This window comes from Micromonospora sp. NPDC126480 (assembly GCF_040302465.1).
In the GTDB taxonomy this organism is placed as follows: Bacteria; Actinomycetota; Actinomycetes; order Mycobacteriales; family Micromonosporaceae; genus Micromonospora.
Window position 1 is genome coordinate 1 of sequence record NZ_JBEORU010000041.1, and the last position, 53,870, is coordinate 53,870.

General features: G+C 73.7%; 56 protein-coding genes. 23 read left to right on the forward strand and 33 right to left on the reverse strand.

The genetic code is table 11. The annotated features are described in order from the left end of the window. Positions 1-108 precede the first annotated feature (108 nt). The 3 genes from ABTW87_RS27645 to trmB form a co-directional block, all read right to left on the reverse strand. Positions 109-756, reverse strand: coding sequence for a hypothetical protein (locus ABTW87_RS27645; RefSeq protein WP_350654064.1), 648 nt, complete (start codon positions 754-756; stop codon positions 109-111). 119 nt (positions 757-875) lie between these two features. Further along, entirely contained in the window at positions 876-3,380 is a 2,505-nt protein-coding gene (locus ABTW87_RS27650) for a DEAD/DEAH box helicase (RefSeq protein WP_350654065.1), read from the reverse strand. A 107-nt stretch (positions 3,381-3,487) separates the two neighbouring features. Next, positions 3,488-4,189 carry a tRNA (guanosine(46)-N7)-methyltransferase TrmB gene (gene trmB, locus ABTW87_RS27655; protein ID WP_350654066.1) on the reverse strand — a complete coding sequence of 234 codons (702 nt, stop codon included), beginning with the start codon at positions 4,187-4,189 and terminating at the stop codon, positions 3,488-3,490. A gap of 125 nt (positions 4,190-4,314) precedes the next feature. Between trmB and ABTW87_RS27660 the strand changes: the two genes are divergently transcribed. After that, positions 4,315-4,908, forward strand: coding sequence for a hypothetical protein (locus tag ABTW87_RS27660; protein WP_350654068.1), 594 nt, complete (start codon positions 4,315-4,317; stop codon positions 4,906-4,908). An 8-nt stretch (positions 4,909-4,916) separates the two neighbouring features. Beyond that, a complete protein-coding gene (locus ABTW87_RS27665; protein ID WP_350654069.1) occupies positions 4,917-5,588 on the forward strand; it encodes a class F sortase in 672 nt (223 codons plus the stop codon). A 73-nt stretch (positions 5,589-5,661) separates the two neighbouring features. On the opposite strand, the gene ABTW87_RS27670 is transcribed toward ABTW87_RS27665, so the two are convergent. From ABTW87_RS27670 to ABTW87_RS27680, 3 genes are all read right to left on the reverse strand, one after another. Then, entirely contained in the window at positions 5,662-5,982 is a 321-nt protein-coding gene (locus ABTW87_RS27670) for an antibiotic biosynthesis monooxygenase family protein (protein WP_350654070.1), read from the reverse strand. Between the two features lie 25 nt (positions 5,983-6,007). Then, the gene (locus ABTW87_RS27675) at positions 6,008-6,805 is read right to left on the reverse strand and encodes an exodeoxyribonuclease III (RefSeq protein ID WP_350654071.1); all 798 of its coding nucleotides are present in this window, start codon (positions 6,803-6,805) and stop codon (positions 6,008-6,010) included. Positions 6,806-7,008: 203 nt separating this feature from the next. After that, on the reverse strand, positions 7,009-7,920 hold the full coding sequence (locus ABTW87_RS27680; protein ID WP_350654073.1) for a proteasome assembly chaperone family protein: 912 nt from the start codon (positions 7,918-7,920) through the stop codon (positions 7,009-7,011). Positions 7,921-8,206: 286 nt separating this feature from the next. On the opposite strand from ABTW87_RS27680, the gene ABTW87_RS27685 reads away from it, so the two are divergent. Both ABTW87_RS27685 and ABTW87_RS27690 read left to right on the forward strand, forming a co-directional pair. Beyond that, positions 8,207-8,350 carry a hypothetical protein gene (locus ABTW87_RS27685; RefSeq protein ID WP_350654075.1) on the forward strand — a complete coding sequence of 48 codons (144 nt, stop codon included), beginning with the start codon at positions 8,207-8,209 and terminating at the stop codon, positions 8,348-8,350. Positions 8,351-8,390: 40 nt separating this feature from the next. Further along, positions 8,391-9,155 carry an EcsC family protein gene (locus ABTW87_RS27690; protein WP_350654077.1) on the forward strand — a complete coding sequence of 255 codons (765 nt, stop codon included), beginning with the start codon at positions 8,391-8,393 and terminating at the stop codon, positions 9,153-9,155. A gap of 9 nt (positions 9,156-9,164) precedes the next feature. On the opposite strand, the gene ABTW87_RS27695 is transcribed toward ABTW87_RS27690, so the two are convergent. Together ABTW87_RS27695 and ABTW87_RS27700 are read right to left on the reverse strand one after the other, a co-directional pair. Further along, positions 9,165-10,010: a GDSL-type esterase/lipase family protein gene (locus ABTW87_RS27695; RefSeq protein WP_350654079.1), complete on the reverse strand. Its 846-nt coding sequence runs from the start codon at positions 10,008-10,010 to the stop codon at positions 9,165-9,167. A gap of 112 nt (positions 10,011-10,122) precedes the next feature. Next, positions 10,123-10,725 (reverse strand): antibiotic biosynthesis monooxygenase, encoded by a 603-nt coding sequence (locus ABTW87_RS27700; protein ID WP_350654081.1) that lies wholly within the window; start codon positions 10,723-10,725, stop codon positions 10,123-10,125. Positions 10,726-10,861: 136 nt separating this feature from the next. On the opposite strand from ABTW87_RS27700, the gene ABTW87_RS27705 reads away from it, so the two are divergent. From ABTW87_RS27705 to ABTW87_RS27715, 3 genes are all read left to right on the forward strand, one after another. Beyond that, complete coding sequence (locus tag ABTW87_RS27705; protein ID WP_350654083.1) at positions 10,862-11,125, forward strand: DUF6343 family protein; 264 nt, start codon at positions 10,862-10,864, stop codon at positions 11,123-11,125. Between the two features lie 12 nt (positions 11,126-11,137). Beyond that, positions 11,138-12,553, forward strand: a complete 1,416-nt coding sequence (locus ABTW87_RS27710; protein WP_350654085.1) for an NADP-dependent succinic semialdehyde dehydrogenase — start codon at positions 11,138-11,140, stop codon at positions 12,551-12,553. An 88-nt stretch (positions 12,554-12,641) separates the two neighbouring features. Beyond that, complete coding sequence (locus ABTW87_RS27715; protein WP_350654087.1) at positions 12,642-13,607, forward strand: TIGR03885 family FMN-dependent LLM class oxidoreductase; 966 nt, start codon at positions 12,642-12,644, stop codon at positions 13,605-13,607. 10 nt (positions 13,608-13,617) lie between these two features. Here ABTW87_RS27715 and ABTW87_RS27720 read toward each other — a convergent pair whose 3' ends face one another. Together ABTW87_RS27720 and ABTW87_RS27725 are read right to left on the reverse strand one after the other, a co-directional pair. Then, a complete protein-coding gene (locus ABTW87_RS27720) occupies positions 13,618-14,145 on the reverse strand; it encodes a GNAT family N-acetyltransferase (RefSeq protein ID WP_350654089.1) in 528 nt (175 codons plus the stop codon). A 185-nt stretch (positions 14,146-14,330) separates the two neighbouring features. After that, positions 14,331-16,934 carry a glycoside hydrolase family 9 protein gene (locus tag ABTW87_RS27725; RefSeq protein WP_350654091.1) on the reverse strand — a complete coding sequence of 868 codons (2,604 nt, stop codon included), beginning with the start codon at positions 16,932-16,934 and terminating at the stop codon, positions 14,331-14,333. A gap of 235 nt (positions 16,935-17,169) precedes the next feature. Between ABTW87_RS27725 and ABTW87_RS27730 the strand changes: the two genes are divergently transcribed. Further along, complete coding sequence (locus tag ABTW87_RS27730; protein WP_350654093.1) at positions 17,170-17,895, forward strand: PP2C family protein-serine/threonine phosphatase; 726 nt, start codon at positions 17,170-17,172, stop codon at positions 17,893-17,895. 1 nt (position 17,896) lies between these two features. On the opposite strand, the gene hrpB is transcribed toward ABTW87_RS27730, so the two are convergent. From hrpB to ABTW87_RS27745, 3 genes are read right to left on the reverse strand one after another with little or no spacing between them, the layout of a single operon-like run. Further along, a complete protein-coding gene (hrpB, locus tag ABTW87_RS27735; protein WP_350654095.1) occupies positions 17,897-20,437 on the reverse strand; it encodes an ATP-dependent helicase HrpB in 2,541 nt (846 codons plus the stop codon). A 33-nt stretch (positions 20,438-20,470) separates the two neighbouring features. Continuing rightward, on the reverse strand, positions 20,471-20,665 hold the full coding sequence (locus tag ABTW87_RS27740; RefSeq protein ID WP_350654097.1) for a DUF397 domain-containing protein: 195 nt from the start codon (positions 20,663-20,665) through the stop codon (positions 20,471-20,473). Positions 20,666-20,704: 39 nt separating this feature from the next. Next, positions 20,705-21,547: a helix-turn-helix domain-containing protein gene (locus ABTW87_RS27745; protein WP_350654099.1), complete on the reverse strand. Its 843-nt coding sequence runs from the start codon at positions 21,545-21,547 to the stop codon at positions 20,705-20,707. A gap of 142 nt (positions 21,548-21,689) precedes the next feature. Between ABTW87_RS27745 and ABTW87_RS27750 the strand changes: the two genes are divergently transcribed. Genes ABTW87_RS27750 through ABTW87_RS27760 form a run of 3 tightly spaced genes read left to right on the forward strand, consistent with a single transcriptional unit; the run spans position 21,690 to position 24,463 of the window. Next, positions 21,690-22,319, forward strand: a complete 630-nt coding sequence (locus ABTW87_RS27750; RefSeq protein ID WP_350654156.1) for a GOLPH3/VPS74 family protein — start codon at positions 21,690-21,692, stop codon at positions 22,317-22,319. A gap of 42 nt (positions 22,320-22,361) precedes the next feature. Next, positions 22,362-23,876, forward strand: a complete 1,515-nt coding sequence (locus ABTW87_RS27755) for an APC family permease (protein ID WP_350654100.1) — start codon at positions 22,362-22,364, stop codon at positions 23,874-23,876. After that, positions 23,873-24,463: a GNAT family N-acetyltransferase gene (locus ABTW87_RS27760; RefSeq protein WP_350654102.1), complete on the forward strand. Its 591-nt coding sequence runs from the start codon at positions 23,873-23,875 to the stop codon at positions 24,461-24,463. Before ABTW87_RS27755 ends, ABTW87_RS27760 begins: the two co-directional genes overlap by 4 nt. A 136-nt stretch (positions 24,464-24,599) precedes the next feature. Here the strand turns inward: ABTW87_RS27760 and ABTW87_RS27765 are convergent, their stop codons facing one another. Then, entirely contained in the window at positions 24,600-25,427 is an 828-nt protein-coding gene (locus ABTW87_RS27765) for a SigB/SigF/SigG family RNA polymerase sigma factor (RefSeq protein ID WP_350654103.1), read from the reverse strand. Between the two features lie 377 nt (positions 25,428-25,804). Between ABTW87_RS27765 and ABTW87_RS27770 the strand changes: the two genes are divergently transcribed. Further along, the gene (locus tag ABTW87_RS27770; protein ID WP_350654105.1) at positions 25,805-26,557 is read left to right on the forward strand and encodes a hypothetical protein; all 753 of its coding nucleotides are present in this window, start codon (positions 25,805-25,807) and stop codon (positions 26,555-26,557) included. Here ABTW87_RS27770 and ABTW87_RS27775 read toward each other — a convergent pair. Beyond that, the gene (locus tag ABTW87_RS27775) at positions 26,506-28,095 is read right to left on the reverse strand and encodes a phospholipase D family protein (protein ID WP_350654107.1); all 1,590 of its coding nucleotides are present in this window, start codon (positions 28,093-28,095) and stop codon (positions 26,506-26,508) included. The genes ABTW87_RS27770 and ABTW87_RS27775 overlap by 52 nt on opposite strands. 125 nt (positions 28,096-28,220) lie before the next feature. Here ABTW87_RS27775 and ABTW87_RS27780 point away from each other — a divergent pair, with 125 nt between their 5' ends. Further along, complete coding sequence (locus ABTW87_RS27780; protein WP_350654109.1) at positions 28,221-28,349, forward strand: hypothetical protein; 129 nt, start codon at positions 28,221-28,223, stop codon at positions 28,347-28,349. 56 nt (positions 28,350-28,405) lie between these two features. Here the strand turns inward: ABTW87_RS27780 and ABTW87_RS27785 are convergent, their stop codons facing one another. The 4 genes from ABTW87_RS27785 to ABTW87_RS27800 all read right to left on the reverse strand — a co-directional run bounded on the left by ABTW87_RS27785 (position 28,406) and on the right by ABTW87_RS27800 (position 32,180). Further along, entirely contained in the window at positions 28,406-29,392 is a 987-nt protein-coding gene (locus tag ABTW87_RS27785) for a pirin family protein (protein ID WP_350654111.1), read from the reverse strand. 10 nt (positions 29,393-29,402) lie between these two features. Continuing rightward, positions 29,403-29,879: a MarR family winged helix-turn-helix transcriptional regulator gene (locus ABTW87_RS27790; protein ID WP_350654112.1), complete on the reverse strand. Its 477-nt coding sequence runs from the start codon at positions 29,877-29,879 to the stop codon at positions 29,403-29,405. 179 nt (positions 29,880-30,058) lie between these two features. Further along, entirely contained in the window at positions 30,059-30,664 is a 606-nt protein-coding gene (locus ABTW87_RS27795; protein WP_350654113.1) for a general stress protein, read from the reverse strand. Positions 30,665-30,791: 127 nt separating this feature from the next. Further along, a complete protein-coding gene (locus ABTW87_RS27800; protein WP_350654115.1) occupies positions 30,792-32,180 on the reverse strand; it encodes a glycoside hydrolase family 6 protein in 1,389 nt (462 codons plus the stop codon). 186 nt (positions 32,181-32,366) lie between these two features. On the opposite strand from ABTW87_RS27800, the gene ABTW87_RS27805 reads away from it, so the two are divergent. Then, positions 32,367-32,870 (forward strand): metallophosphoesterase family protein, encoded by a 504-nt coding sequence (locus tag ABTW87_RS27805; RefSeq protein ID WP_350654116.1) that lies wholly within the window; start codon positions 32,367-32,369, stop codon positions 32,868-32,870. Between the two features lie 89 nt (positions 32,871-32,959). Here the strand turns inward: ABTW87_RS27805 and ABTW87_RS27810 are convergent, their stop codons facing one another. Beyond that, the gene (locus tag ABTW87_RS27810) at positions 32,960-33,175 is read right to left on the reverse strand and encodes a DUF3072 domain-containing protein (protein ID WP_350654118.1); all 216 of its coding nucleotides are present in this window, start codon (positions 33,173-33,175) and stop codon (positions 32,960-32,962) included. A 123-nt stretch (positions 33,176-33,298) separates the two neighbouring features. Here ABTW87_RS27810 and ABTW87_RS27815 point away from each other — a divergent pair, with 123 nt between their 5' ends. Continuing rightward, positions 33,299-34,234: an NAD(P)/FAD-dependent oxidoreductase gene (locus tag ABTW87_RS27815; RefSeq protein WP_350654157.1), complete on the forward strand. Its 936-nt coding sequence runs from the start codon at positions 33,299-33,301 to the stop codon at positions 34,232-34,234. Positions 34,235-34,256: 22 nt separating this feature from the next. On the opposite strand, the gene ABTW87_RS27820 is transcribed toward ABTW87_RS27815, so the two are convergent. The 3 genes from ABTW87_RS27820 to ABTW87_RS27830 form a co-directional block, all read right to left on the reverse strand. Continuing rightward, positions 34,257-35,549 (reverse strand): cation:proton antiporter, encoded by a 1,293-nt coding sequence (locus ABTW87_RS27820; protein ID WP_350654120.1) that lies wholly within the window; start codon positions 35,547-35,549, stop codon positions 34,257-34,259. A gap of 104 nt (positions 35,550-35,653) precedes the next feature. After that, positions 35,654-36,331, reverse strand: a complete 678-nt coding sequence (locus ABTW87_RS27825; RefSeq protein ID WP_350654122.1) for an HAD family hydrolase — start codon at positions 36,329-36,331, stop codon at positions 35,654-35,656. A 42-nt stretch (positions 36,332-36,373) separates the two neighbouring features. After that, a complete protein-coding gene (locus ABTW87_RS27830) occupies positions 36,374-38,500 on the reverse strand; it encodes an ATP-binding SpoIIE family protein phosphatase (protein ID WP_350654124.1) in 2,127 nt (708 codons plus the stop codon). 187 nt (positions 38,501-38,687) lie between these two features. Between ABTW87_RS27830 and ABTW87_RS27835 the strand changes: the two genes are divergently transcribed. Next, the gene (locus ABTW87_RS27835; RefSeq protein WP_350654126.1) at positions 38,688-39,545 is read left to right on the forward strand and encodes a mechanosensitive ion channel family protein; all 858 of its coding nucleotides are present in this window, start codon (positions 38,688-38,690) and stop codon (positions 39,543-39,545) included. Between the two features lie 87 nt (positions 39,546-39,632). Here ABTW87_RS27835 and ABTW87_RS27840 read toward each other — a convergent pair whose 3' ends face one another. Beyond that, a complete protein-coding gene (locus ABTW87_RS27840) occupies positions 39,633-40,010 on the reverse strand; it encodes a DUF6401 family natural product biosynthesis protein (protein ID WP_350654128.1) in 378 nt (125 codons plus the stop codon). A gap of 158 nt (positions 40,011-40,168) precedes the next feature. Here ABTW87_RS27840 and ABTW87_RS27845 point away from each other — a divergent pair, with 158 nt between their 5' ends. Next, a complete protein-coding gene (locus ABTW87_RS27845; protein WP_350654130.1) occupies positions 40,169-40,618 on the forward strand; it encodes a hypothetical protein in 450 nt (149 codons plus the stop codon). Between the two features lie 13 nt (positions 40,619-40,631). Here the strand turns inward: ABTW87_RS27845 and ABTW87_RS27850 are convergent, their stop codons facing one another. From ABTW87_RS27850 to ABTW87_RS27870, 5 genes are all read right to left on the reverse strand, one after another. After that, positions 40,632-40,844: a hypothetical protein gene (locus ABTW87_RS27850; protein WP_350654132.1), complete on the reverse strand. Its 213-nt coding sequence runs from the start codon at positions 40,842-40,844 to the stop codon at positions 40,632-40,634. Positions 40,845-41,004: 160 nt separating this feature from the next. Further along, positions 41,005-41,265, reverse strand: coding sequence for a hypothetical protein (locus ABTW87_RS27855; protein ID WP_350654134.1), 261 nt, complete (start codon positions 41,263-41,265; stop codon positions 41,005-41,007). A gap of 92 nt (positions 41,266-41,357) precedes the next feature. Continuing rightward, positions 41,358-41,819 carry an SRPBCC family protein gene (locus ABTW87_RS27860; protein ID WP_350654158.1) on the reverse strand — a complete coding sequence of 154 codons (462 nt, stop codon included), beginning with the start codon at positions 41,817-41,819 and terminating at the stop codon, positions 41,358-41,360. 49 nt (positions 41,820-41,868) lie between these two features. Further along, positions 41,869-42,285, reverse strand: a complete 417-nt coding sequence (locus ABTW87_RS27865) for a DUF2795 domain-containing protein (RefSeq protein WP_350654135.1) — start codon at positions 42,283-42,285, stop codon at positions 41,869-41,871. Between the two features lie 45 nt (positions 42,286-42,330). Beyond that, the gene (locus tag ABTW87_RS27870; protein ID WP_350654137.1) at positions 42,331-43,311 is read right to left on the reverse strand and encodes a YihY/virulence factor BrkB family protein; all 981 of its coding nucleotides are present in this window, start codon (positions 43,309-43,311) and stop codon (positions 42,331-42,333) included. 160 nt (positions 43,312-43,471) lie between these two features. Here ABTW87_RS27870 and ABTW87_RS27875 point away from each other — a divergent pair, with 160 nt between their 5' ends. Then, entirely contained in the window at positions 43,472-43,885 is a 414-nt protein-coding gene (locus ABTW87_RS27875) for a ChaB family protein (RefSeq protein WP_350654139.1), read from the forward strand. 52 nt (positions 43,886-43,937) lie between these two features. Here ABTW87_RS27875 and ABTW87_RS27880 read toward each other — a convergent pair whose 3' ends face one another. Next, positions 43,938-45,371 carry an aldehyde dehydrogenase family protein gene (locus ABTW87_RS27880; protein ID WP_350654141.1) on the reverse strand — a complete coding sequence of 478 codons (1,434 nt, stop codon included), beginning with the start codon at positions 45,369-45,371 and terminating at the stop codon, positions 43,938-43,940. Between the two features lie 72 nt (positions 45,372-45,443). Between ABTW87_RS27880 and ABTW87_RS27885 the strand changes: the two genes are divergently transcribed. After that, positions 45,444-47,048 (forward strand): phytoene desaturase family protein, encoded by a 1,605-nt coding sequence (locus ABTW87_RS27885; RefSeq protein ID WP_350654143.1) that lies wholly within the window; start codon positions 45,444-45,446, stop codon positions 47,046-47,048. Between the two features lie 38 nt (positions 47,049-47,086). Here the strand turns inward: ABTW87_RS27885 and ABTW87_RS27890 are convergent, their stop codons facing one another. From ABTW87_RS27890 to ABTW87_RS27900, 3 genes are all read right to left on the reverse strand, one after another. Next, positions 47,087-47,854 carry a polyprenol monophosphomannose synthase gene (locus ABTW87_RS27890; RefSeq protein ID WP_350654145.1) on the reverse strand — a complete coding sequence of 256 codons (768 nt, stop codon included), beginning with the start codon at positions 47,852-47,854 and terminating at the stop codon, positions 47,087-47,089. Between the two features lie 117 nt (positions 47,855-47,971). Beyond that, positions 47,972-48,973, reverse strand: coding sequence for an SDR family oxidoreductase (locus tag ABTW87_RS27895; protein ID WP_350654147.1), 1,002 nt, complete (start codon positions 48,971-48,973; stop codon positions 47,972-47,974). Beyond that, a complete protein-coding gene (locus ABTW87_RS27900) occupies positions 48,970-49,416 on the reverse strand; it encodes an SRPBCC family protein (protein ID WP_350654148.1) in 447 nt (148 codons plus the stop codon). The genes ABTW87_RS27895 and ABTW87_RS27900 overlap by 4 nt, the downstream gene beginning before the upstream one ends. Before the next feature lie 170 nt (positions 49,417-49,586). On the opposite strand from ABTW87_RS27900, the gene ABTW87_RS27905 reads away from it, so the two are divergent. From ABTW87_RS27905 to ABTW87_RS27920, 4 genes are all read left to right on the forward strand, one after another. Further along, the gene (locus tag ABTW87_RS27905) at positions 49,587-51,344 is read left to right on the forward strand and encodes an HAD-IIIA family hydrolase (protein WP_350654150.1); all 1,758 of its coding nucleotides are present in this window, start codon (positions 49,587-49,589) and stop codon (positions 51,342-51,344) included. After that, positions 51,341-52,318: a glycosyltransferase gene (locus ABTW87_RS27910; protein ID WP_350654152.1), complete on the forward strand. Its 978-nt coding sequence runs from the start codon at positions 51,341-51,343 to the stop codon at positions 52,316-52,318. The genes ABTW87_RS27905 and ABTW87_RS27910 overlap by 4 nt, the downstream gene beginning before the upstream one ends. After that, positions 52,303-53,523 carry a glycosyltransferase gene (locus ABTW87_RS27915; protein WP_350654153.1) on the forward strand — a complete coding sequence of 407 codons (1,221 nt, stop codon included), beginning with the start codon at positions 52,303-52,305 and terminating at the stop codon, positions 53,521-53,523. The genes ABTW87_RS27910 and ABTW87_RS27915 overlap by 16 nt, the downstream gene beginning before the upstream one ends. Continuing rightward, a partial coding sequence (locus tag ABTW87_RS27920) for a D-sedoheptulose-7-phosphate isomerase (RefSeq protein WP_350654155.1) occupies positions 53,520-53,870 on the forward strand: 351 nt, incomplete at its 3' end. The genes ABTW87_RS27915 and ABTW87_RS27920, both read left to right, overlap by 4 nt.

The following is a 53,870-nucleotide window of genomic DNA, read 5'->3' on the forward strand; positions in this document are numbered from 1 at the left end:
CTAGGATTCTCAAGATCCAGGCGACGAGAGTGCTCACCGGCCGGCGGCTACCGGAGCCGAGTGTCCTACAACAACTCGGTACGACCCATTAGGCGGCGTCGGGTGGCGTCAGGCGGCGGTGGTCCACAGGGCGCGGAAGGCGACGGCCTCGCCGGCCAGCCAGCGTTCGATCTGGTCGGGTTTGGCGGCCTCTGGCATGCGGTGCGCCTGACCGCGGCGGACGTCGACCAGGACCGGCTCGGCGTGCGGCAGGATCGCGTCCATGTGGCGGGCCATCAGGTGCAGGGTGGCGAGCACCGCCTCCTCGCTGGGCGGAGCCTCGTCGAAGTGCAGGCGCACCGCCTCGGCGCGCCCGTCGGCGTGGCGTACGCCGAAGTGTGGGTTGATCTTGACGGGTAGGTCGCCGAGCAGGGCGAGGGCGTCCCGGGTCTGGGCCAGGTCGACCGAGCGCGGCTCGCCGAGGGAGCGCAGCCAGGCCGTCGCGCCCGGCACCAGCGCCTGGTAGAGCGGGCGCCACCGCGGCTTGACCACGTCGACCACCTGGTCGAGATGGGTGCCGCCGGTGTGGAAGGCGATGTCGGCTTTGAGCGCCTTGACGAACTGGCCGTGCGGGTTGAAGCCGGAGCGGCTGGCCCGCTGCTTGCGCAGGCCGCCGACGAAGGTGGCCTTGGTCGGGCCGGTGCGGTCCACGTACCGGGTGAAGCCGAGGAGCGTGGTGTAGGGGGCGAGAGGGGTGGCGGAGGCGGGCGCGGTCACGAGCATCCTCCCAGGTCAACAGCTCGATTAGTACATACATTCTAATCGACAGGGCTGACATTGCCCAGGGAACGAAAGGGGCCGCCCGGGCATCCCGGGCGGCCCGCGTACATCGAAAGCTAGAGCTGTCCCACGGCGGTGATCCGCACGACCGCCGCGCCCGCCTCGTCGGAGGCGGCGAGGTCCACCTCGGCGCTGATGCCCCAGTCGTGATCGCCCTCGGGATCGTCGATGATCTGCCGCACCCTCCAACTCGAGCGGCCCTGGTCGATCATCAGCAGCGCCGGTCCGCGGGCGTCCGGCCCCACACCGATCGAGTCGTACGCCTCGAAGTACGGCTCCAGCGCGTCGGCCCACGCGTCCGCGTCCCAGCCGTCCCCGGCGTCGAGTTCCCCGAGCAGATCCCAGCGGCGCAGCGCGGCCAGCTCCACCCGGCGGAACAGCGCGTTGCGCACCAGTACCCGGAACGCCCGGGCGTTGCGGGTCACCGCGGCCGGCCGGTCGTCGAGCGAGGCGGCGACCTCCTCGACGTCGGACGGGTTGCGCAGCCGCTCCCACTCGTCGATCAGGCTGGAGTCGACCTGGCGGACCAGCTCGCCCAGCCACTCGATGAGGTCGACCAGCTCTTCGGTCTTGGCGTCCTCGGGAACGGTCTGCCGCAGCGTCTTGTACGCGTCGGCGAGGTACCGCAGGACCAGGCCCTCCGAGCGGGACAGCCCGTAGAACTGCACATACTCGGTGAAGGTCATCGCCCGCTCGTACATGTCGCGGACGACGGACTTGGGGGAGAGCTGGTGGTCGGCCACCCAGGGGTGCCCCTGCCGGTACATCTCGTACGCGCTCTCCAGCAGCTCGGCGAGCGGCTTGGGCCAGGTCACCTCGTCGAGCAGTTCCAGCCGTGCCTCGTACTCGATGCCCTCGGCCTTCATCGCGGCGACTGCCTCGCCGCGGGCCTTGAACTGCTGCGCGGACAGCACCTGGCGGGGGTCGTCGAGGATCGACTCGATAACGCTGAGCACGTCCAGCGGGTAGGCCGGCGACTCGGCGTCCAGCAGCTCGATCGCCGCCAGGGCGAGCGGCGACAGCGGCTGGTTGAGCGCGAAGTCGAGCTGGAGGTCGACGGTGAGCCGGACCCGCCGCCCGGTCTCGTCCGGCTCCGGCAGCTCCTCGACCACGCCGCCCGCGCGCAGCGCCCGGTAGATCGCGATCGCCCGGCGGATGTGCCGGCGCTGGGCGGCGCGGTCCTCGTGGTTGTCGGTGAGCAGGTGGCGCATGGCCGCGAACGCGTCGCCGGGACGGCCGATGACGTTGAGCAGCATCGAGTGGCTGACCTGGAAGCTGGACGTCAACGGCTCCGGCTCCGCCTCGACCAGGCGCTCGAAGGTGGGCTTGCCCCAGCCGATCGAGCCCTCCGGTGGCTTCTTGCGCACCACCTTGCGGCGCTTCTTCGGGTCGTCGCCGGCCTTGGCGAGGGCCTTCTCGTTCTCGATCACGTGCTCCGGGGCCTGGACGACGACCCGGCCGAGGGTGTCGAAGCCCGCCCGGCCGGCACGGCCGGCGATCTGGTGGAACTCCCGGGCCTTGAGCAGCCGGGTACGGACCCCGTCGTACTTCGACAGGCCGGTGAAGAGCACGGTGCGGATCGGCACGTTGATGCCGACGCCGAGGGTGTCCGTACCGCAGATGACCTTGAGCAGGCCGGCCTGGGCGAGCGTCTCGACCAGGCGGCGGTACTTGGGCAGCATGCCCGCGTGGTGCACGCCGATGCCGTGCCGCACCAGCCGGGACAGGGTCTTGCCGAAGCCGGAGGTGAACCGGAAGTTCCCGATCGCGGAGGCGATCATGTCCTTCTCGGCCCGGGTGCAGACGTTGACGCTCATCAGCGCCTGCGCCCGTTCCAGCGCGGCGGCCTGGGTGAAGTGCACGACGTACACCGGAGCCTGCTTGGTCTCCAGCAGCTCCTCCAGCGTCTCGTGCAGCGGCGTCATCGCGTACGAGAAGAGGAGCGGAACCGGCCGCTCGGCGGTGCGGACGACGGCGGTCGGCCGGCCGGTGCGCCGGGTGAGGTCGCCCACGAAGCGGGTGGTGTCGCCGAGCGTCGCCGACATCAGGACGAACTGCGCCTGCGGCAGCTCGATCAGCGGCACCTGCCAGGCCCAGCCGCGGTCCGGCTCGCTGTAGAAGTGGAACTCGTCCATGATCACCTGGCCGACGTCGGCGCGGGAACCCTCGCGCAGGGCCAGGTTGGCCAGGATCTCGGCGGTGCAGCAGATGATCGGGGCGTCCGGGTTGACGCTGGCGTCACCGGTGAGCATGCCGACGTTGTCGGCACCGAAGACCTCGCAGAGCGCGAAGAACTTCTCCGACACCAGTGCCTTGATCGGGGCGGTGTAGAAGGTCGTCCGGTCGTCGGCCAGCGCGGCGAAGTGCGCAGCGATCGCGACCAGGCTCTTGCCGGAGCCGGTCGGCGTATTCATGATCACGTTGGCGCCGGAGACGATCTCGATGACCGCCTCCTCCTGGTGGGGGTAGAGGTCGAGGCCGCGCTCGGACGCCCAGCCGGCGAACGCGTCGTAGAGGGTGTCGGGATCGGCGCTGGCCGGCAGCGCGGCGGTGAGTGTCATGGCGCGTCCATGGTGCCTGGATCATGGCCGTCCGCGCCAACCGGGGCCGCGCGCTGTTAACAAGGGGCCCTTCCACCTCGCCAGGCGTTAAGAGGGGGCCCTTCCTTTCAGCGGCGGCGGTAGATCAGGTCGGCGATCGGGCGGCCGGCGGTCAGGGCACGGCGCTCGAACTTCGTCACCGGGCGGTGCGCGGGGCGTGGGGCGAAGCCGTCGTGGGTGTTCACCAGCCCCGGGTCGGCGTCGAGCGTCGCCCGCATCGCCTCGGCGTACTCGGCCCAGTCCGTCGCGCAGTGCACCGTCCCGCCGGCGGCCAGCCGCGAGCGCAGCAGGGCGACGTGGGTGGGCTGGATGATCCGCCGCTTGTGGTGCCGGGCCTTGGGCCACGGGTCGGGGAAGTAGACGTGCACCGCGTCCAGCGACCCCTCGGGCAGGCCGGTGACCAGGTCCAACGCGTCGCCCCGCGCCACCCGTACGTTGCCCAGGCCGTGCCGTTCCACCAGGTCGAGGAGGTTGGCGATTCCCGGCGTGTGCACCTCGACCGCCAGATAGTCTCGATCCGGGTCGGCGGCTGCCATCGCGGCGGTGGTGTCGCCCATCCCGGAACCGATCTCCAGCACCAGCGGGGCCCGGCGGGGGAACAGGCCGGCCGGGTCGACCGGCGTGCCCGGCACCTCCGGAACGTCCAGGCCGTACCGCGGCCAGAGCCGCTCCAGCGCCGCGATCTGGCGCGGAGTCATCCGGCCGCGGCGCGGGTGGAAGGTACGGATGCTCCGCGCGGTCGCGGCGGTGTGCGAGTCGGTGGTGGTCACAGCGATCCGAGCGTACGCGAGGACCGCGCCGGATCGGATGTGATGTGCGGCGGGGGATGAGAGGATCCATCCGTACGGCAGACCGGGCGTCTGTGGTGCCCGGCCCGGTGCCCCGGGAGGGGGTTGTGGTGGCGGTGACCCGCGGTGCCCTGGCGCTGACGATCGCGGCCGCGATCGCCGGCCCGCTGCTCGCCGCCGCGCCCGCCCTGGCCGCGCCCGCCGTGGCGCCGGTGACGTCCCCGGGGTCGGCGCTGGCCCTGCCGGTCGCGGCGCCCGCGCCGTCCGGGGCGCCGCAGCCACAGCCGCCGAACGTCTTCGTCGAGGTGAGCCCGAGCACCGTCGAACCCGGCTTCCTGGTCGGCATCCGGGCGAGCTGCCGGGACAACTCCGTCCCGGCCATCGTGTGGTCCGACGCGTTCGGGCGCGTCCAGGTGCGACCGCAGAACGGGTTGCTGACCGCGGCGCCGATGGTGCGGGAGCGCACCCTGCCCGGCAACTACCGGGTCAAGCTGGAGTGCCGTGGCGGGGAGAGCGCGTCGACGATGCTCCAGGTCGTCAAGTCGGTCCGGCCCAGTCGTGGCCCGGCCACCGGGTTCGGCGGGGCGGCCGGCGACATGGCCGGCGGGCTGCTGGTGCCGGGTGGGATCGCGCTGACCGTGACCGGCCTGGTCGTGTGGTTCGTGTCCACCCGTCGACCCCGTGGCGCCGCCCGCCGCTGACCACGACCATGACCCCGTCCCGCGCCTCCCAACCGGCCGCCCGAGCGGCCCGCCGGCCGGCCGGCCGCAGCCCGTGGTCGATCCCTCTCGCGGTGGTGCTGGTGCTGGTCGGGGTCTTCGCGACCGGCGCCGGCCTCGGTCGGACCGTCGGCCCGTTGGACTGGGCCACCACCGCCGGCGCGGACCGGCCCGCCCGCGGCGAGCGGGAGGGACTGACCGCCAGCCGCCCGGTCCGCCTCGCCGTACCCGCCGTTCAGATCTCCGCACCGGTCGCGTCGGTGGGGCAGGCCCGGGACGGGACGATCGCCGTACCGCCGCTGGAGCGGGCCGACGAAACCGGCTGGTACGACCGTGGGCCGACCCCCGGCGAGCCCGGCTCGGCCGTCATCGTCGGCCACGTCGACACCAAGCGTGGCCCGTCGGTCTTCTACGACCTGCACAAGCTGCGTCCGGGTGACCCGGTCGAGGTGACCCGCGCCGACGGCTCGGTGGTGGAGTTCCGGGTCGACTCGGTGGAGCACTTCCCGAAGGACCAGCTGCCCGCCGACCGGGTGTACGTCGAGGACGGGAAGCCGACGCTTGTCCTGATCACCTGCGGTGGCGACTGGGTGGGTGGCCGTACCGGCTACGCCGACAACGTCATCGCCTTCGCCACGATGACCACCTCACGCGACACGTGAGCGCTGCCGCCCTGCCGGCGTTGATCATGCGGTTTGCGGGCAGGAACGGACGAAACCGCCCGCGACTTCATGATCAGCGCGACGGGGTGACCGACTGGATCACCTCGAACTCGAGCAGGGTGGCGCCGGAGGCCGCCGGCTTGCGGGGCTGCTCGCCCGGGGCGGTGGCGTGGGCGGCGCGGGCCGGACCGGCGGCCCAGGCCTGGTAGGCCTCCTCGCTCTCCCAGCGGGTGTAGACGAAGTACCGGTTCTCGCCGGCCACCGGGCGCAGCAGCTCGAAGCCGAGGAAACCCGGCGACTTCTCCACCGCGCCGGCCCGTGCGGCGAACCGCTTCTCCAGCTCCTCGCCGGCACCGGGCGGGACGTCGATCGCGTTGATCTTCACGACTGCCATGGCTCCACCCTACGGGCGGGAATGGTCAGAACGACTCGACGGCCGGGACCAGGTCGGCGTCGACGACGATCGGAGCATGGTCGGAGGGGCCCTTGCCCTTGCGGGCCTCCCGGTCCACGTACGCCGAGCGGACCGCGCGGGCGAACGGCGCCGACGCGTACACCAGGTCGATCCGCATGCCCTTGTTCTGGTGGAACATCCCGGCGCGGTAGTCCCAGTACGTGAACGGGTGGGGGCCCTTCATCGGGGTCGGCACCACGTCCGACAGGCCCAGGTCGCGCAGCGCGGCGAGCGCGGCCCGCTCGGCGGGCGTGACGTGTGTCGAGTTGGCGAACAGCGCCGGGTCCCACACGTCCGCGTCGGTGGGGGCGACGTTGAAGTCGCCGCACACCGCCAGTGGCAGCGCGCCGGTCAGCTCGACCTCAAGCGCGTCCCGCAGCGCCGCGAGCCAGGCCAGCTTGTACGCGTAGTGCGGGTCGTCGGGCGTGCGGCCGTTCGGCACGTACACCGACCAGACCCGCAGCCCGTCGCAGGTCGCGGAGAGGGCGCGGGCCTCCGGGTCGGGGAAGCCGGGCTCGTCGGGGAACCCGACCGTGACGTCGGCAAGCCCGATCCGGGACAGGATGGCGACGCCGTTCCACCTTCCGTCGCTGTGGCTGGCCACGGTGTAGCCCAGCGCGCCGACCTCCGCGACGGGGAACGCCCCGTCCGGGCACTTCGTCTCCTGGAGGCAGACGACGTCCGGCTTGGTGCCCTCCAGCCAGTCGAGCAGCCGGGGCAGGCGGGCCTTCACGGAGTTGACGTTCCACGTCGCCAGGCGCATGCCTCCAGCCTGCCTGATCCGCCGCGGGCCCGCCGCCCGGCCCGGCGCGTGTCGCGCGCCGGGACGCCCAGCCGCCGCACGCCAGGTGCCCACCGCCCCGCGCGCCACCCGCCCACCGCCCAGCCGGGCACTGCGACGCTCCGGAGCACAGGTGTTAACAAGGGGCCCCTCCTATGCACGAGGCGTTAACAAGGGACCCTTCCTTACACCTCGGGCGGGCGGGTCTGCTCGGCCAGGAAGCGCTCCAGCTCGGCGCCGAGTTCGTCGGCGGTGGGCAGGGCGCCGGTATCCGGGGCGAGCAGGTTCTTCTCGCCGCGCCCGCGGGCGAAGGCGTCGTACTGCTCCTCAAGCGCCTGGACCAGCGCGGCGGCGTCCTCGGTCTGGGCGACCTGCCGGTCGATCTCGACCCGGACGACCTCCGCGGCGGCCCGCAGGCCGTCACGCGGCAGGAGCAGCCCGGTGCTGCGGGAGACGGAGGCGAGCAGCACCTCGGCGGCGGCCGGGTACTCGGTCTGTGCCACGTAGTGCGGCACGTGCGCGGCGAAGCCCAGTGCGTCGCGGCCCTGCTCGCCGAGGCGGTACTCGAGCAGGTGCCCCACGCTGCCGGGCACCTGCACGCGCTGCAGCCACGGCTCGTACCCGGCGATGAGGTCCCGCCGGGTGGCGTGCGCGGTGACCCCGGTGGGCCGGGTGTGCGGCACCGCCATCGGGATGGCGTTGAGCCCGACGGTGAGCCGTACGTCCAGCCGTGCGGCGAGCCCGGCGACGGCCGCGACGAAGCGTTCCCACTGCAGGTCCGGCTCGGGGCCGGTGAGCAGCAGGAACGGGGTCTCGTCGTCGTCGTGGAGCAGGTGCAGCTCCAGGGCCGGGGCGTCGTACGACTCCCAGTGGTCCTCGACGAAGGTCATCACCGGCCGGCGCGAGCGGTAGTCGAAGAGCTGGTCCAGGTCGAACCGGGCGATCGGTCGCGCCTCCAGCGAGGTGAGCAGCTGCTCCCGGGCCAGCCGGGTGGCGTTGCCGGCGTCGACGAAGCCGGACAGTGCCTGGATCAGGACCGGCTGACCGAGGTCGGGCAGATCGTCGGCGAGTTCGTATAGCTCGTGTGGGTCGAGCACCGGTGCGGACCTCCCTGGAATGTGCCTACGGGTCACCGCGCGGACGGCACCCGGTTGAGGGAACGTACCCGCAATCCTGATGCATTCCGCCACGCCCCTCTGGCGGGGACCGTCCGTGCCTCGCTGACCGGTTGGGCGAGGTGGTAATCCCTCGAACGGGCAGCAACCGGACGGTACGGTACCCTCCCCGCCGACCACAGTGGACGGTTGCTCGCCCGGCGTCCGGGGTACAGACGTTGTCGCTGCGAGGTACACATGGGTACAGGCAGCACGACAGGAGGACGAGATGTCTCTGATGCACCGGATCAGTGCGTTCCTGCGCTCGCCCAAGGGGCAGCAGTTGATCGACCGGGGTCGCCGGGAGCTGGCCAAGCCGTCCAACCAGCGGAAGCTGAAGGGCCTCGCCGCGAAGCTCCAGCACCGCCGCTGACACCCGTTCGCCGACCTCAGGCCACCCCCGGGAGACCCCAGTGACCGATGCCGTGCCCGCCGACGGCCAGCCCGCCCTCCCACCGCAGCCGTCCCCGACGGCCGCGCCTCCGCCAGCCACGCCGTCGGCGGCGCCGGAGACACCACCCGCCGGCCTGTGGGACCGGATGCGCGACGACCCGCAGTACGCCCCGGAGCACCTCGCCCTGGAGGCGGTACGCCGGCTCGGGCCGGAGGCGGCGCAGTGGGCGGAGCGGGTCCGGGCCGAGCAGCCCGGGGTCTCCGCCGAGGTGCTCGCCGAGTCGGCGGTCCGCAAGTTCGTCAACCACGCGCGGCTCTCCGGCGCGGTCTCCGGCGCGGCCGGGCTGCCCGGTGCCGTGATCGACGTCGGTGTGCTCGCCTGGACGCAGGCGCGGATGGTGCTGCACGTCGCCGCCGCGTACGGCGTTGATCCCACCCACGCCGACCGCGCCACCGACCTTCTCGTCCTGCAGAAGGTGCACAAGGCGGCCCAGAGCGCCCGGCTGGCTCTCGGGGTCGCCGCCGGCCGGGAGCGGGCCGGGGCGTTGTTCGGCTCCGGCGGGCAGGCCCCGCTCGGCCGGGTGATGCTCCGCCTCGGCGTCCGGCTGGCCCAGATGGCCGGGGTACGGGCGGCGAAGCGGGTCTTCGCGAAGGTGGTGCCCGGTGCGGCCATCATCCTCGGCACCTGGGCCAACTCCTCGGCCACCAAGGATCTGGCCGTGCGCTCCCGCGCGCTCTACCGGCAGGTCGGCGGTGGCGGCCTGCCGGAGCAGCGGCGCGGGTGAGCCGTCCGGTCAGGTCGCCCGCCCCCAGGCGCGCCAGGTGACCTCGGCGATCCGGTCCTGCCCGGCGGCGTTGGGATGGAACCAGTCGAGCGTGTTGACCAGCTCCAGGGTGAAGCGCACCCGGTGCAGGGCCCCGCTGTCGTAGCGGCACCGCGAGCCGTACGCCTTGCAGGCGGCGGCGAGCTGGGCGTTGTAGGCGTCGACGCGTTCCCGCACGGTCGCCCGGCGGGCCCGGTCCAGTGGGTCAGTCGAGGTCGGGTTGGTCAGCAGGGCCGGGCAGATTCCCCGCCGCCAGGCCCGCACCGCCCGCTCGTCGGTGTGCCCGATCTCCCACAGCCGGTACAGGTCGGGGATGCTCACCACAAGCACCCGCGCCTTCGGGCGCTTCTTGCGCAGCACCCGTAGACCCCGGTCCACCTGGCTGCGGAACGTCGACACCGGCGTCATCGCCTCCACTCCGCCGCGGCAGACGTCGTTCGCGCCGATCAGCACCGTCACGCGGTCCGGCCGGTCCTGGACCGCCCGCTCCGCCTGGGCGGCGAGACCCTCGGCGCGGGCGCCGGCCCGCGCGTGGTTGTACGCCCGGCCGCGCACCGCCGGGTCCTGGTCGAGCAGCCGTCGGTAGTGGCTGTCCACCCGCAGGCTGTTCCCGGTCGACCAGGAGTTGCGCTGGCACGCCGTGAGCAGCAGGCAGGAGCCGAGGCCGGCGGTGATCGAGTCACCGAGGGCTGCGATCCCGCCGGCGCCGGGCGCCGCCGAGCCGGTCGGTCGTGGCGCCGCCTCGCCGCCGCTCTCGCAGGCGAGCGCGACGAGCGCGAGCAGGCAGGCGACTGCGGTGACCCAGCGTCGAGGCATGACCCTTCCCCAGTCGGCCAAGCGGAGAGCGACAGCGCGGTAACTCTATGCGTGCACCGCCGGGGTCGACCTATGGTGTCGGGTATGCGGCACAGGCCTGCCGCGGCTGGAGTCAGCGTGGTATGCGCCCGGAGCCCGACCGGCCGTGCAGCCACCACCCCAGGGCGCGGGTGATCCGGGGCAGCACCAGGTACGTCATCAGCGGCGTCAGGGTCAGTGTCATGATCAGCACCCGCAGTGCCAGCGGGACGTCCGGGATGAACCGGCTGGTCAGCAGCGTCGCGGTGAGGCTGAGCGGGAAGAAGGCCAGCCAGATCGTCACCGCCTGCTTCCAGCGCGGCGGCGACGGCGGCGGGACCGTCGGCTCGGCGCTGACCGGCTCGACGGTCTGCCCGGGCGGCGCGAACCAGCCCTCGATCCCGGTGCGGCGCTCCACCCGGGTGTGCTCGACGATGCCCTGCGCGGAGGCGAGCCACCAGTGCCGCTGCGGCGACTCCTCCCAGCGACGCAGGGTCTCGTCGTCGGCGAACCGGTAGAGCATGTGCCACTCGCCCGACCCCGGGGCGCTGCGGACCCACCCGGCGCCGAGGAACCCGGGGAACGCCTCCGCCAGGGCCGTGCCGGCGCGCATCCACGCCACCATCTCGTCGGTGCGGGCGGGGTCGGTGCGCCGCGCGATCGCCACGGTCACCGGCAGCGCGTCGGTCATGGTCATGCCCTCCATGCTCCCTGCCGGGGCCCGGATCCGGCGGGTCGCGAGCCCCCGGTGTAACGCAACCCACCGGGCCGGTGGCCCGGCCCACGTCGCGGTTCGTCGGGTTAAGCGTGGCGTGGGCGGGTAGGTCGGTGTGATGACGAGATCGCAGCCCCGGCGCGCCCGTGGCACGGTCGGCCACGCCTACAGCGCCCTCAACCTCCGCCTCGTGCTCGCCACGTTCGGACTGGTCACCATGACCGTCTTCGCCGTGCTGGCGTTCCGGGCCGACGTGGCCTGGCTGGGCGTCGTCTGCGCCGTCCTCGCGGTGGTCGCCGTCGTCGACCTGGTGATCATCCAGCGGCGTCGTGCCGCGCGCCGCCGGGAGGAGCCGGGCGTGCGGCACTCGCTGTTCGAGTGACAGGAGTACGACATGGCCATCGCCACCATCAACCCCGCCACCGGACAGACGCTCAAGACGTACGAGGCGATGTCGGCCGAGCAGGTCGACGCCGCCATCGGGCGAACGGACCTCGCGTACCGGCAGTTGCGGGACACCACCGTCGAGCAGCGCGCGGGTTGGCTCACCGCCGCCGCCGACCTGCTCGACGCCGAGCGGGACGACACCGCCCGGCTGATGACGACGGAGATGGGCAAGACGTACGCCGCGGCGCAGGCCGAGGTGATCAAGTGCGCGACGGCCTGCCGCTTCTACGCGGCGAAGGCGCCCGGGTACCTCGCCGACGAGCCCGCCGACGCGGACGCCGTGCAGGCCGCCCGGGCCTTCATCCGGTACCAGCCGATCGGGCCGGTGCTCGCGGTGATGCCCTGGAACTTTCCGCTCTGGCAGGTGCTCCGCTTCGCCGCGCCGGCCCTGATGGCCGGCAACACCGGCCTGCTCAAGCACGCCTCGAACGTTCCGCAGACCGCGCTGTACCTGGAGGACCTGTTCCGGCGGGCCGGCTTCCCGGAGGGGGCCTTCACCACACTGCTGGTCGGGTCCGACGCCGTGGACGCCATTCTCAGCGACCCCCGGGTCCGGGCCGCCACGCTGACCGGCAGCGAGCGCGCCGGGCGCTCCATCGCCCAGGTCGCCGGGCGGGAGCTGAAGAAGACCGTGCTGGAACTGGGCGGCAGCGACCCGTTCGTGGTGATGCCCTCGGCCGACCTGGACCGGGCCGCCGAGGTCGCCACCACCGCCCGCTGCCAGAACAACGGCCAGTCGTGCATCGCCGCCAAGCGGTTCATCGTGCACACCGACGTGTTCGACGCCTTCGCCGAGCGGTTCGCGGCGCGGATGTCCGCCCTGCGGGTCGGTGACCCGATGGACGACGCCACCGACGTGGGGCCGCTGGCCAGCGAGGGCGGCCGCGACGAGATCGACGCCCAGGTACGCGACGCGGTCGGCAAGGGCGCGACAGTCCTCTGCGGCGGCGAGAAGCCGGCGGGGGAGGGCTGGTACTACCCGCCCACCGTCGTCACCGACCTCACACCGGGGATGCGAATGTGGACCGAGGAGGTCTTCGGCCCGGTCGCGGGGCTGTACCGGGTGTCGTCGTACGACGAGGCGATCGAGGTGGCCAACGGCACGGCGTTCGGTCTCGGCTCCAACGCCTGGACCCGGGACCCCGACGAGCAGGAGCGTTTCGCCCGCGACCTGGACGCCGGCAACGTCTTCGTCAACGGCATGACCACCTCCTTCCCGGAGCTGCCGTTCGGCGGTGTGAAGAACTCCGGCTACGGGCGGGAGCTGTCCGCGCTGGGCATGCGCGAGTTCTGCAACATCAAGACCGTCTGGGTCGGCGGCGCGGGCGGGACCACCGCGTCGGCGGGGGCGCACGCCGAGTGAGGTGTTAACAAGGGTCCCTTCCACTACGCCAGGCGTTAAGAAGGGGCCCTTGCTTACACGCGGGGCCGGGTGGGTACGGAACGACGCCATGACGGTGTTCGGGTTCCACGCGTCCCATGAGCAGATCCACCCCCGCGCCCTGCTGGACGCGGTGGTCCACGCCGAGCGGGCCGGCTTCGGCGCGGCCATGTGCTCCGACCACTTCTCCCCGTGGAGCGACCGCCAGGGTCACTCCGGGTTCGCCTGGTCCTGGCTCGGCGCCGCCCTCCAGGCCACGAACCTGTCGTTCGGTGTGGTCAACGCGCCCGGGCAGCGGTACCACCCGGCGATCGTGGCGCAGGCGATCGGCACCCTCGCCGCCATGTACCCGGGCCGATTCTGGGCCGCCCTCGGCACCGGCGAGGCGAGCAACGAGCACATCACCGGTGACGGCTGGCCCCGCAAGGACGTCCGCAACGCGCGGCTGCGCGAGTGCGTCGACGTCATCCGGGCGCTGCTGGCCGGCGAGGAGGTCAGCCACGACGGCCTGGTCCGGGTCGACCGGGCGCGGCTGTGGACCCGGCCGGAGCAGCCGCCGGCGCTGGTCGGCGCGGCGGTCAGCGTCGAGACCGCCCGGTGGTGCGCCGGGTGGGCCGACGGGCTGATCACCGTAAACGCCCCCGTCGACCACCTGCGGCGCATGATCGACGCGTACCGGGACGCCGGCGGGCGCGGGTCGCTGCACCTGCAGGTGCACGTCAGCTGGGCGCCCGACGAGGCCGAGGCCGAGGCGATCGCGTACGACCAGTGGCGCAGCAACGTCTTCGCCCCGCCGGTCTGCTGGGACCTGGAGACCGCCGAACACTTCGACGTGATCTCCGCCGACGTGCCGATGGCGAAGCTGCGCGAGGTCGTCAACGTCTCCGCCGACCTGGGCCGGCACGTCGGCTGGCTGGAGGAGTACGTCGAGCTGGGCTTCGACCAGATCGCCCTGCACCACGTGGGACAGGAGCAGCGGGCGTTCCTCGACGCGTTCGGCGCGGAGGTGCTGCCGAAGCTCCGTTCCGCCGGCTGATCGGGTCGGCTCAGGCCACCCGCCGGGCCAGCACCTGGCCGGGCCAGGGCTCGCGGCCCGGGCGCTCCACGGTGAACGGCTCGGTACGGACGAAGCCCTGCCGCTCGTACCAGCGCACCAGCGCGCCGTCACCGCCCGCGTAGCAGTCCACGCGCAGCAGGCCGACGCCGCGTTGCCGGGCCAGGTCCGCCGCGTGCGCCAGTAGCCGGTCGCCGATCCCGCGCCCGCCGTACGCCCGGTCGGTGACCAGCAGGTTCACGTACAGCTCGGGTTCGGTGGCGGGCGGCACGTACCCGGTGGCCGCGCCGACGACGAGGGCGCCCACCGGACGCCCGGCCAACTCCGCCAGCCAGAGCCCGCCGCCGGTGGCCCACGCCTGCGCCTGGGTGATGCGCCGTGGGTCGGTCGACGCGGGCTCGGTGCCCCACTGGCCGGTGCGCCCGCGGGCGACCAGCCACGCGGTGGCGGAGTCGAGCAGCCGAAGCACCTCGCTCGCGTCGGCCGGCCCACCCGGCCGGAGGGAAAGATCATCGCTCACCACTCCATCCTCCACGACCCGTCGTCCGGGCCCGGCCGCCGGTGGCAGCACCTTCGGGGTAAGTGCTGCCACCCGACGGCAAGATCGTGCTGGATCGATGAAGTAGTGGCCTCGCGGCGATTGCGAGGCCACTACTTCAGCGTTGGAGCGCGATCACGGGGGCACCGGCCGGCGTCCCCGGGCGGTCAGGACGTGCAGGGGCTGCCGTTGAGCGTGAACAGGCCCGGCTTCGGGTTGGCGCCGGCGTCGCTGGTGCCGTTGAAGCCGAAGGTCACCGAGCCGCCCGGTTTGATCTTCGCGTTCCACCGCTCGCTTGTCGCCGTCACGGTGGCTCCGGCCTGGGTCAGCTTCGCCGACCACCCGTGGCCGACCTTCTGCGCCCCGGTGAAGGCGAACTTCAGACTCCAGCCGTCCACCGCCGTGGTGCCGGTGTTGCGGACGGTCACCTGGGTGGTGAAGCCACTCGGCCAGCTGCCGTGCGTCGTGTACGTGACCGCGCACGTCGCCGGTGGCACCGCCCCGGCCTCGCCCTGGTCGGCGAGGAACGACGCGATCCAGGTAAGCGCCGAGTTCCAGTTGATCGCGACCTCGTTGGTGGCGTACGAGTTGATGTCGTCGACGTAGCAGAACATCGGCTTGCAGCCGGCCAGCAGTTGCGCGGCGAACGGGTCCTGGAGGGCGGCGTTCGGCCCACCCGCGAGGGATCCGGCCGGCGGCTTCGGCAGGTTCGGGTCGAGCTGGTGGCCGAAGATGCGGCTGTGCTGGTTCTCGGCGGCGTGCTCACCCCACCCGGTCACGTACGAGATGTTCAGCGCGTTGCGGCCGAGGATGTAGTCCATCGCCTGCACCGCGCCGTTCCGGTAGGACGGGTCCCGGGTCAGGTCGAACGCGGTCGCCAGCACGACGGCGTTGTTGATGACGTTGCTGTTGCCGCCCCAGAAGTAGCTGCCGGCGTCACCGGGCATCGGCAGCCCGTACGCCTGCCGCTCGATCTCGGCGAGGTACGCGTCGGCGGCCTCGGTGACCGACGCGCGGATCCGCGCGCGCTCGGCGGCGGGCAGCCCGCTCGGCACGGTCGCCAGGTCGAGCCGGCCCAGCGCCGCGACGCTCTGCCAGCCGAAGCCGCGCGGGTCGAACACGTCCCCGGTGTGGTGCGGCGACGCGGTGAGGTCGGCCAGGTAGGTCGACGCGCCGGTGGTCAGGTACAGCTCGGCTGCCGCCCAGTAGAACTCGTCGGTGACGTTCGTGTCGTCGTACGCGCCGCCACCGGTGCTGTCGGCCGGGCTCGCGTACCGGTCGGGGTTGGCCTTCGCCGCGGCGTAGGCGGTCTTCGCGGCGGTGCCGCACCGCTCGGCGAACTCGCCGTCGTACGGGGCGAACAGGCGCGCGCACTGGGCGGCGACGGCCGCCAGGTTGAGCGTGGCCGCGGTCGACGGCGGGTGCAGCTCGCGCGGCTGCGGGTCGTCGTGGGGTTGCAGGGGCAGGCCGGTCCACTGCCGGTCGTGGATCTTGTGGTGCGCCATCCCGGCGAGCGGCTGCCCGGCCGGGACCTGCATCCGCAGCAGGAACTCCAGCTCCCAGCGGGCCTCGTCGAGGATGTCCGGCACCCCGTTGTCGCGCTCGGGCACCGGCAGGCTGCCGTCGCCGAGTGCCGCGCCGAAGGACGCGGTGGCCGCGGTCTTCGTCCGCTCGAACGTGCTCAGCAGCTGGTACGTGGCGATACCGCCGTTGACCACGTACTTGCCGTGGTCGCCGGCGTCGTACCAGCCGCCGCGCACGTCCAGGGTGTAGTCGCAGACACCCGGCTGGCAGGGGACCTCGGTGTCGCCCTGGTTCGGCGCGACGCCGACGTGTCCGGCGGGGCGGGCGTACTCCTCGCCGAGCAGGTCCCCGTCGATCTCGATACCGCTGCGCTGGGCGTAGAAGAACTGCGCGGCGTCGGCGCGGAGCCGGTCGTACAGGGCGCCGGAGACGTCGAACGGGTGGCTGGTCTCGCCGTCGGCGACCAGGGTCAGCCCGGCGGCCGGCGTCCGGTACGCGGTGAAGTCGATCGTGTGCACGTTCTGCCCGGAGGCCTCGTCGACCCCGCGCGGGTCGGTGTCGCCGCTGGCGACCACCGTGCCGTCGGCGGCGCGCAGCTGCCACGGCAGCGGATCGGTGGCCTCGGTCACGACGGTGGCGTTCTTCGGCCCGCCGGGCAGGTAGCCGACCTGGTTGACGCGGACCCGGGGCCCGGTGTCCGGCACGTACGGCTCGGGCGGGTCGCCGCCGCGCAGCGACACGTTGTCCAGGCAGACGGTCTGCTCCTCGGCGCTGCCGCCCACTTGGAAGATCAGCTGGGCGCTCGGGTTCTCCGCCGGCGCGGTGAACGTGTGCTCGACCCGGGCGGCGGTGCCGGTCGCGTTCGCGTCCACCGTGGTGTACGCGGTGTACGGGGCGCTGCCGAGCTGGAGAACCGCCCGCACGGCCGTGCCGGGCGTGGCGGAGACGTCGAAGGCGAGGGCGTACTCGGCGCCGGCGACCAGCGGCACGCCGTCCTGCCCGATGCCGGCGTCCCACGGGTTGGCCAGGCCGGCCGGGACGGTGGTGCAGAGCCGGCCGTCGGTGACGCCGAGCGGGCCGGTGCCGTACGAGAACCAGGGCGACACGCCGGCGCTGAAGTCGCCGTTGTCGATCTGCTCGGGAGCGTCGGGTGGTGGGTCGGCGTGGGCGGGGCCGGCGGCGGCGCCGGTCAGCGCCACGGTGGCCGCCGCGGCGAGCAACGCGAGGCGGCGTCGGGATGGCGTCACGGGATATCCCTCCGGGACGGACGGGGGCGGTGGGGTGGGACCTGGGAGCGCCTGTCTGGGGTGACCTGGGAGCGCTCCCAGGATCGCATCGATGTTTCCAGTGCTCAGGCCTGCTTGTCAATCGATCTGACTGGATGATCCTGCCGGTACGCCGGTCGTGAGATTCGCCGCGCCACGCCCGGCCATCCTGATCTACTAGAGACAACACCGCCCTCGGCCTGGCAGGCTGCCTCCCATGACCCTGAAGCTGCGTTCGTTCGGCACGAGCGACCGTGGTCTCATCCGCAGCGGAAACCAGGACGCCCTGTACTCGGGCACCTGGCTCGTCGCCGTCGCCGACGGCATGGGCGGCATGGCCGCCGGCGACCTGGCCAGTGCCATCGCGATCGACTCGATCGCCCCGCTCGACGTGGAGACCCCGGAGGACGCGCTGGTCGCCGCGCTGCAGCGCGGCATCCAGGTGACCAGCACCCGGATCCGGCAGGCGGTCAGCGAGGACCCGGAGCGGCAGGGCATGGGCACCACGTTGACCGCCCTGCTCTTCGCCCGCACCGGCAGCTGCCTCGCCCTGGCCCACGTCGGCGACTCCCGGGCGTACCTGTTCCGGGAGGGCGTGCTCAAGCAGATCACCCGGGACGACACCTTCGTGCAGATGCTCGTCGACCAGGGCGTCATCACTCCCGACCAGGCGAGCAGCCACCCGCGGCGGGCCGTCGTCACTCAGGCGTTACAGGGCGACGACGTCTCGCCGTCGTACTCGACGATGGTGCCCTGGGCCGGCGACCGCTGGCTGCTGTGTAGCGACGGCCTGTCCAACGTCGTCCGCGCGGACACCCTCGCCGAGGTGCTCGCCGGTTACCCCGACCGGGCCGCCTGCGCCCGCAAGCTGATCGACCTGGCGCTGCACGCCGGCGGCCCGGACAACGTCACCGTCATCGTCGCGGACATCGTGGAGGAGTGAGTCAGCGGCGGCGCGGGGTGGCGTGCCGGGTCGGCTCGGCCGTCGTCGGGTCCTCCGGCCACGGGTGGCGCGGGTAGCGCCCGCGCAGCTCCGCCCGCACCTGTGGGTACCCGGAACGCCAGAACGACGCCAGGTCGCCGGTCACCGCGACGGGCCGGCCGGCTGGGGAGAGCAGGTGCAGCCGGACCGGCACCCGGCCGCCCGCGATCCGGGGCGCCTCGCGCCAGCCGAACGTCTCCTGCAACTTGACCGCCAGCACCGGGGCGACCGGGTCGGCGTAGTCCACCCGGATCCGGGAGCCGCTGGGCACGGTGAGCCGCTCCGGCGCCAGCTCGTCGAGCCGGGCGGCGAGCGGCCACGGCAACAGCCGGCGCAGCGCGGCGGCCACGTCGACCCGGGCCAGGTCGGCCCGCCGCCGGGCGCCGGCCAGCTCCGGCGCGAGCCAGACCGGCGCCGCGTCGAGCAGCGCCTCGTCGCCCACGTCGGGCCACTCGTCGCCGAGCGCGGCCCGGCAGAACGCCAGCCGTTCCCGCAGCGCCCGGGCCCCCGGGCTCCAGGTCAGCAGGTCCAGGCCGGTGCGGCGCAGCCCGTCCAGCACGGCCGCCGCCAGCTCGTCCGGGTCCGGGTCGGTCAGCGGGCGCTCGACGAGCTCCAGCGCGCCGAGCCGGACCACTTCGCGGGCGACCACGTCCGTCCCGGCCCAGGCGATCTCGCGTGCCGTGGTGAGCAGTGGTCCGGCCGCCTCCCGGGCGGTGGCCTCGTCGACCGGGGTGGCCAGCCGGATCCGCGCGGACGGCGCGCCGGGGGAGCGGTCGGCCACCGCCACCGCCAGCCACACCGACCCGGCCAGCGCCGTCCCGGGCGCCAGCTCCGCGGCGGTCCCGCCGGCCATCAGGTACGTGGAGCCGCCCGGCCGCCGCACCCGGGCCAGCCGTTCCGGGTACGCCAGGCCCACCACCAGCCCGGCAGCGAGATCGTCGGGCAGGTGCTCCCCGGCCGGGGCGCCCGCGTCGGGCAGGGCGGCGCGCAGCCGGCGTACCTCGGCCCGCCACCGCGCCGTGGCGGTGGCGTCGACGCCCGCGCGGAGCCGGCGCCAGGCGGCGGACAGGTCGTCGCCCGGACCGGTGAGGCCGTCCTCGGCCAGCAGCGCGACGACCTCGGCGGCCCGGTCCGGCCCGACCCGTGCGGCGCCGTCGAGCAGGGCCCGGCCCAGCCGGGGGTGGGCCCCGGTGGCGGCGATGGCCCGCCCGCGCCCGGTCACCCGTCCGTCCGGGCCGAGCGCTCCCAGCGTGGCGAGCGTCTCCCGGGCCACCGCGAGGGCGGCCGGTGGCGGCGGGTCGGGCAGCGCGAGACCGCTACCGTCGGGCGCACCCCACGCCGCGAGGTCCAGCGCGAACCCGGTCAGGTCGGCGGTGGCGATCTCCGGCTCCGGCTGCGCGGCCAGCCGCTCATGGGTGGCCGGGGACCAGCAGCGGTAGACCTGCCCCGGGCCCTCCCGGCCGGCCCGCCCGGCGCGCTGGGTGGCGGCGGCCCGGGACACCGCGACGGTGACCAGCGCGCCGAGCCCTCGGGCCAGGTCCGTGCGGGCGACCCGGGCCAGTCCGGCATCGACCACCACCCGTACCCCGGGCACGGTCAGGCTGCTCTCGGCCACCGAGGTCGCCAGCACCACCCGCCGCCGGTCCGTGCCCGCCGGGTCGTCCGGCGCGCCGGAGGACCGCCGGAGCACGGCGTCCTGCTCGGCTGCCGGCTGCCGGCCGTGCAGTGACCGGATCGCCACCTCGGCGCGCAGGTCGGCCAGCCGACCGGCGACGGCGGCGATCTCGCCGGCCCCGGGGAGGAAGACCAGCACGTCGCCGTTCCGCTCGCGCAGGGCCCGGCGGACGGTGGCCGCGACGTGATCGAGCAGCACCGGGTCGACCCGCCCGCCGCCGGGCGGGGCCACCGGCCGGGGCGGGGGTGCCCAGACCCGCGTCACCGGGTGCAGCGCCGAGGACGCCCGCACGACCGGCGCGGGCTCGCCGCCGCCGAGCAGCGCGGCGATCCGCGCGGTGTCCGGGGTCGCCGACATGCCCAGCAGCCACAGGTCGGGGCGGAGCGCGGCGCGGGCCTCCACGGTGAAGGCGAGCGCCAGGTCCGCGTCGAGGTGCCGCTCGTGGATCTCGTCGAGCAGGACGGCGGCGGTGCCGGCCAGCTCCGGGTCGCGGTGCAGCCGACGGACCAGCAGCCCGGTGGTCACCACCTCCACCCGGGTCCGCGGCCCGGACCGGCGGTCGCCGCGTACCGCGTACCCGACCTGCTCACCGACCCGCTCGCCGAGCAGGGCGGCCATCCGGCGGGCGGCGGCCCGGGCCGCCACCCGGCGCGGCTGCGCCACCAGGACCCGGCCGTCCACCGCGTCGGCGACGGCGAGCGGGACGAGCGTGGTCTTGCCGGTGCCGGGCGGCGCCACCAGCACCCCGGTGCCGGTGGCCCGCAACGCCGCCAGCACCGCCGGCAGCGCCGGCCGGACCGGCAGGTCCAGGGTTACGTCGGAGAGCACGGCTGGAGTGTCGCACCGCCGCCGGACGGCCGGTCAGTCGGCGCGTACCCCGTCGATGCCGGAGACGAACGACCGCCAGGCCGGCGGCGCGAACGCCAGCACCGGACCACGCCGGTCCTTGCTGTCCCGGACCGCGACCCGACCCTCCACCGTGGCCACCTCGACGCAGTTGCCGTTGCCCACGCTGCGGCTGCTGGTGCGCCACTCCGTCGGGTCGGGTGCCGTCATCACGTACCTCTCGTCTGTGCCGGCGCGCCGCATTAGCGGTCACGCAAAGTTACGAGAAGCCTCCGTGAAGCGTGCGTGGGACGCCTCTGGACCGAGCGCCAGACGGCGCAGCTCCTCGTGCACAAGGCTATACCCGGCCACGTGCCCGGCCTCCTCCAGTGCCAGGCCTGTCGTGAGATTTTCCAGGTAGACCACGGCGGCGTCGGCGGCGTCGGCGAAGGTGAGGATGACGTAGGGGGCACCCATCGCAGGGTGCCCGCCGGCCGAGAACGGCAGTACCTGCACGGTGACATTCGGTAACTGAGCGACCTTCGCGATGTGGGCGAGCTGGTCCGCCATCACGGCGCGCCCGCCGACCGGCCGGTGCAGCACCGACTCGTTGAGCACGACCGACAGCTCCACCGGGTCGTCGCGGTGCAGCACCTCCTGCCGGCGCAGCCGCGCGGCGACCTTGCGCTCGATGCCCTCCTCGCCGGCCGTTCGCCGGAAGACCTCCCGCGCGTACGCCTCGGTCTGCAGGAGGCCGGGCACGGCCTCCGCCTCGTAGGTCCGCAGCGTCGCCGCCTCCGCCTCCAGTCCGACGTAGAACTCGAACCATTCCGGCAGCACGTCGCTGTAGTTCTGCCACCAGCCGCGCTGCTGGGCGCCACGGGCGATCTCGATGAGCGCCTCGGCGTCCGCGCCGGTCACCTGGTACAGGGCCAGGGCGGCGCGGACGTCCCGCGGCTTGATGCCGATCTGGGCGTTCTCGATCCGGGACAGGTTGCTCTTGGACATGTCCAGCTGGCGCGCGGCGACATCGAGGGTCATGCCCGCCCGCTCACGTAGCTGGCGGAGTTCGCGGGCGATGCGGCGGCGGCGGACGGTCGGGCTCGCGGTCACCCTCCGAGTCTGTCACGACAAGATCCGCAGGTCGCGCAGATACGGACTGCAACCGGCAGAACCGGGAGTTGCATTGCAGTTCGGCTCGGTGCATCCTTGGCCGGTTGCGATCACTGTGGACGATGCGAACGGGGAGGAACGGTTGCTGATCGCCGACGAGTTCTTCCTGATCGCCCACAATGACATCCGGGGCAAGGCGAAGCTGCACCCGGCCGCCACCGGCCTCGGGCTCGCCGGTGGCCTGCTGGCCGAGCTCGTGCTGTACGGGCACGTCACGGTGTCCGCCGGGGTCGTCTCCGTCGTCAACCGCCGCCCACCCGCCGACGCGCTCGCCCACACCGTGCTCGACCAGTTGGTGGGCGAGTCGCAGCACCGGTCGGTGCGCACCTGGCTCAGCTTCCTGGCCCAGAACGCCACCACCTCGGTGGGGGAGCGGCTGGCCCGGGCAGGCGTGCTGCGCCGCCAGGAGAGCCGCCGGCTGCTGCGCAGCACGGTCACCTACGTCCCGATCGACCCCAACACGGCGGCCTGGCCCGCCACCCGGCTGCGGGTGCTGCTGGAGCGGTCGGAACCCCCACCCACCCTCGCCGACGCGGTGGTGCTCGGTCTGCTCACCGCGGCGGGCCTCAGCCGGGAGGTGCTGTGGTCGGCCGAGCCCCGGGCCCACCACCGCCTCACCGGGCTGGTGGCCGCCCTGCCACCACCGTTGAAGGAACTGGTCGCGCACACCGAGGCCGCCGTCGGCGCCGCGGTGCTGCGTGGCGTCCCGTGATCCGGAACCCCCTCATCCCCTCCCCTCCAACCGGAGCCGCACATGTCCTCGTCAGCAACGATCGAACGACCCAGCAACGTCTCCGAGTCGCTGGCCCGTGGCCGGCTCGGCGTACCGTCGGTGATCTTCTTCGTCCTGTCCGCCGCCGCGCCGCTGACCGTGGTGGCGGGCGTGGTGACCACCGGCTACGGCGTCGTGGGCGTCCTCGGCATCCCGCTCGCCTTCCTGGCCGTGGCCGCGCTGCTCGCCCTCTTCTCCGTCGGCTACGTGGCGATGGCCCGCCGGCTCGCGAACGCCGGCGCCTTCTACTCGTACGTGTCCCGCGGACTGGGCCGGCCGGCCGGCGTCGGCGCGGCGTGGGTGGCGCTGATCGCGTACAACGCCCTCCAGGTCGGGTTGTACGGCGCCATCGGCGCCGCCGCCGAACCCGTCCTGGACCGCCTGTTCGGCGTCACCGCGGAGTGGTGGCTTGTCGCGCTCGCCGCCTGGGCCGTCGTCGCCGTGCTCGGCGTCCTCCGGGTCGACATCAACGGCCTGGTCCTCGCGGCGCTGCTGATCGCCGAGATCGCGGTGATCCTCGTGTTCGACCTCGGCCAGCTCGGCAACCCGGCCGGCGGGGAGGTCAGCTTCGCCGCGTTCGCCCCGGACAACCTCTTCGTCCCGGGCGTCGGCGCCGTCCTGGTGCTGGCGATCCTCGGCTTCGTCGGGTTCGAGTCGGCCGTGGTGTTCAGCGAGGAGAGCAAGGATCCACGCCGGACGGTGCCGATGGCCACCTACCTGTCCATCGCGATCATCGCCGCCGTCTACGCGCTCTCGTCGTGGAGCATGACGGTCGCGGTCGGTCCGGACCGGATCGCCGAGCAGGCCGGCGAGCAGAGCGTCGCGCTGATCTTCAACCTGGCCGGCGAGCACCTCGGCGACACCGTCGTCACGATCGGCCAGGCGCTGTTCCTGACGTCGGTGGTCGCCGCGATGATCTCGTTCCACAACACCACCGCCCGGTACGCGTTCGCCCTCGGCCGCGAGCGGGTGCTGCCGGCGGTCTTCGGGCGGACCTCGCCGCGCACCGGCGCGCCCCGGGCGGCGTCGCTCGCGCAGAGCGCGCTCGGCCTGGTGGTGATCCTGCTGTACGCGGTCAACGGGTGGGACCCCGTCGTGCAGCTCTTCTACTGGTGCGGCACCAGCGGCGGCTTCGGGGTGCTGCTGCTGATCGCCACCACCTCGGTCGCGGTCATCGTCTACTTCGCACGCAGCGGTGCGGAGGAGACGGCGTGGCGGCGGGTGGTCGCGCCGGGCATCGCCGCGGTGGCGCTGGCCGGTGTGGTCATCCTCGCTGTGATCAACTTCGCCGACCTGCTCGGCGTCGCGCCGGACCACACGCTGCGCTGGGCGGTGCCGGTCGCGTACCCGGTCGCCGCGCTGCTCGGCGCGGTCTGGGCGCTGGTGCTGCGCTCGAACCGGCCCGACACGTACGCGCGGATCGGCCTCGGCGCCGAGAGTTCGGCCGTCTCGGTCCTGGCGGAGACGGCGCCGGAGCGTGCGGAGGTCCGGCGGTGAGCGACGTCCCGGTCGAGCGCCTGGGCCCGGCGGAGACGCGGTTGGTCGCCGAGCGGATCGCCGAGTCGTTCCTGGTGCTCGACGCGCCGCGCTGGCTGGTGCCCGACGAGAGCCGGCGGGAGAAGGTGCTCGCCGAGCAGTTCGAGATCCTGGTCGACCACGCCATGCGGCACGGTCTGGTGTTCGGCACCGCCGACCGGGCCGGGGTCGCCGTGTGGTTCCCCTCGGTGGGTGATCCGTCGCCGCCGCCGGAGGACTACGACGCCCGGCTCGCCGCGGCGTGCGGGGAGTACACCGAGCGGTTCGCCCACCTCGACGAGTTGTTCGCCGCGAACCACCCGCACCCCGACCACCACCACCTGGCCCTGCTCGCCGTCCGGCCGGACCGGCAGGGCCAGGGGCTGGGCAGCGCCCTGCTGCGGCACCACCACGCGTGGCTGGACGCCAACGGGGTGCCCGGCTACCTGGAGGCGGCCAGCAAGATCGGCGTCGAGCTGTACACGAAGCACGGCTACCAGGTCCGCGAGCCGTTCCGGCTGCCGGACGGCACCCCGTTCTGGCCCATGTGGCGCGACCCGCAAAGCTGAAAGGAAGGGCCCCTTGTTAACGCCTGGCGTTGTAGAAGGGCCCCTTGTTAACACCGCCGGCGCAGCACCTCCGGCGCAGCACCGCCGGCACGACGGTGGCCGGGCCCGCCGACCCGGCCACCGTCGTGCCGCCGACTCAGTACGTGCCGTCCAGCTGCCCGCGCAGCTTGGTCAGCGCCCGGGCCAGCAGCCGGGACACGTGCATCTGTGAGACGCCGATCTGCTCGGCGATCTGCGACTGCGTCAGGTTGCCGTAGAAACGCAGGGTGAGAATCTTCTGCTCGCGCTCGTCGAGGGTGGCGAGCGCCGGGCCGAGCGCGACCCGCAGCTCCGCCAGCTCGAACTCGCCGTCCTCGCCGCCGAGCAGGTCGCCCAGCTCGGTGGCGCGGTCACCGTCGCCGGTCGGGGTGGACAGGGACACGGCGTTGTACGCGCGGGCGCCCTCCAGGCCCTCCAGCACCTCTTCCTCGGTGAGCTTGAGGTGGGCGGCGATGTCGGCGACCGTCGGCGAGCGGCCGAGCGTCTGGAGCAGGGTGCTGTTCGCGTCGGAGATGGCCAGCCGCAGCTCCTGGAGGCGGCGGGGAACCCGGATGTCCCAGGTGCGGTCCCGGAAGTGCCGCTTCAGCTCGCCGATGATGGTGGGGATCGCGTAGCCCGCGAAGTCGACGCCGCGGGACGGGTCGAACTTGTCGATCGCCTTGATGAGCCCGACCGCGGCGGTCTGGGCCAGGTCGTCGGTGGGCTCGCCGCGCCCGCTGTAGCGGTGCGCGAGGTGGTTGGCGAGCGGCAGCCAGGCCTCGATCGCCCGGTCGCGCAGAGCGGCGCGGGACGGGTGGTTGGCCGGCAGTGCGGCCATCGCGTTGAGCAGGTCGGCGGCGCTGTCGGTGAGCGCCCGCGGGTCGAGCTTCTCGGTGGTGCTCGGCACGGCCGTCGTCGCGTGGTCGCTGATCGTTGGCGCGGTCATGGTGGTCCTCCCTGCACCTCGTCCGCTGACAAAAAGACGTGACGCTTTGGTTTAGCTTCAGGTGTCCGTTCGGAAGTCACCTTAGCCCGATCGTCTCGCCAAAATCTAGCCGAACGGCTGATGTACTTAAGTGATTTACGAAGATGAAACGTATAAAAGCGGACGTACCGCCCTCAGGAAGTGAGCCCGATCATCCGCTTCTTCGTCCGACGGCCTCTGGTCCCGACGTCCGGACAGGCCAACCGGACGGTCCGCGCGTGGCGACGAGCGGACAGCCTCAGGTCACGCGACAGGCTCCGGCTGTCTACTTTCCGTCGTTGTCCTGCTCACGGGACCAGTCGTAGCGTCGCGGATGACATCTGTCGTTCGGAGGCATCGTGCTGGACCCGTCCGTCCCGCAGCTTGTGGTCAACAGCCGCACGCTCTACTTCAGCTGGCTGCCGGCGGACCCGGACGCGGTGGCGGCGCTGGTACCCGCCGCGCTCCGGCCCCGCCCCGACCGGCAGGTCTTCATGAACCAGTACGTCGTCGACGACGCCAGCCAGACCTCCGGCTTCGGGGCGTACACCCTGGCCTATGTCGGCGTCTCGCTCGTCGGGGTCGACGCCCCGGGCGGGGAGAGCCCGGGCGGCTGGTGGACGCACTACGTCACGTGCAGCGACCAGGTCCGGCAGTACGCTCTCGCCCGGGGCGCACCGGCACTCCGCGGCCGGACCGTCATCCGCCACGAGGACGGCCTCGTCGTGGCCGAGACGGAGATCGACGGCGTGCCCGTGATCCGGGCCCGCTGCCAGATCGGCGAGCCGGGCCGGATGGTGAGCAGCGGCCACCACCGCTACTTCACCTCCCGCGACGGGCGGTTGCTCAACTCCGTCTACCCGTACGTCGCCGAGCCGGTCACCCCGTTCGTGATCGAGTCGGTGGAGTTCCTGGACCCGGCCCACCCGATCTACGCGCTCCGGCCGGAGAACCCGCTCACCATCGGCTTCGGCTTCTACGCCCCCCGCGCGTCGTTCGCGTACCCCGGTGGGTTGAGCGAGCACGTCACCGAGCCGGAGCCGGTCGGGGTGGGCGCGGCCTACCAGGTCCCGGCGCGCCGGGCCGCGAGCGGCCTGCCGTCGGGGTCGTAGACCAGCCGGTACACCGGTAGCGCCCACGCCCGGGTGTACCAGGGCAGCCGCCGCGGCCGGTGCGGTCGCAGCCGACCCGGTGGGCGGGCGCCGGCGCAACCGCCGTCGTACCACCGTTGCAGCTCCTCGGCGGCGGCCGTGACCGTCGCGACCGCGTCCGCCGGGTCCAGCAGGTCGCCCTCGTCGCCGTCCGCCGGGTCCCGGTCGAGGTGCTCCCGCAGCAGTCGCAGGCGTAGCTCCCGGGCGAAGAGGCGGGCGCCGTCGCCGGTGCCCGCCGGGTCGGCCGGTGCCCGCTCGTCGCGGGTCTCGTCGAGTACCGCGCAGGACAGCTCACTGTCGTGCGTCCAGGAGCGGCGGTTGAAGTTGTCGCTGCCGACGCTCGCCCACACGTCGTCGACGACGCAGACCTTGGCGTGCACGTAGATCGGGGTGCCCGCGTGGTTCTCCAGGTCGAAGACGTGCACCCGGTCCGGCGCGGCCTGCGCGCACAGCGCCAGGGCCTGCTCCCGGCCGACCGTGTTCGGCGGCAGCGCCAGCCGGCCGTCGACGTCGGGGTGCCGGGGGACCACGGCGATCAGGTGCAGCTCCGGCTGCTCCCGCAGCGCCTGCGCGAACAGGTCGGCCACCTCGGTCGACCAGAGGTACTGGTCCTCCAGGTAGATGAGTCGGCGGGCCCGGCGGACCGCCTTGGTGTAGCCGCGGGCCACCGTGCGTTCGCCGTCCGGGGCGAACGGGTAGCGCGGTCGTACCGCCGGGTAGGTGCGCAGCACCTGGACGTGGTGCGGCCCGCACGGCGGCGGGTCCGGGGGTTGTTCCGGCAGCGGGTCCGGGCGCAGGTCCGCGCCGCGCAGCCGGTCCCGCAGGTACGCCAGGGGGTTCTCCGAGTCCAGCGGCATCGGGTCGTTCCAGCGCTCCCGGAAGCTGGTGTCGAGCGCGCCCACCACCGGCCCGCGGACGGCCAGTTGCACGTCGTGCCAGGGTGGGTGGTCACCGTACCGGGCCGACATCCGGATCGCCTGCGGGTCACCCCGGTGTTCGGCGTCGTCGCGCCGGCCGTGGCACAGGTCGATGCCACCGGCGAAGGCGATGTCGCGCTCCGGGGCGCGCGGGTGCCGCAGCACCACCAGCTTCTGGTGGTGCGAGCCGCCGCGGCGGACCCGCTGGTCCAGCAGCACCTCCCCACCGGCGGCGTTGACGGTCTCGCTGAGGTTCCGGTTCTCCTGCTCGCTGTACGCGAGCACGTCGAGGTGCGAGCGCCAGATCAGCCCCTTGACCACCACGCCGCGCTGCGCGGCTCGCGCGAACAGCTGGGCCACCGTCGGCCCGTCCGGCCGCAGCCGCTGGTCCGGGTCGCCCCGCCAGTCGGTGAAGAAGAGGTGGTCACCCGCCTCCAGACCCTCCACCTCGCGCACCAGCCGGTCGAAGTACGCGGTGCCGTGAATAACCGGCTCGGCAAGGTTTCCGCTGGTCCAAACGGGTAACTCAGACCTCGGGTTGGCGCGTTCGCCGGCGGAGAGGAACCACTCCTGGGGTGTCACGTTTCCCACCCTTCCGAGTCGAACGACGGGAACCCCCGCCGAGGTCCCCGGCCCGCCGGTGTCACCGGCGGCCGTCCCACGGCATACCCAACCGATTCTGACGCGAAAACCGAGGAGGCCACACCATGCCCGGCGAGACGACGAACTCCGTGACCGACTACCGCGAGCAGGCGGTCGAGGGCGAGCGGGGGGCGCTGGTGGCCGTGTTGGTGATGGTGATCCTGGGAGTCGCCGGCATATTCGCCGTGTCCTGACGTACGGACGTCGACGGCGGGCACCCCGGGCGGGGCGCCCGCCGTCGGGTGGCGGGTCAGGGGCGTGGGCCCTGGCCGTCGGTGTGCGGGACCCGCTCGGCGGGGATCACGCCGAGCCGGCCGGCCTGGAAGTCCTCGAACGCCTGGATCAGCTCGTCGCGGGTGTTCATGACGAACGGGCCGTAGTGCGCCACCGGCTCGCGGATCGGCTGGCCGCCCATGATGTACAGGTCCAGCGCGGGAGTGCGGCTGTCCTGAGACGCGTCCGCGGCGAACCGCAGGGCGTCACCTGCCCCGTGCACGGCCAACTGGCCGGTGTGGAAGGGCCGGCGTTCGGCGCCGATCGTCCCGCGCCCGCCCAGCACGTACACCAGGGCGTTGAAGTCGGGCCGCCAGGGCAGGTCCACCTGCGCACCCGGCTCGACGGTGACGTGGGTGACCGTGATCGGCGTGTGGGTCGAGCCCGGCCCGCGGTGGCCGGCGATCTCGCCCGCGATCACCCGGATCAGCGCCCCGCCGTCCGGCGTGGTGAGCAGCGCCGACTGCCGACCGCGGATGTCCTGGTACTTCGGCGGGATCATCTTGGCGACCCGGGGCAGGTTGACCCAGAGCTGCGTGCCGTGGAACAGGCCGCCGCTCACGACCAGGTGCTCCGGCGGCGCCTCGATGTGCAGCAGGCCGCTGCCGGCGGTCATCCACTGGGTGTCCCCGTCGGTGATGGTGCCGCCCCCGCCGTGCGTGTCCTGGTGGTCGAAGACGCCGTCGATGATGTACGTGACGGTCTCGAAGCCCCGGTGCGGATGCCACGGCGTGCCCTTCGGCTCGCCCGGCGCGTAGTCCACCTCGCCCATCTGGTCCAGGTGGATGAACGGGTCCAGCTCGCTGAGCGGCACCCCGGCGAACGCCCGGCGCACCGGGAAGCCCTCGCCCTCGTACCCGCTCGGCGCGGTGGTCAGCCGGCGGACCGGCCGGATGGTGGTGGAATCGTCCAGCCGCGGCAGGCGGGGCAGGACGAGCACGTTGTCGACGGTGACCGCGGGCATGGCGGGCTCCTTAGCTCTCGCTGGGGTGGGGCGACCGCTCGGCGCGCAGCCGGCGGCCGAGCCGGTCGAAGATCCGGGTGAGGGCGGCGACCTCGTCGTCGTCGAGGTCGTCCATCAGGTGGGTGCGGACCGACGCCAGGTGGTGCGGCGCGGCCTCCCGCAGGGTCAGCAGCCCGGCGGCGGTGAGCACCGCCTCGCTGCCCCGCCGGTCCTCCGGGCAGGCCTGCTTGGCGACGAGGCCGCGTCGCTGCATGGAGGAGATCTGGTACGTCAACCGGCTGGGGGAGAAGACCAGGCGGCTGGCCAGCTCGCCCATCCGCAGCCGCTGACCCGGGGCCTCCGAGAGCAGCACCAGCACGTGGTAGTCGGCGAAGCTCAGGTCGCTCGCCGCGCGCAGGTCGTCCTCCAGTTGAGTGAACAGCCGTTGGCTCGCCTCGATGTACGCCCGCCAGGCGGTGCGGCGGTGCGGCTCCAGACTCTCGGTCACGATCCCGAGAGTAGCACTATTTCAAATTTTGACTAGAGCTTCTAAGGCTGTCTCCGGCCCGTGCTGGTCAGTCGCTGCAAGTTTGAACGGTTCCCGTCTCGCCATCAATCCCGTCGCGCACACGCGATCGCACCCCGGCGCCGACGGCGCCGGGGTGCGATCGCGTGTGAGCTGTGCGGTCAGCTCTGCTGGTGCTCGGGCGCCTGCTGATGCTGTGGCGCCTGCGGGTGCATCCGGCCCAGGAGCTGCCGGGCCTGCTCGGCGTACTGCTGGTCCACGATGACGGCGTACTGGCCGGCCCGCAGGGAACTGGCCGACGTGAAGTCGCGCCGGCCGCCGGTCATCGCGTGGGCGACCGCGCCGAACACCGCACCCCAGATCGCACCGATCACCAGACCGGCGAGGACCACGGCGAACCAGTTGCCCGCCGTGAAGATGCCGAAGAGCAACCCGATGAACAGACCGAACCAGGCACCCGACCCGGCCCCGACCAGCGCCGCCCGCCCCGTGGTCATCCGCCCGAGAACGGTCTCGACCAGGGTGAGGTTGGTCCCGACGATCGCCGTGTGCTCCACCGGGAACCGGTTGTCCGCCAGGTGGTCGACCACCCGCTGCGCGGACGGGTAGTCCGGGTACGACCCGATCGTCACGGTCGGCGGACCCATCCCCGGCCCGTTCCCGTCACCGCTCGGGGGCGACGGGTGGCCGGCGGGACCGGACGGGAAGGTGTCGCCGCCCGGCATCCCCGGACGCCAGGCGGAGGTGGGACTCGACGGTGTGGTCATGTGGGTCTCCTCCTTCGTCAACGACACACGTTCCCCGTCGACCGGTGCGCGTAACGCGGGCGGAGCGGTTGTTAAGAAGGGGCCCCTCCTCTACGCCAGGCGTTAAGAAGGGGCCCTTCCTTTCGGTTCAGCAGGGGGTGCCGTTGAGGGTGAAGGAGGTGGGGGTGGGCAGGGTGGCACCGGTGTAGGTGCCCTGGAAGCCGAGCGAGACGGTGCCGCCGGTCGGCAGGCTGGCGTTCCAGGCGGCGTTGCGGACGGTGATCCGGTCGCCGGACTGGCTCCAGTCGCCGTTCCAGCCGTTGGTCAACCGGACGCCGGCGCCGGGGGCGAAGGTGAGCGTCCAGCCGTTGAGGGCGCTGCCGCGGTTGGTCACCCGCAGCTCGGCCGTGAAGCCGCCCGGCCACGAGTTCGGCGTGAACGTCACCGCGCAGCCGCCGGCGGGCGGGGGAGTGGTGGGCGGTGCGGTGGTCGGCGGGGGCGTGGTCGGCGGCGCGGTGGTGGGCGGTGCGGTCGTCGGTGGTGCGGTGGTCGGCGCGCCGGTGGTCGGCACGGGCCCGGCCGCGATCGCCAAGTCGTACGCCCGCTGCGGCACGAATTGGCCGGCTGCGGCGATGCAGCCGTCGGCCTCGCCGGGCAGCTTCACCCAGAGGAACGCGTCGATCGCGGAGTCACCGGTGTTCGTCGTGCTGGGCGTGCCGATCGCCCGGCCGGCCGGGTCGCACCACTCCGAGCCGGCCGGCCCGTTGCCGTTGCGGCTGGTGTCGATGACCGCCTTGAGCCGGGACACCCCGGTGGCCGCGATGATCGCCTTGGCGTACGCGACCTCGTCCGCCGTGTGACGGTAGTTGGAGACGTTCAGCGAGATGCCGTCGGCGCTGTTGGCGATGTCCGCGCCGACGAGCCGGGACGCCGCCTCGCCGGGGGAGAGCCAGGCCGAGTGCCCGGCGTCGAAGTAGACCCTGGCGGCCGAGGAGCCGGCCTTGAGCTTCTTGCCCGCGTACGCCATGGAGGCCTTCGTCTCGGCCTGCTGGCTGGCGTTCTGGCAGCTGGTCATGATCGGCAGTACGTCCGGCTCGAGGACGATCGTGGCCGGCCGTCCGCCCAGTCCGGCGGCGACCTGGTCGATCCACTGCCGGTAGGTCGCGTGGTCGGGCGCGCCGCCGCTACTGGCTCCGCTGCAGTCCCGGTTCGGGATGTTGTAGACCACCAGGATCGGGATCTTTCCGGCTGCGGCGGCCGCCCCGACAAAGGCGTCCACCTCGCCGCGCACGGTCGAGGTGTTGGTGCGGGTGAACCAGCGGCCCTGTGGCACGGACGCGATCCGGTCCCGGATGACGGCGGCCCGCGGGTCGCTCGGGTTGGCGGCCACCCACGCAGCGGCGGCGGTGCCCGGGTCCACGTAGAAGGCGGAGTCGGCGGCGGCGGCCGCCGGGGCTCGGAGCAGCCCGACGGCGACGACGCCGGTGACGGCGAGAGCGGTCGCGGCGGCGGCCGCGAGCGTCGATCTGGCTCGCATGAAGTCTCTCCCTGTATCGACGGTCAGCTGTGGAAGCGCTCCCATGTATGGCCGTCAAACTACGGGTTCATTGCCGCCATGTGAAGAGCCCGCGCGAAAGGAAGGGCCCCTTCTTAACGTCTGGCGTTGTAGCAGGGCCCCCTCTTAACGCCGGTCGGCACGGGACGGGCGGCGCAGAATGGCGGCATGCGCCTCGTCCTCACCGCCGACACCCACGTACCGAAACGGGCGCGTGACCTGCCCGCGCCCCTGTGGGCCGCGATCGACGCCGCGGACGTCGTGCTGCACGCGGGGGACTGGGTCGACGAGGGACTCCTCGACGCGATGGCCGCCCGGGCCCGCCGCCTCGTCGGCGTGTACGGGAACAACGACGGCCCCGCGCTACGCGCCCGGCTGCCGGAGGTCGCCCGGGTCGAGCTGGCCGGGCTGCGCGTGGCGATCGTGCACGAGACCGGTCAGAAGGTACGGCGCGAGGAGCGCTGCCAGGCCCGCTTCCCCGACGCCGACCTGCTGGTCTTCGGGCACTCCCACATCCCGTGGGACACCGTCGCCCCGAACGGGCTGCGGCTGCTCAACCCCGGCTCGCCGACCGACCGGCGCTCCCAGCCGTACGCCACCTACCTGACCGCCCGGGTCGCGGACGGGCGGCTCGCCGACGTCGAACTGCACCGCCTGCCGCCGAGACGCTGAGGCCGCCGGGCCGGGCGGAGGCGCCCGACCGGCGTCGCCGGCCTGCTTCGCCGGCCCGCCGCTCGCCGGCCTGCCGCCCGCCGGCCGTCTCACTGGCCGCGGCCGGTCTCCGCCTGGAGTTCGTCGATCCGCTTCGAGGCCTCCGCCTTGGTGAGGCCCTCCGGCACGTCCTCGCCGGCCTCGCGGGCCAGTGTCGCCAGGTACGACTCCTGCGCCGCCGTCGGTGGCTCCTCGCCGGTCACCCACTCCTCCTGGTCCTTGATCGCGCCCCGTGGATCCGGCCGTTCACTGCTGCGGTCCGTCATCGCCGCTCACCTTCCTTTCGAACAGATGTGCCAGTACCCCGGGATCGGCGAGTCCATGCCGGGAACCCGACCGGGGACACTCCACCCGCATACGCTCACGCGGTGGACGCGGACCGGACGGGCGTGGTGGTGGTCGGGGCGGGCATCGCCGGAGTGGCGTGCGCCCGCGAACTGGCCCGGGCCGGGATACCGGTGCAGGTCCGCGAACGCGGGCGGGTGGCCGGAGGGCGGATGGCCAGCAAGCGCTTCGACGGTCGCCCGGCGGACCTCGGCGCCGCGTACCTCACGGTGAGCGACCCGGGCTTCGCCGAGGTCGTGGCGGAGTGGCGGGCGGCGGGCCTGGTACGCGAGTGGACCGACACCTTCCTGGCGTACGACGCGCAGGGCCGGCGGCAGGTGCCCGGACCGATGCGCTGGGCGGCACCGCGGGGCCTGCGCTCGCTGGTGGAGCACCTCGCCCGGGACCTGCCGGTGACCGTCGACCGGCTGGTGCTCGGCGTCGAGCCCGGCCCGGTGGTCGACGGCCGGCCCTGTGCGGCGGCGGTGCTGGCCATGCCCGGCCCGCAGGCGGCGCTCCTGCTGGACCCGGCGCTCGGCGAGGCGACCCGGGCGGTACGGGCGCAGGGGTGGTCCCCGGCGTTGGCCGTGGTACTGCGCTTCCCCGAACGGCGGTGGGCCGGGTTCGGGGGTGCCTTCGTCAACGACCACCCGGTGCTGGCACTCGTGTGCGACGACGGCGACCGCCGGGGCGACGGCGCGCCGGTCCTCGTCGCGCACACCACACCGGCCTTCGCCGCGGGCCACCTGCTCCAGCCGACCGCCGCCGGACCGGCGGTCGAGGAGGCCGTCCGCGACCTGCTCGCGCTGCCGGAGCCGGCGGCGGACGTGCACGTGCACCGCTGGACGTACGCGAAACCGACAATGGCGGGAACGGGCACGTACCACCTCGACGCCGACGGGATCGGCCTGGCCGGCGACGCCTTCGGCACGCCGCGGGTCCAGACCGCCTGGCGCTCCGGCCACGACCTGGGCCGGGCCCTGGTGACCCACCTGTCCTGACGCAGGCCGGCGGGTGGGCCGGTCAGGGGGAGGCGGGTTCGGGGGTCAGGGATGTCGGTGAGGAGGTCCGCGTGGTGGGGGTGCGGTTGCCGGCCCGGTCGAGCAGCTGCATCACCGGCGTGGCGGCGATCCCGTGCACCACGACGGAGACCAGCACGACCAGGCCGACCGTGGCCCACAGCAGGTCGGCGCGCGGGAAGTCCGCCTTCGTCGTGGCGTACGCCAGGTAGTAGAACGAGCCGACGCCCCGGATTCCGAACAGGGCGATCACCCAGTGCTCGGCCGGGCGGCCCGGCGCCCCGCGCAGCGACAGCCACCCGGCCAGCGGACGCACCACGAACACCAGCGCCAGACCCACCGCGGCGGCCGGCCAGGTGAGTGGACCGAGCAGCCCACCGATCACCGCCCCGCCGAAGAGCAGCAGCAGCATGACCGTCAGCAGCCGTTCCACCTGCTCGGCGAAGTCGTGCAGCACCGAGTGGAACTCGTGGGTGCGCTCGACGGCGCGGATCGCGCGGGCGGCCACGAAGACCGCGAGGAAGCCGTACCCGCTGACCAGCTCCACGAGCCCGTACGCGAGGAACGTGGCCGCCAGCGCGAGGAAGCCCTCGGCGTGCCGGGCCAGCCGCAGCTCGCTCGGGGCGCGGAAGAACAGCTTGCCGAGCAGCCACCCGACCAGCCAGCCGCCAGCGACCCCGGCGACGGTCTTCCACAGCAGGTCGACGGTCAACCAGCGGGCGATCCAGTCCCCGGGGGCGAGGCCGGTGGCGGCGATGGCGATCGCGGCGTACACGAACGGGAAGGCGAGCCCGTCGTTCAGCCCCGCCTCGGAGGTGAGGGCGAACCGTACCTCGTCCTCGCCGTCCTCGACGTCGGTCGGCTCGCCCACCTGCACGTCGGAGGCGAGTACCGGGTCGGTGGGGGCGAGCGCCGCGCCGAGCAGCAGCGCGGCGGCCGGCACGAGACCGGCCCACCACCAGCCGAGCAGCGCCACGGCCCCGATGCAGACCGGCATGGCGATCGCCAGCAGCCGCCAGGTGGACGACCAGCGGTGCCAGTTCAGCGGCCGGTCGATCTTCAGCCCGGCCCCCATCAGGGCCACGATGACGCCGACCTCGGTGAGATGGGTGGCCGCGTCCTTGTAGCGGAGTGGATCGGGATCGGGCAGACCGATCGGAAGGAGGAAGACCAGCATGCCCAGGCCGAGGAACGCGATCGGCATGGACAGCGGGCGGCGTTCGAGCACGCGCGGCAGGATCCCCGCCAGCAGCGCACCCAGACCCACCACCGCGAACGCGACATCGAACGGCTCCACCGCACCACCTCTCGGGCGCGCCCGTGGCGTACGGGCGGCGGGCGAACAGTGCCCCGGAGGTCGCTTCGCTATGCCTGTGCCGCCGAGTCGGGTTCAGCCGGCGGTCAGCGCGGTACCGCGAGGGGCGAGTCGGCCAGCGCGCCCAGCAGCGCGGCCGGGTCGTCGTAGATCGCCACCGCGCCCGCGCCGGCCAGCTCGCCCCGGCTGGTGCCGCCGCAGGTGAGGCCGACGCAGGGGATCCCGAGCTTCCCGGCGGCGACCACGTCCCACACCGAGTCGCCGACGAAGACCGTACGGGCCGCGTCGAGACCGGACTGCTCGAGCGCGGCGACCAGGATGTCCGGGGCCGGTTTGCTCTCCCGGGCGTCCGCCGCCGACGTGACGGTGTCGATGACGTCGTCCGCGGCCAGTGCACGGCGCAGGGCCGCGACCTCATGTTCGGCGGCCGAGGTCGCCAGCACCACCCGCAGCCCGCGGTCCGCGCAGGCGCGCAGCAGGTCGGCGGCGCGGTGGAACGGTTGCAGCCGCTCCCAGTACTCGCCGTAGAGGGTGTCGTGGGCGTCGCGCAGCGTCCCGTCGGCGCTGCGGTCGCGCTCCGGCCCGAGCAGGTGGTCCAGCAGCTTGTCGGAGCCCATGCCGATCGCGCGGTGAATGGTCGCCATCGGCACCGGCCGGTCGGCCTGACGCAGCGCCTCCCACCAGCTCACGGTGTGCAGGTACGTCGTGTCGACCAGGGTGCCGTCCACGTCGAACAGGACCCCGGAGGCGTTGTCGTGCGGCATGGACCTCCTCCTACCCGCCGGGAGCCGGCCCGACCCTGGCGGTCAGCGACCGGGGATGAGAATCTCGAACCAGACGGTCGAGCCACGGACGGTGGGATCCGTGCCCCACGCGTCGCTCAACTCCTCGATCAGCCCGAGCCCCCGACCCCGGCTGCTCAACGTGTCGGTCCGCGCGCGGGTGACGGTGCCCCGGGTGCCCGAGTCGGCCACCGACACCAGCAGCCGCTCCGCGCTGAGGTCGATCTCCACGCGGGCCGCGGTGCCGGCGTGCAGCAGGGCGTTCGTGGTCAGCTCGCTGGTGCAGAGCACCGCCGCTCCGACGATCGACTCCGGGACCTGCCACTCGGTGAGCTGCCCGGTCATCCAGTGGCGGACGCGGCTGGGCGCCGTGGGCTCCGCCGGCACCTCCATGCTCGCCGACCGGCTCGGCCGCAGTGCGTGCTCCACGGCCAACACGGCGACGTCGTCCTCGGTGGCGCCGGAGACCGCGGCGGTGGCGACGGCGCAGAGCGCGCGCGGGTCGGCGCTGGCGGCTCGGGCCACCGCGGTCGACAGGGCGTCCAGGCCCGTGCCCAGGCCCTGGCGGCGCCGCTCCACCACGCCGTCGCTGAACAGCAGCAGCGTGTCGCCCGGGGAGAAGCGGAGCGTGGTGGTCGCCGCCCGGTAACCCAGGCCGAGCGGCGCGCCCGTGGGCACGTCTGCGTACTCGGCGTCGGGCTGGCCGGCGGCGGTGCGCCGCCGAATCAGGGGCGGGGGGTGGCCGGCGCTGGCGAGGGTGAGGCGGTGCCGGTCGGCGTCGATCACGCCGAGGACCACGGTGACGAACAACTCGTGCGTGCCGCCCTCGGCGCCCAGGCTCGTGACCAGCCGGTCGAGCCCGCCGAGGACCGCGTCCGGGCGCGGGTCGGCCAGGGCCAGCGCGCGCAGTGCGGCCCGGACCTGCCCCATCCGGGCGGCGGCCTGCACGTCGTGTCCGGCGACGTCGCCGAGGACCACTGCCAGCGCGCCGGTGGGGAGGAGGAAGGCGTCGTAGAAGTCGCCGCCGGCCGCGTTGCCGTCGACGCCGGGGTCGTAGCGGGCGGCGATGCGCAGCCGGGGCAGGTCCGGCAGGTGCGCCGGCAGCATGCTGCGCTGCAGGAGCTGGGCGGTCCCGTGCTGGGTCTCGAACCGGCGCGCGCGTTCGGCCGCCTGGCCGATCAGCTCGGCGGCGGCGTACAGCAGCGCCCGGTCGGCGGCCGACCAGGGGTGCGCGGTCTGGTAACCGACGGTCAGGCCGCCCCGGAGCACCGCACTGCGCAGCGGTACGACGGCCAGTGCCCGGATCTTCTGGTCGTGGCGGTCGGCGGCTATCTCCCGCAGCGGCTGGCCGTCGTCGGTGAACCTGGACGCGCCGTCGCGCGCCGCGGCGACGACCGGCGCGGCCGAGTCCGCCGGGAGGCGCCGCCACAGCGGGGGGAGCCGCTCGTCGGCCTCGTCGATCAGCTCGCCGCGGAGGCGGCGGACCAGCCGCCAGCCGCCGCCCTCGTCGGCGGCGAAGGAGACCCGGTCGGCGTCGAACGAGGCGAGCGCGTGGCGCAGGGCGACCCGCGCGACGTCGTCCAGCGTGAGCGTGCCGGCGAGCGCGGCGGCCAGGTCGCTGAGGCTCTGCAACTGCCGGGTGACCTGGGTCGTCTCGGCGGCGACGGTGAGCACGCCGGCGATCCGGCCCTGGCTGTCGCGGACCGCCGAACAGCCACGGGTGAACATGGCGTGCTCCACCGCGCCGGCGCGGCGCCGCCGCAGCGGCATCGTCGTCTCCCGCTCCAGGAACGGCTGGCCGGTCCGGTACGTGTGCTCGATGGCGTCCCCGACGCCGGGCCGCTCCCACAGCTCCGGGAACACCTGAGCCGCCGGTCGGCCGACCGCGTCCGGGTGGTGGTCGCCGATCAGGTCGGCGTAGCCGTCGTTGTAGAGCAGCAGGAACTCGGCGCCCAGCGTGAGGACCATCGGCACCGGGGAGGCGAGGACCAGCTCGGCGGCGGCCCGGACGGCCGGGTCCCAGCTCGGCCACGGTCCGAGGGCCGTGCCGGCCCAGTCGTGGTGGCGGACGGCGGCCGCCGCTCCGACCGGTGCGGCCGCGCCGGAGACCGGTGCTGGCGACGTGGGCACCTGTCCGACCGTTCCTGGCATGACCGCAGCCTATCGGGAACGTTCACCGGTGCTTCCGATCATGTCGGTCCCCTCGTTGGGTCGGACGTTTGGGCAGCTCACGGCCGCTCTGAGGCCGGCTGTCGGGAAAAACCGGGGGACCGGGACGGCGTGCCTGTGCGGCGACCGGGTATGCGCGCTGCGTAGTCCATGCGACAGGAGGGACATCATGCCGGAAACCCTCGCGGCCGGGCAGGTCGACATCGGCGACGCCTGGGCCGACTTCTGGAGGTCGGTGCTGCTGTTCATACCGAGAGCCATCGCGTTCATCGCGATCCTCGTGGTCGGATGGCTCGTTGCCAGAGCCGTCCTCAAGATCGTGGACACGGTGCTGGAACGGGTGAACTTCGACCGCGCCGTGGAGCGCGGCGGCATCAAGCAGGCGTTGGAGCGGACGAAGTACGACGCCAGCGACATCCTCGCCAAGCTCGCGTACTACGCGGTGCTGCTGTTCACGCTGCAGTTCGCGTTCGGTGTCTGGGGGCCCAACGCGATAAGCGACCTGATCAGTGGTGTCGTCGCCTGGCTGCCGCGGGCGTTCGTGGCGATCGTGATCATCGTCGTGGCCGCCGCCATCGCGAACGCCGTCCGGGACCTGGTGACCGGCTTCCTGGGCGGTCTCTCGTACGGCCGGATCCTGGCCAACCTGGCGGCCGTCTTCATCCTGGCGCTCGGTGTGATCGCGGCGCTGAACCAGGTCGGCATCGCTACGACGGTCACCACGCCGGTGCTGGTCGCGGTGCTCGCCACGATCGCCGGCATCCTGATCGTCGGCGTCGGCGGTGGTCTGGTGAAGCCGATGCAGGATCGCTGGGACGGCTGGCTGAACCGGATCTCCGAGGAGTCCCGTGCCGTCCAGGAGCAGCGGCAGGCGCAGGGGGCCGGCCGCAGCGACGTCGAGCGGCAGATGGCCGACCGGACCGGGCCGCAGGCCATGCCGGCTCGCGAGTCGGCGAGCATGGCCGGGGGGCGCGGTACCTACCAGTCGGGGAACGCGGGCGACGAGACGCAGCAGTTCCGTCGCTGACCGGCGTGCACGCCATCGGAGGGTGTCCGCCCCGGCGGGCACCCTCCGCGTGGCGGGCGCCGGGCAGCGGCCGTCCGGCGCGGCGGGTCAGAGCGGGGGGAGCGGCGCCGGCTTCGGTGCGTCCAGGGAGCGGGCCAGGGCGGCGACCGCCAGCAGGCGGGTGACCAGCCAGTCCGGTGCCGACCAGTCGACCGGGCCGGCCGGAAGCTGCCAGTCGTGCTCCAGCGCCGCGGCGCGTACCCCTTCGGCGTAACCGGCGAGGGCGGCGGCGGTCAGCCGGCGGCGGTCGCCGTCGAGGCTCTCCCGGACGGCTGCGGTGTGCTGGTCGACAAGCGCCAGCAGCCCGGGCCGCGCGGCGGCCGCGGCCAGCCCGTCGGCGCCCACGGTCGTGGACAGGGCGGCCAGCGTCGAGCGGGCGGCCCCGACGGCGGTACGGGGGGTGACCTGGTTGAACGGCACGCGCATGGGGAACGAGGCTAACCGGCCGGACCGGGGGTCGCCCTCGGCCGGTCGGCGGTTTCTGCTCCTCGACCGGTCGGCCGAACCCTTCCCAGGTGCCGACCGGGTGCGGGCCGGGCAGGAACCGGACCACCCGGGTGCACGGCGAGGGCGCGGAGGTACGGATGACGGCGGACCAGAACGGACCGGACGAGCGGCACCGGCGGCCGGCCGGGGTGAGCGACGAGACGGTCGCCGCGCTCGGCAAGCTCAGCGAGGCCCTCGAGTGCGTCGAGCGGGTACGCGGGCACCTCTACTCGCTGCACCAGCTCGTCGGGCACGCCGACCTGATGCTGGACGACGCGGTGGCGATGTTCCGCGCCGCCGGCCACGACGCCGTCGCCGACCGGATCGACACCGAGCTGCTCGGCCGCAACGTGATCGCCGGCCGGTGGACGTTCCAGATCGTCGAGGATTTCGACGACGGCTACTACGCGCTCTTCCGGGACGTCGACCGCCAGGCCCGGGAGGAACTGGTCGAGGGTCGCCGGCACCTCTACGAGGCGGAGATGAAGGAGCGGCGGCGTACCCGGGGACGGCCCGGACACGAGGCGCTCCCCGGCACCGGCGGTTGACCCCCGGGGTGGCTCAGTCGCGGGAGCTGGCCTCGGCGGGGCGGCGGCGGGCCGCGTCGTCCGCGATGATCACCGTGGCCACCATCATTGCGACGCAGAGGCTGAACAGCCAGGAGCTGTCGGAGACCAGCTTGGCGGAGACCGGCGCCTGGACGGCCGCGAGCAGGAAGCCGAGCCAGGCGAGGCGACGCTGGCGGGTGGAGAGGATGCCGTTGCCCTGTTGCATCCCGAAAGTCTTGCGCGCGGCACCGGGCTTGCCGTCAGCCGAACGGCCGATTCTGGCCGAGCTGTCCGCGTTCCCGCCTGCACGGACCGTCATTTCTGGCCCGACGGGTGAGGTCGGGTGGCCGGTCCCGGCGCGGGTCACCGGCCCGCGGCGGCGAACGTCACATGCTGTCCGGACCGGTCCGTCCGGTGGTCGACGGGCGGTACGCCCGGTCCGGGTCGGTGGGCTCCCGGCCGGCGCCGGCGGCCTGACCGCCGCGGTCCACCGCCTCCGGTCCGTGCCCGAATGCGGCCTCCTCACCGGCGTCGTTGCCGGTCACGTCGTCGGCCTGGCCGTCGAGCGTCGAGCGGGCGACGGCCCGGTCCAACTCCTGCAGGGAGGTTCGGTCCTCGTCGCGCCACACCTTGTTCTCGTCCGTCATACCTCGTGCGGTACCCGACGCCACCTGCGCGAAACCCGGCACGGCGACGGCCGCCGGCAGCGCCGGCGGCCGTCGTGGGTCCGGATCGGGGGTCAGGGCTGAGGGCGGTCGACCTTGCCGCGCCACGCACCGGTCTCCTGGCCGCGCCGCTCGATGAACTGCTTGAAGCGCTGCAGGTCACCCTTGGCACGCCGGTCGACGACGCCGAGCTTGGCGCCGGCCTGCTCGACCACACCGTGTGGCTCGAACTCGAGCTGCAGGGTGACCCGGCTGGTGTTCTCGTCGAGCCGGTGGAACGTCACCACACCCGCGTGCTGGGTACCGCCGGTGGAGCGCCAGGCGACCCGCTCGTCGGGCAACTGCTCGGTGATCTCGGCGTCGAACTCGCGCTTCACGCCGGCGATCTCGACCGTCCAGTGGGTCATCCGGTCGGACAGCTGGCGCACCTCCTGCACGCCCTCCATGAAGTGCGGGAACTCCTCGAACTGGGTCCACTGGTCGTACGCGGTGCGCACCGGGACGGACACGTCCACGTGCTCCATGACACTCATCAGGACTCCTCCTCTCCGCCGGCGGTCAGCTCCGGATCGTGGGAAGATCCGGTCACCAGCGGGTCGTCTCGTTCTTGTGGCCGAGCGCCGCCCAGACCTCGGAGACCGTCTGGTAGCGGGTGCCCTCGGGCAGGCGCTCCAGCTCGGCGACGATGTCCGCCGGCGCGTCGTTGTCGCGCGCGTTGGCGACCAGCGCCTCCCGGTCGCCGGGCAGCGCCGACATCGTGATGAACCGGCCGAGGCGGCTGCGCCGCTCGACGTCCTCCGAGCTCATGCCCTTGGGAGCACCGGTGCGGTACTCGCCGGCGGGGGCGGTGGTGGGCTCCGGCTGGTCCTCGCCCGCCGGCTCCGGGACCCGGGCCTCGTCGACCCGCGAACCACCGGTCCCCGGCCCCTGCACCAGGCCGCTGACCTCGCGGCTCATCTGGTCGTCGAGCCTCGGTCCGTGCTTGCTGCTGCCACGTTCCATGCCTTCTGCGCTACCCGGTGGGGTCCCCGGTAAACCGGCTGGTGATCACCTGGCGGCCGTCGCCTTGGGTTCCAGCACCGGCTCCTCCGGGTCGTCGGCGCCGGCCTGCAACACCCGGCCGCGCTGAAGTTCCGCGTTGATCTGGACGCCCAGCATCAGCGCCGAGTTGGACAGGTAGAGCCACACCAGGAAGGCGATCACCGCGCCGAGGCTGCCGTACGTGACGCTGTACGAGCCGAAGTTCGCCACGTACAGGCCGAAGCCGGCCGACGCGACGGCCCAGGAGAACAGGGCGACCCCGCCGCCGGGGGTGAGCCAGCGGAAGCGGGGCTGCCGGACGTTGGGGGCGATCCAGAACAGCAGGCTCAGCAGCACCATCATGATCAGGGCCAGCACCGGCCACTTCAGGATCGCCCACACCGTGCGGGTGAGGCCGCCCGCGCCGATCAGGTCACCGACCGCGTCGGTCACCGGCCCGCTGATGATCAGGCCGACCGCGACGATCGCCAGCAGCAGCAGCGTCACCCCGGCGAGCCCGATCTGCAGCGGCCGCAGTTTCCAGAACGGCCGCCCCTCCTCGACCCCGTAGACCGCATTGGAGGCGCGGGTGAACGCACCGATGAATCCGGAGGCCGACCACAGGGCGCCGAGCAGGCCGAAGCTCAGCAGCACACTGGCACCGCCCTGGTCCGCCACGACCTCCCGGACGACGCTGACGAAGCCCTCGTTGGCCACGACCGAACCGGCACCCAGGTCCCGGGCCAGGTCGAGCACCGTGTCCACCGTCCGGTCGCCCTCGGAGACCAGCCCGACCAGGGCGACCACCACGATGGTGGACGGGAAGAGCGCCAGTACCCCGTAGTAGGTGAGCGCCGCCGCCCAGTCGGCGCAGTTGTCCTTGAGGAAGTTGCGGGCGCTGCGCGCCATGACCCCCCGCCAGGTCCGCCAGCTCAGTTGCCGGACCCGCCCGGGCAGGGGCCGCCGTGCCACCTCGTCGATCGCCGTACCGGGCTCCGTCGCCGTCATGGGCCGCTCCCTGTGCCGCTCGGTCGCCGGACGTCGGGGTACGTCCGGTGTCCGCTCCGCCGGTACCCCGGCCTGAAAATCGACAAACCCGGCACCCGGTTTGCCGGTCGGCCGTGGGGGAACGGTCAAACCGGAAGCCATCGACGCGGAGGAGGACGAGATGCCCGGGCGCGAGGACATGCCCAGCACGCTGCGGCGCTCCCCGGACAAGGCGCAGCGCACCTGGGAGAAGACCCACGATTCGGCCGTGCAGACGTACGGCGAGGGGGAGCGGGCCCACCGGACCGCCTTCGCCGCGGTCAAGCACGAGTTCGAGAAGGTCGGCGACCACTGGGAGTCGAAGGGCCGCAAGGGCCCGAGCGACCGCCAGGCGGCCGGCGGTGGCCCGCAGCGCCGAGCGGACACGGCGGGCGGCGTCGACGCGAACGCCACCAAGGACCACCTGATGCAGGTGGCACGCAAGCTCGACGTTCCCGGCCGGTCCACCATGACCAAGCCGGAACTGGTCAAGGCCATCGAGAAGGCGAACAACCGCGCGACCGCGAAGGCCCGCGAAAAGGGCCGGAAGCGTTAGGGGTACGTGGGACGGGGCCCCTCCGCACGGAACGGTCCCGTCCCACGTCGGTTCACCAGTGCCCGCCGCCGGGCGCCTCGATGTGGACCGCCTTCGTGGCGGTGAACTCGTCCAGCAACTCCGGGCCGTACCCGAAGCCCTGGCCGCTGCCGCGGCGCGGATGCGCGGCACCGCCCGGCGCCCCGCCGAAGACCGCGTTGATCTTCACGGTGCCCACCGGCAGCTCCCGCCACGCGCGGTGCGCGTGGCTCATGGAGCCGGTCAGCACGGTTGCCGCCAGCCCGTACGGCGAGTCGGCGGCACAGCGAAGCGCCTCGGAGAACGAGTCCACCACCACGACCGGGGCGACCGGCCCGAAGGTCTCCTCGCGGACCAGGGTCATGTCGTGCCGGCAGTCCGCGACCACGGTCGCCGGGTAGAAGGCGCCCGGCCCGTCGGGCAGGGTGCCGCCGGTACGGATCCGCGCCCCCTCCGCCACCGCCGCGGTTACCTGGCCGTGCACGTGGTCGCGGTGCCGCCGGTCGACGAGCGGGCCCAGCTCGGTCGTCGGCTCGGTCCCCGGGCCCGCCCGCAGCGCCTGGGCCCGCTCGACCAGGGCGTCGAGGAAGTCCTCGGCGACGTCCCGGTGGACGTAGATGCGCTCCACCGCCACGCAGATCTGGCCGGCGTTGGCGAACGCGCCGACCGCCGCCTGCCCGGCCGCCCAGACCGGGTCCACGTCGCCGTCGACGATGAGCGGGTCGCTGCCCCCGTTCTCGAGCAGGGCCTTCGCACCGGTCCGGGACGCGGCGGCGGCGATCGCGCGGCCGGTCGCCGTGGATCCGACGTGCGCGACCACGTCCACCGGCTGGGCGGCCAGCGCCGCCCCCACCTCGGGCCCGCCGGTCAGCAGCGACAGCACCCCTGCCGGCAGCGCCTCGTCCAGTGCCTTCGCCAGCAGCCACCCGGTGGCCGGGGTCCGCTCGCTCGGCTTGTAGAGCACGACGTTCCCGGTGACCAGGGCGGCGCCGAGCAGCCCGCAGGAGACGGCCACCGGGTCGTTCCACGGGGTGATCGCGGCCACCACGCCGCGCGGCTGGGGAACCATGAAATCGATCGCGTCGGTGCCGCCGTGCAGGGTCCGCCCGCCGCGCACCGGGGCGAGCTCGGCGTACTGGCGCAGGGTGCCGATTCCCGCGTCCACGCCGCCGCGCGCGTCCCCGAGCGGTTTGCCCATCTCGGCGGTGGTGGCCCGGGCCAGCTCGTCGGCGACCGCCGCCACCGCGTCCGCCGCCCGGTGCAGGGCGGCGGCGCGTTCCGCCGGGGGCGTCGCCGCCCACTCCGCGGCGGCACCCCGGGCCGCCTCCACCGCCTTGCCGACCTCGTCCGCCGTCGCCACCGGAACCGAGCTGACCGGGGAGCCGTCGGCCGGGTCATGGACGACCAGTTCGCCTCCCTCGCCGCCCGCCCCCCACACTCCACCTATGAGTTGCGCAACCGTGTACATGCGGCAGTGGATGCCCCGGCCCGCCCGAGGCAAACGCGTTTCGCCCGGTTCCGGGCCGGGTAGGCGGATCGGATGAGCCCGACCGGCGCGGAGCGCGCGGACGCCGTCGTCATCGGGGCCGGCCACAACGGCCTGGTCGCCGCGAACCTGCTCGCCGACGCGGGCTGGGACGTCCTGGTGCTGGAGGCGACCGAGGTGCCCGGCGGCGCGGTCCGCTCGGCGCAGGTGACCGCTCCCGGCTACCTCAGCGACCTCTACAGCTCCTTCTATCCGCTCGGCTACGCCTCCCCGGTCCTGCGCGGCCTCGACCTCGACCGGTACGGGCTGCGCTGGCGGCACTCCCCGGACGTGCTTGCGCACCTGCTGCCGGACGGGCGGGCGGCGGTGCTCAACCGCGACCCGGAGACCACGGCCGCCTCGCTTGACGAGTTCGCGGCCGGCGACGGCAAGCGGTGGCTGACGGCCTACGACGACTGGCGCCAGGTCGCCGGCCCGATGCTGGGCGCGATCACCACCCCGTTCCCGCCGGTGCGCAGCGGCCTGACCCTGCTGCGCCGGCTCCGGGTCGCCGGGGCGCTGCGACTGGCCCGCCGACTGGTGGTGCCGGTCCGCAAGCTCGGCGACGAACTCTTCGCCGGCGAGGGCGGTCCGGCTCTGCTCGCCGGCTGCGCCCTGCACACCGACCTGGCGCCCGAGGAGGCCGGCTCCGGGGTGTACGGGTGGCTGCTGGCGATGCTCGGCCAGCAGGTCGGCTGGCCGGTGCCGGACGGCGGCGCCCAGAAGATCACCGATGCGCTGGTGGCCCGGCTGACCGACCGGGGCGGCCGCATCCTCTACGGTGCCCGCGTGGACCGGGTGCTCACCGCCCGGGGGCGGGCGATGGGTGTCCGTACGGTGGGCGGCGCACTGTGGCGGGCCCGCCGCGCCGTGCTCGCCGACGTGCCGGCGCCCGCCCTCTACCTGGACCTGGTCGGCGCGGCGGCGCTGCCGCCGCGGCTGGTCGAGGATCTGGCGTACTTCAAGTGGGACGGCTCGACCCTGAAGGTCGACTGGGCGCTCTCCGCGCCGGTCCCGTGGACCAACCGGGCGGTCGCCACCGCCGGCACCGTCCACCTCGGCGCGGACCTCGACGGGCTGACCGACTACGCGGGGGCGCTGGCCCGCGGTGAGGTGCCCCGCCACCCGTTCCTGCTGGTCGGCCAGATGACCGTCGCCGACCCGAGCCACTCGCCGCCCGGCACCGAGTCGCTCTGGTCGTACACCCACCTGCCGTTCCGGCGCCAGTGGCGGGCCGAGGAGATCGCCCGGCAGGTGGAGCGGATGGAACAGGTGCTGGAGGACGCCGCCCCGGGCTTCCGCAGCCTGGTGGTGGGCCGGCACGTGGCCGGCCCGGCCGACCTGGAGGTGGGCGACCCGAGCCTGGTCGGCGGGGCGCTCGGCGGCGGCACGGCCGCCGCCTACCAACAGCTCTTCCTGCGCCCGATCCCCGGCCTCGGTCGCGCCGACACGCCGGTGGACCGGCTCTTCCTGGCCAGTGCGTCGGCCCACCCCGGCGGCGGCGTGCACGGCGCACCCGGGGCGAACGCGGCGCGGGCCGCGCTGGCCCGCGACCGCGCGCTCACCGGTGGCCTGTACGCGGCCGCGATCGACACCGCGCACCGGACGATCTACCGCTGACCTGATCGTCCGGCGGACGGGACGGCGGTGGCCGCCGGTCAGCGGTTGACGTTGCGGTGCTTGCTGCGCAGGCGGAACGGCATCAGCGCACTCTCGATCTTGGTGGCGGTCGTCATCTTCGACGCCCCGTCCCGCCGCTCCTCGAACCGGATCGGCACCTCGAGGATCGTGTGCCCGAGCTTCGTGGCCAGGTAGTGCATCTCCACCTGGAAGCTGTAGCCGTTGGACTGCACCCGCTCCAGCCCGATGTCGTGCAGCGCGTCCGCCCGCCAGATCTTGAAACCGGCGGTGAGATCCCGGATCCGAACGCGCAGCAGCGTGTGGACGTACAGGTTCGCCCAGCCGCTGAGCGCGCGCCGGTACAGCGGCCAGTTCTCGTCCAGCTCGCCGCCGGGAACGTACCGCGAGCCGATCACCACACCGGCCTGGGTGGACAGCAGCGCGCCCAGCATGCCCGGCAGCGCCTCGGGCGGGTGCGACAGGTCGGCGTCCATCTGCGCGACGTACTCGGCGCCGCCGTCGAGGGCACGCCCGATGCCGTCGACGTACGCCCGGCCCAGGCCCTCCTTGCCGGGCCGGTGGACGACCTCGATCCGGTCCGGGTGCTCGATGGCCAGCTTGTCCGCGACCTCGCCGGTGCCGTCGGGGGAGTTGTCGTCGGCCACGAGGACCTTCAGGCCCGGCAGGGGCAGCGCGAGCAGGCGTTCCACCAGGACCGGAAGGTTGCCCGCCTCGTTGTAGGTCGGAACGACCACGGTCAGGCGTGCATCCCGCCAGGGCGACGGCAACTGCACGGGTTCACTCATGTCGGACATCCTCGTTTCGCGGACTTGGCTCCCTTGAGCGTAGCCAGTGCCTCGCGCGTCGCGTTGTTGCTCCCCCGCCCCGGCCGTCACAGCAGGCACCGGGGCGGCGGCTGACGGTCACCACGACCGGCGGGTGAGCGCGCCCAGCGCGACGGACAAGCCGGCAACGGCGAGGGCCGACACCGCCCGCTTGTGGGTACCGACCCACAACGCCGGGGAGCGACGCCGGGCGCGGTCGGCGAAGACACCCGCCGTGCCGTGGTCGCGTTCCTCGTCGCCGGGGCGGTACAGGTTGTCCCGCCAGCTTCCCGGGTCGATCGGCGACATCGTCTGCTGGCTGTCGTATCCGTCGTGGGCAAGCTTCCGCTCCAGCAGACCGGGGACGAGGATGTCCCCGAGCCGGGCCCGCCACGTGGGACCGCCGACGTTCAACTCCCGCGGCCCGTGATCGGCCGCCCAGAGGATCGCCCGTGCGGCCACCTCGGGCGCGAAGATCGGCGGCACCGGCTGGGGGTGGCGGGGCAGCCGCGTACGCACCCACGAGAACTGCGGGGTGTTGATGGCCGGCAGCTGCACCATCGTCAGCCGCACTCCCGGGCAGTCGTGCAGGAGTTCCGCGCGCAGCGAGTCGTTGAAGCCCTGGACGGCGTGCTTGGTGGCGCAGTACGCGGACTGCAGCGGGATGCCCCGGTAGGCGAGCGCCGACCCGACCTGGACGATCGTGCCGCGCCCGTGCGCCCGGAGGTGCCGCAGCGCGGCGAGCGTGCCGTGGACCGTGCCCAGGTAGTTGACCTCGGTGACCCGGCGGAACTCCGTCGCGGGGATCTCCCAGGCGGGGGCGAAGACCGAGACCATCGCGTTGTTGATCCAGACGTCGAGCCCACCGAACCGGTGCACCACGTCGTCCGCCGCCTGCTGCACCGCGCCCGCGTCGGCCACGTCCACCCGGTAGGTCCGGACGTCGGCCGCGCCCCGCTCCCGGCAGTCCCGCTCGGCTGCCGCGAGGCCCGCCGCGCCACGGGCGAGCAGCGCGAGGCGGGCACCCCGCTCGGCGTACGCCCGGGCGACGGCCCGCCCCACCCCGGCGCTCGCGCCGGTCACCACGACCGTCTGTGTCATGCGTCGGCCTTCTGCCGGATGGCGATGTCGGACAACCGGCGCAGCGTCTCCTTGTTGCGCTGGTGCAGCACCAGGTCGTTGATCTTGGTGCGGATCCAGCGCAGCGGGCCGGCGGCGAAGTCCTCGCCGATGCGCACCCGGGTGGCGCCCGTTCCCACCGGCTCCAGGGTGAAGACCACGATGGCCTCACCCGCCGGCCACAGCCCGGCCCGGATGATCAGTTTGTGCGGCGGCTCGCAGCCGAGCACCGTCGAGGAGTCCTCCAGCGACACGGGCCAGGGGCCCGCACGATGGTGCAGCTCGCTGCCGACGGCCGGCCAGTGATCGTCCACGTCGCGCACGTGCACGGTGCCGACCACCCAGTCGCTGTAGGTCCACCCGTCGGCCAGCACGGCCCACACCTGTTCCGGCGGGGCGTCGATCACTTTCTCCACAACTGCCACTGCGCCCTCATACCCTGGCGGGCGCCGGAGCTAACGGGCGGCCCGGGTTAGCTTCTCGGGGGCTGCGGGTAAGGTCACCGCGGGCCGGCGTGACGACACCGCCGGCGGCGCGGCACCGTGGCGCCGCGATGATGATGTTTACTCCCCGGGGCGCCGGGAACCCGCCGGCTGTGCGACAGCTCGAGCCGGATCAGTGCAGGTCAGCCGGGGTCGGTGCCCGTGCTGGCCGGGGCGGTCCGGCGCGACGCCTGTTTGATGCGGTGTTGTTCGACCGGGATGGGACGTTGGTCGAGGACGTCCCGTACAACGGGGATCCGGAGAAGGTGCGGCCGGTGCCGGGTGCGCGGGTGGCGTTGGACGGGTTGCGGGCGGCGGGGTTGCGGCTGGGTGTGGTGACGAACCAGTCGGGGTTGGCGAAGGGATTGTTCACGCCGGCGCAGATGGCTGCGGTGCATGCGCGGATCGAGCAGTTGTTGGGGCCGTTCGACGCGTGGCTGGTGTGCCCGCACGATGACGGTGACCGGTGCGGGTGCCGGAAGCCGGCGCCGGGGCTGGTGTGGGACGCCGCCCGCGAGCTGGGCACCGTCCCCCGGCGCTGTGTGCTGATCGGGGACATCGGCCGGGACGTCACCGCTGCCCTCGCCGCCGGCGCCCAGGCCGTGCTGGTGCCCACGCCGGTGACCCGGCCGGAGGAGGTCGACGCGGCGCCGTGGGTCGCGGCGGACCTGCCCGCCGCGGTGGCGGAGATCCTGCGCCGGCAGGCCGCCCTCGACCCGGCCACCTACCGGTCCGCCGGGGTGGCCACGGCCGTCTCCGGGTTCGGGGACGTCGCCGCGGGCGGGGTCCGCCGGCCGGCCCGCCGGGTCGGGACGGTGCTGGTCGTGCGTTCCGATTCGGTCGGGGACGTGTTGGTCACCGGTCCGGGGATCCGGGCGGTGGCCGCCGGCGCGCGGCGGGTGGTGCTGCTGTGCGGGCCGCGTGGCCGGGCGGCCGCCGATCTGCTGCCCGGCGTCGACGAGGTCATCGAACACCGGCTGCCCTGGATCGACCCCGACCCGAACCCGGTCACCGCCGACGACATCACCGCCCTCACCGACCGCCTCGCCGCCGTGGCCGCCGACGAAGCGGTCATCTTCACCAGCTACCACCAGTCCCCCCTGCCCCTGGCCCTGCTGCTACGCACCATCGGCGTGGCCCGCATCGCCGCGATCAGCGACGACTACCCCGGCAGCCTGCTCGACATCCGCCACCGCGTCCCGACCGGCGTACCCGAACCCGAACGCGCCCTGTCCCTCGCCGCCGCCGCCGGCTACGCCCTACCCGACCACGACGAACCCACCCTGCGCCTGCGGCCGACGCCACCGCCGCCACCGCAGGTCGGCGCTCCGGGCTACGTGGTGCTGCACCCCGGCTCGGCGGCGCAGTCGCGGGGCCTGCCGGTCGACCTGGCCGAGGGCGTCGTCCGGGAACTGGTCGGCGCGGGTCACCGCGTGGTGGTCACCGGCGGCCCGGGCGAGGCGGAGCTGACCGCCCGGGTCGCCGGCGGGCTCGCCGTGGACCTCGGCGGGGGCACCGGGCTCGCCGAACTGGCCGCCACCGTCTCCGGGGCCTCAGCCGTGGTGGTCGGCAACACCGGTCCCGCCCACCTCGCCGCCGCCTACGGCGTACCGGTGGTCAGCCTCTTCGCCCCGACCGTCCCGTTCGGACAGTGGGGGCCGTGGCGGGTGCCCGTCGTCCGGCTCGGCGACGCCGGCGCCGGCTGCCGGGACACCCGCGCCGCGACCTGCCCGGTGCCGGGCCACCCCTGCCTCAGCCGGGTCACCCCGCGGGAGGTCCTGGACGCGCTGACCCGGCTGGGCGTACCGCCGTCGTCGCCGTCGCCGAGGGCGACCCGGACCGTCACCGCGGTAGGCCGGAGCGGCCGATGAACGTCCTCCTCTGGCACGTGCACGGGTCGTGGACCACCTCCTTCGTCCACGGCAAGCACCGGTACCTGGTGCCGGTCACCCCCGAGCGCGGCCCGTACGGCCTCGGCCGGGCACGCACCTATCCGTGGCCGGACAGCGCGGTCGAGGTCACGCCGGAGGAACTGCGCACCGCCGAGGTGGATCTCGTCATCCTGCAGCGCCCCGAGGAGCTGGACCTGGCGACCGAGTGGCTGGGCCGCCGGCCCGGCCGCGACCTGCCGACGATCTTCGTGGAGCACAACACCCCGAAGGACGGCAACGTCCCCGACAGCCGGCACCCGATGGCCGACCGGGACGACCTGCTGATCGCCCACGTCACCGCGTTCAACCAGCTCTACTGGGACACCGGAACCACGCGGACCACCGTGGTCGACCACGGCGTCGTGCCGCCGGCGGTCGAGTACACCGGCGAGCTGGAGCGGCTCGCGGTGGTCATCAACGAGCCGGTACGCCGCTGGCGGGTCACCGGCACCGACCTGCTGCCCCGCTTCGCCGAGATCGCCCCGCTGGACGTCTTCGGGATGAAGGTGGCCGGTCTCGCCGACCACCTCGGGCTGCCGCCCGACCGGCTCACCAGCCACGACGACCTGCCCCAGGCTCGGATGCACGCCGAGTTGGGGCGGCGGCGGGCGTACCTGCACCTGTGCCGGTGGACCTCGCTCGGGCTGAGCCTGATCGAGGCGATGAGCATCGGCATGCCCGTCGTCGCACTCGCCGCGACGGAGGCCGTGATGGCGGTGCCGCCCGAGGCCGGCGCCCTCGCCACCCGGGTCGACGACCTGCTCGACGCGGCCCGCCACCTGATGGCGGATCCGGCGCACGCCCGCCGGGCGGGTGCCGCCGGCCGGGCGGTCGCCCTCGACCGGTACGGCCTCGACCGATTCCTCACCGACTGGGACCGGCTGCTGGAGGAGGAAGTATGCGGATCGCGATGATCTCGGAGCACGCCAGCCCGCTCGCCGTCCTTGGCGGGGAGGACGCAGGTGGCCAGAACACGCACGTCGCCGAGCTGTCCGCGGCCCTCGCGGCGGCCGGGCACGACGTGCGGGTCTACACCCGCCGGGACGCGGTCGACCTGCCGGTGGCCGTCCGCTGCCCGGACGGGTACGAGGTGGTGCACGTACCGGCGGGCCCGGCCGAGCCGGTCGCCAAGGACGCGTTGCTGCCGCACATGAAGGAGTTCAGCCGCTGGCTGGTGGACCGCTGGCGCGGCGGTGACTGGACGCCGGAGGTCGTCCACGCGCACTTCTGGATGAGCGGCCTCGCCGCTCTCGCCGCGAGCCGGCAGACCGGCGTGCCGGTGGTGCAGACGTACCACGCGCTCGGCGTCGTCAAGAAACGGCACCAGGGGGTGCAGGACACCAGCCCGGCCCGGCGGATCGGTTACGAGCGGGAGCTGGGCCGGTCGGTCGACCGGGTCATCGCCCAGTGCCGCGACGAGGTCGGGGAGCTGGTCCGGATGGGCGTCCCCCGGTCCCGGATGACGGTCGTGCCGTCCGGGGTCAACCTCGGCACGTTCGCCCCGCTCGGCCCGGTGGCGGAGCGGGAGGCGGACCGCCCCCGCATCCTCACCGTCGGGCGGCTGGTGGAACGGAAGGGTTTCCAGACGGTCGTCCGGGCGATGGCCCACGTACCGGACGCCGAGTGCGTGATCGTCGGCGGGCCCCCGGCCGGGCTGCTCGAGAGCGACCCGTACGCCCGCCGGCTGCGGGCCCTGGCGCACACCTGCGGCGTGGCCGACCGGGTTCGGCTTGTCGGCGCGGTGCCCCGCGAGGAGATGGGCCGCTGGTACCGCTCCGCCGACGTCCTGGTGGCCGCCCCCTGGTACGAGCCGTTCGGGCTGACCCCGCTTGAGGCGATGGCCTGCGGCGTGCCGGTGGTCGGAACCGCGGTCGGCGGGATCCGCGACACGGTGGTCGACGGGGTGACCGGTGACCTCGTGCCGGCCCGCGATCCGCGGGCCCTCGGCGTCGCGGTCCAGCGTCTGCTCGACGACCGGATCCGCCTGTTCGGGTACGCGACGGCGGCGCTGGAACGCGTCCGCGAACGCTACTCGTGGGCGGCCACCGCCGAGCGGCTGGCCGAGGTGTACGGCGACGTGGTCGCCGTCGGCCGGGCCACCCGGGTGGTGGCCGGATGAGTGGTCGCTCGCTGCTCGACAGCCACCTGGCGAACCTCGCCGCCGCCCTCGTGCCGTACCGGCGGTGCGAGGAGCGGCTGGCCCGCTGGGGGGAGACGCTGGCCCGCCGGTTCGTCGAGGGTGGGCGGCTGCTGGTGGCCGGCAACGGCGGCAGCGCCGCCGAAGCCCAACACCTCACCGCCGAACTCGTCGGCAAACTCCGCCACGACCGCCAACCCCTGTCCGCCATCGCCCTGCACGCCGAAACCAGCGCCCTCACCGCCATCGCCAACGACTACGGCTACGACCACGTCTACGCCCGCCAGGTCCACGCCCACGGCCGACCCGGCGACATCCTCCTACTCCTC

Excerpts from the sequence above, each read along its gene's own strand:
- ABTW87_RS27650 (WP_350654065.1), bottom strand. The coding sequence starts at position 3,380 with ATGACACTCACCGCCGCGCTGCCGGCCAGCGCCGATCCCGACACCCTC.
- ABTW87_RS27665 (WP_350654069.1), top strand. The coding sequence starts at position 4,917 with ATGACCCCGTCCCGCGCCTCCCAACCGGCCGCCCGAGCGGCCCGCCGG.
- ABTW87_RS27670 (WP_350654070.1), bottom strand. The coding sequence starts at position 5,982 with ATGGCAGTCGTGAAGATCAACGCGATCGACGTCCCGCCCGGTGCCGGC.
- ABTW87_RS27675 (WP_350654071.1), bottom strand. The coding sequence starts at position 6,805 with ATGCGCCTGGCGACGTGGAACGTCAACTCCGTGAAGGCCCGCCTGCCC.
- ABTW87_RS27685 (WP_350654075.1), top strand. The coding sequence starts at position 8,207 with ATGTCTCTGATGCACCGGATCAGTGCGTTCCTGCGCTCGCCCAAGGGG.
- ABTW87_RS27695 (WP_350654079.1), bottom strand. The coding sequence starts at position 10,010 with ATGCCTCGACGCTGGGTCACCGCAGTCGCCTGCCTGCTCGCGCTCGTC.
- ABTW87_RS27700 (WP_350654081.1), bottom strand. The coding sequence starts at position 10,725 with ATGACCATGACCGACGCGCTGCCGGTGACCGTGGCGATCGCGCGGCGC.
- ABTW87_RS27705 (WP_350654083.1), top strand. The coding sequence starts at position 10,862 with ATGACGAGATCGCAGCCCCGGCGCGCCCGTGGCACGGTCGGCCACGCC.
- ABTW87_RS27710 (WP_350654085.1), top strand. The coding sequence starts at position 11,138 with ATGGCCATCGCCACCATCAACCCCGCCACCGGACAGACGCTCAAGACG.
- ABTW87_RS27715 (WP_350654087.1), top strand. The coding sequence starts at position 12,642 with ATGACGGTGTTCGGGTTCCACGCGTCCCATGAGCAGATCCACCCCCGC.
- ABTW87_RS27730 (WP_350654093.1), top strand. The coding sequence starts at position 17,170 with ATGACCCTGAAGCTGCGTTCGTTCGGCACGAGCGACCGTGGTCTCATC.
- ABTW87_RS27740 (WP_350654097.1), bottom strand. The coding sequence starts at position 20,665 with ATGACGGCACCCGACCCGACGGAGTGGCGCACCAGCAGCCGCAGCGTG.
- ABTW87_RS27755 (WP_350654100.1), top strand. The coding sequence starts at position 22,362 with ATGTCCTCGTCAGCAACGATCGAACGACCCAGCAACGTCTCCGAGTCG.
- ABTW87_RS27765 (WP_350654103.1), bottom strand. The coding sequence starts at position 25,427 with ATGACCGCGCCAACGATCAGCGACCACGCGACGACGGCCGTGCCGAGC.
- ABTW87_RS27780 (WP_350654109.1), top strand. The coding sequence starts at position 28,221 with ATGCCCGGCGAGACGACGAACTCCGTGACCGACTACCGCGAGCAGGCG.
- ABTW87_RS27785 (WP_350654111.1), bottom strand. The coding sequence starts at position 29,392 with ATGCCCGCGGTCACCGTCGACAACGTGCTCGTCCTGCCCCGCCTGCCG.
- ABTW87_RS27795 (WP_350654113.1), bottom strand. The coding sequence starts at position 30,664 with ATGACCACACCGTCGAGTCCCACCTCCGCCTGGCGTCCGGGGATGCCG.
- ABTW87_RS27800 (WP_350654115.1), bottom strand. The coding sequence starts at position 32,180 with ATGCGAGCCAGATCGACGCTCGCGGCCGCCGCCGCGACCGCTCTCGCC.
- ABTW87_RS27805 (WP_350654116.1), top strand. The coding sequence starts at position 32,367 with ATGCGCCTCGTCCTCACCGCCGACACCCACGTACCGAAACGGGCGCGT.
- ABTW87_RS27810 (WP_350654118.1), bottom strand. The coding sequence starts at position 33,175 with ATGACGGACCGCAGCAGTGAACGGCCGGATCCACGGGGCGCGATCAAG.
- ABTW87_RS27825 (WP_350654122.1), bottom strand. The coding sequence starts at position 36,331 with ATGCCGCACGACAACGCCTCCGGGGTCCTGTTCGACGTGGACGGCACC.
- ABTW87_RS27830 (WP_350654124.1), bottom strand. The coding sequence starts at position 38,500 with ATGCCAGGAACGGTCGGACAGGTGCCCACGTCGCCAGCACCGGTCTCC.
- ABTW87_RS27835 (WP_350654126.1), top strand. The coding sequence starts at position 38,688 with ATGCCGGAAACCCTCGCGGCCGGGCAGGTCGACATCGGCGACGCCTGG.
- ABTW87_RS27840 (WP_350654128.1), bottom strand. The coding sequence starts at position 40,010 with ATGCGCGTGCCGTTCAACCAGGTCACCCCCCGTACCGCCGTCGGGGCC.
- ABTW87_RS27845 (WP_350654130.1), top strand. The coding sequence starts at position 40,169 with ATGACGGCGGACCAGAACGGACCGGACGAGCGGCACCGGCGGCCGGCC.
- ABTW87_RS27850 (WP_350654132.1), bottom strand. The coding sequence starts at position 40,844 with ATGCAACAGGGCAACGGCATCCTCTCCACCCGCCAGCGTCGCCTCGCC.
- ABTW87_RS27855 (WP_350654134.1), bottom strand. The coding sequence starts at position 41,265 with ATGACGGACGAGAACAAGGTGTGGCGCGACGAGGACCGAACCTCCCTG.
- ABTW87_RS27865 (WP_350654135.1), bottom strand. The coding sequence starts at position 42,285 with ATGGAACGTGGCAGCAGCAAGCACGGACCGAGGCTCGACGACCAGATG.
- ABTW87_RS27870 (WP_350654137.1), bottom strand. The coding sequence starts at position 43,311 with ATGACGGCGACGGAGCCCGGTACGGCGATCGACGAGGTGGCACGGCGG.
- ABTW87_RS27875 (WP_350654139.1), top strand. The coding sequence starts at position 43,472 with ATGCCCGGGCGCGAGGACATGCCCAGCACGCTGCGGCGCTCCCCGGAC.
- ABTW87_RS27880 (WP_350654141.1), bottom strand. The coding sequence starts at position 45,371 with ATGTACACGGTTGCGCAACTCATAGGTGGAGTGTGGGGGGCGGGCGGC.
- ABTW87_RS27885 (WP_350654143.1), top strand. The coding sequence starts at position 45,444 with ATGAGCCCGACCGGCGCGGAGCGCGCGGACGCCGTCGTCATCGGGGCC.
- ABTW87_RS27890 (WP_350654145.1), bottom strand. The coding sequence starts at position 47,854 with ATGAGTGAACCCGTGCAGTTGCCGTCGCCCTGGCGGGATGCACGCCTG.
- ABTW87_RS27895 (WP_350654147.1), bottom strand. The coding sequence starts at position 48,973 with ATGACACAGACGGTCGTGGTGACCGGCGCGAGCGCCGGGGTGGGGCGG.
- ABTW87_RS27910 (WP_350654152.1), top strand. The coding sequence starts at position 51,341 with ATGAACGTCCTCCTCTGGCACGTGCACGGGTCGTGGACCACCTCCTTC.
- ABTW87_RS27915 (WP_350654153.1), top strand. The coding sequence starts at position 52,303 with ATGCGGATCGCGATGATCTCGGAGCACGCCAGCCCGCTCGCCGTCCTT.